Origin of the sequence: Halomonas sp. S3-1-1, from assembly GCF_023757625.1 — a bacterium.
Classification (GTDB): domain Bacteria; phylum Pseudomonadota; class Gammaproteobacteria; order Pseudomonadales; family Halomonadaceae; genus Vreelandella.
The window spans coordinates 1-55316 of the sequence record NZ_JALGBZ010000001.1; the positions used below are offsets into that span (position 1 = coordinate 1).

60 protein-coding genes and 2 rRNA genes (1 of these 62 running past the window's edge) are annotated in these 55316 nt (G+C 60.8%); 40 read left to right on the forward strand and 22 right to left on the reverse strand.

The annotated features are described in order from the left end of the window. Together MQW23_RS00005 and rrf are read left to right on the forward strand one after the other, a co-directional pair. Positions 1 to 88: ribosomal RNA gene (locus MQW23_RS00005) — 23S ribosomal RNA — on the forward strand; the annotation flags it as partial. A 106-nt stretch (positions 89 to 194) separates the two neighbouring features. Further along, positions 195 to 310: ribosomal RNA gene (gene rrf / locus MQW23_RS00010) — 5S ribosomal RNA — on the forward strand. A 349-nt stretch (positions 311 to 659) separates the two neighbouring features. Here rrf and MQW23_RS00015 read toward each other — a convergent pair. From MQW23_RS00015 to flgA, 4 genes are all read right to left on the reverse strand, one after another. Next, the gene (locus MQW23_RS00015; RefSeq protein WP_252105769.1) at positions 660 to 1400 is read right to left on the reverse strand and encodes an SDR family NAD(P)-dependent oxidoreductase; all 741 of its coding nucleotides are present in this window, start codon (positions 1398 to 1400) and stop codon (positions 660 to 662) included. A 113-nt stretch (positions 1401 to 1513) separates the two neighbouring features. Next, positions 1514 to 1963, reverse strand: a complete 450-nt coding sequence (locus MQW23_RS00020; protein WP_252105770.1) for a flagella synthesis protein FlgN — start codon at positions 1961 to 1963, stop codon at positions 1514 to 1516. A gap of 6 nt (positions 1964 to 1969) precedes the next feature. Beyond that, complete coding sequence (flgM, locus tag MQW23_RS00025) at positions 1970 to 2233, reverse strand: flagellar biosynthesis anti-sigma factor FlgM (RefSeq protein ID WP_252105771.1); 264 nt, start codon at positions 2231 to 2233, stop codon at positions 1970 to 1972. 102 nt (positions 2234 to 2335) lie between these two features. Then, positions 2336 to 3052, reverse strand: a complete 717-nt coding sequence (flgA, locus tag MQW23_RS00030; protein WP_252105772.1) for a flagellar basal body P-ring formation chaperone FlgA — start codon at positions 3050 to 3052, stop codon at positions 2336 to 2338. Positions 3053 to 3253: 201 nt separating this feature from the next. Between flgA and flgB the strand changes: the two genes are divergently transcribed. From flgB to flgL, 11 genes are read left to right on the forward strand one after another with little or no spacing between them, the layout of a single operon-like run. Then, positions 3254 to 3679 (forward strand): flagellar basal body rod protein FlgB, encoded by a 426-nt coding sequence (flgB, locus tag MQW23_RS00035; RefSeq protein ID WP_252105773.1) that lies wholly within the window; start codon positions 3254 to 3256, stop codon positions 3677 to 3679. Between the two features lie 26 nt (positions 3680 to 3705). Next, a complete protein-coding gene (gene flgC, locus MQW23_RS00040; protein WP_252105774.1) occupies positions 3706 to 4116 on the forward strand; it encodes a flagellar basal body rod protein FlgC in 411 nt (136 codons plus the stop codon). A 2-nt stretch (positions 4117 to 4118) separates the two neighbouring features. Then, positions 4119 to 4817, forward strand: coding sequence for a flagellar hook assembly protein FlgD (locus MQW23_RS00045; RefSeq protein WP_252105775.1), 699 nt, complete (start codon positions 4119 to 4121; stop codon positions 4815 to 4817). 36 nt (positions 4818 to 4853) lie between these two features. Next, positions 4854 to 6092 (forward strand): flagellar hook protein FlgE, encoded by a 1239-nt coding sequence (flgE, locus tag MQW23_RS00050; protein WP_252105776.1) that lies wholly within the window; start codon positions 4854 to 4856, stop codon positions 6090 to 6092. A gap of 29 nt (positions 6093 to 6121) precedes the next feature. Next, complete coding sequence (locus tag MQW23_RS00055; protein ID WP_252105777.1) at positions 6122 to 6880, forward strand: flagellar basal body rod protein FlgF; 759 nt, start codon at positions 6122 to 6124, stop codon at positions 6878 to 6880. A 30-nt stretch (positions 6881 to 6910) separates the two neighbouring features. Beyond that, on the forward strand, positions 6911 to 7693 hold the full coding sequence (gene flgG, locus MQW23_RS00060; RefSeq protein ID WP_252105778.1) for a flagellar basal-body rod protein FlgG: 783 nt from the start codon (positions 6911 to 6913) through the stop codon (positions 7691 to 7693). A 34-nt stretch (positions 7694 to 7727) separates the two neighbouring features. Continuing rightward, positions 7728 to 8417: a flagellar basal body L-ring protein FlgH gene (locus tag MQW23_RS00065; RefSeq protein ID WP_252105779.1), complete on the forward strand. Its 690-nt coding sequence runs from the start codon at positions 7728 to 7730 to the stop codon at positions 8415 to 8417. Positions 8418 to 8438: 21 nt separating this feature from the next. Beyond that, positions 8439 to 9557, forward strand: a complete 1119-nt coding sequence (locus MQW23_RS00070) for a flagellar basal body P-ring protein FlgI (RefSeq protein WP_252105780.1) — start codon at positions 8439 to 8441, stop codon at positions 9555 to 9557. Next, the gene (gene flgJ / locus MQW23_RS00075; protein ID WP_252105781.1) at positions 9557 to 10594 is read left to right on the forward strand and encodes a flagellar assembly peptidoglycan hydrolase FlgJ; all 1038 of its coding nucleotides are present in this window, start codon (positions 9557 to 9559) and stop codon (positions 10592 to 10594) included. Before MQW23_RS00070 ends, flgJ begins: the two co-directional genes overlap by 1 nt. A gap of 60 nt (positions 10595 to 10654) precedes the next feature. Next, positions 10655 to 12277: a flagellar hook-associated protein FlgK gene (flgK, locus tag MQW23_RS00080; RefSeq protein ID WP_252105782.1), complete on the forward strand. Its 1623-nt coding sequence runs from the start codon at positions 10655 to 10657 to the stop codon at positions 12275 to 12277. Between the two features lie 14 nt (positions 12278 to 12291). Continuing rightward, a complete protein-coding gene (gene flgL / locus MQW23_RS00085; RefSeq protein WP_252105783.1) occupies positions 12292 to 13551 on the forward strand; it encodes a flagellar hook-associated protein FlgL in 1260 nt (419 codons plus the stop codon). Between the two features lie 66 nt (positions 13552 to 13617). Here flgL and fliR read toward each other — a convergent pair whose 3' ends face one another. The 13 genes from fliR to fliF all read right to left on the reverse strand — a co-directional run bounded on the left by fliR (position 13618) and on the right by fliF (position 25147). Beyond that, positions 13618 to 14406, reverse strand: a complete 789-nt coding sequence (gene fliR, locus MQW23_RS00090) for a flagellar biosynthetic protein FliR (RefSeq protein ID WP_252105784.1) — start codon at positions 14404 to 14406, stop codon at positions 13618 to 13620. 1 nt (position 14407) lies between these two features. Then, positions 14408 to 14677, reverse strand: a complete 270-nt coding sequence (gene fliQ / locus MQW23_RS00095) for a flagellar biosynthesis protein FliQ (protein WP_252105785.1) — start codon at positions 14675 to 14677, stop codon at positions 14408 to 14410. Positions 14678 to 14711: 34 nt separating this feature from the next. After that, positions 14712 to 15500: a flagellar type III secretion system pore protein FliP gene (gene fliP / locus MQW23_RS00100; RefSeq protein WP_252105786.1), complete on the reverse strand. Its 789-nt coding sequence runs from the start codon at positions 15498 to 15500 to the stop codon at positions 14712 to 14714. 8 nt (positions 15501 to 15508) lie between these two features. Continuing rightward, complete coding sequence (gene fliO, locus MQW23_RS00105; protein ID WP_252105787.1) at positions 15509 to 15931, reverse strand: flagellar biosynthetic protein FliO; 423 nt, start codon at positions 15929 to 15931, stop codon at positions 15509 to 15511. Continuing rightward, on the reverse strand, positions 15928 to 16434 hold the full coding sequence (gene fliN / locus MQW23_RS00110) for a flagellar motor switch protein FliN (protein ID WP_252105788.1): 507 nt from the start codon (positions 16432 to 16434) through the stop codon (positions 15928 to 15930). The genes fliO and fliN overlap by 4 nt, the downstream gene beginning before the upstream one ends. Further along, the gene (gene fliM / locus MQW23_RS00115; RefSeq protein WP_252105789.1) at positions 16427 to 17488 is read right to left on the reverse strand and encodes a flagellar motor switch protein FliM; all 1062 of its coding nucleotides are present in this window, start codon (positions 17486 to 17488) and stop codon (positions 16427 to 16429) included. Before fliM ends, fliN begins: the two co-directional genes overlap by 8 nt. A gap of 21 nt (positions 17489 to 17509) precedes the next feature. Further along, complete coding sequence (gene fliL / locus MQW23_RS00120; RefSeq protein ID WP_252105790.1) at positions 17510 to 17983, reverse strand: flagellar basal body-associated protein FliL; 474 nt, start codon at positions 17981 to 17983, stop codon at positions 17510 to 17512. Positions 17984 to 18131: 148 nt separating this feature from the next. Further along, on the reverse strand, positions 18132 to 19730 hold the full coding sequence (locus MQW23_RS00125) for a flagellar hook-length control protein FliK (protein WP_252105791.1): 1599 nt from the start codon (positions 19728 to 19730) through the stop codon (positions 18132 to 18134). A gap of 45 nt (positions 19731 to 19775) precedes the next feature. Next, positions 19776 to 20228, reverse strand: a complete 453-nt coding sequence (gene fliJ, locus MQW23_RS00130; protein ID WP_252105792.1) for a flagellar export protein FliJ — start codon at positions 20226 to 20228, stop codon at positions 19776 to 19778. 1 nt (position 20229) lies between these two features. Next, the gene (gene fliI / locus MQW23_RS00135) at positions 20230 to 21618 is read right to left on the reverse strand and encodes a flagellar protein export ATPase FliI (protein WP_286086800.1); all 1389 of its coding nucleotides are present in this window, start codon (positions 21616 to 21618) and stop codon (positions 20230 to 20232) included. Then, positions 21615 to 22382, reverse strand: coding sequence for a flagellar assembly protein FliH (locus MQW23_RS00140; protein WP_252105793.1), 768 nt, complete (start codon positions 22380 to 22382; stop codon positions 21615 to 21617). Before MQW23_RS00140 ends, fliI begins: the two co-directional genes overlap by 4 nt. Then, positions 22375 to 23382, reverse strand: a complete 1008-nt coding sequence (fliG, locus tag MQW23_RS00145) for a flagellar motor switch protein FliG (protein ID WP_252105794.1) — start codon at positions 23380 to 23382, stop codon at positions 22375 to 22377. Before fliG ends, MQW23_RS00140 begins: the two co-directional genes overlap by 8 nt. Beyond that, on the reverse strand, positions 23375 to 25147 hold the full coding sequence (gene fliF, locus MQW23_RS00150) for a flagellar basal-body MS-ring/collar protein FliF (protein ID WP_252105795.1): 1773 nt from the start codon (positions 25145 to 25147) through the stop codon (positions 23375 to 23377). The genes fliG and fliF overlap by 8 nt, the downstream gene beginning before the upstream one ends. Before the next feature lie 273 nt (positions 25148 to 25420). On the opposite strand from fliF, the gene fliE reads away from it, so the two are divergent. Then, entirely contained in the window at positions 25421 to 25756 is a 336-nt protein-coding gene (gene fliE / locus MQW23_RS00155) for a flagellar hook-basal body complex protein FliE (protein WP_252105796.1), read from the forward strand. 133 nt (positions 25757 to 25889) lie between these two features. On the opposite strand, the gene MQW23_RS00160 is transcribed toward fliE, so the two are convergent. Then, positions 25890 to 26240, reverse strand: a complete 351-nt coding sequence (locus tag MQW23_RS00160) for a flagellar protein FlaG (protein WP_252105797.1) — start codon at positions 26238 to 26240, stop codon at positions 25890 to 25892. A 271-nt stretch (positions 26241 to 26511) separates the two neighbouring features. On the opposite strand from MQW23_RS00160, the gene MQW23_RS00165 reads away from it, so the two are divergent. From MQW23_RS00165 to cheW, 11 genes are all read left to right on the forward strand, one after another. Beyond that, positions 26512 to 28206: an HD domain-containing phosphohydrolase gene (locus MQW23_RS00165; protein ID WP_252105798.1), complete on the forward strand. Its 1695-nt coding sequence runs from the start codon at positions 26512 to 26514 to the stop codon at positions 28204 to 28206. Between the two features lie 144 nt (positions 28207 to 28350). After that, positions 28351 to 28767: a flagellar export chaperone FliS gene (gene fliS, locus MQW23_RS00170; protein ID WP_252105799.1), complete on the forward strand. Its 417-nt coding sequence runs from the start codon at positions 28351 to 28353 to the stop codon at positions 28765 to 28767. Between the two features lie 7 nt (positions 28768 to 28774). Then, positions 28775 to 29161: a flagellar protein FliT gene (gene fliT / locus MQW23_RS00175; protein WP_252105800.1), complete on the forward strand. Its 387-nt coding sequence runs from the start codon at positions 28775 to 28777 to the stop codon at positions 29159 to 29161. After that, a complete protein-coding gene (locus MQW23_RS00180; RefSeq protein WP_252105801.1) occupies positions 29158 to 30462 on the forward strand; it encodes a flagellar hook-length control protein FliK in 1305 nt (434 codons plus the stop codon). Before fliT ends, MQW23_RS00180 begins: the two co-directional genes overlap by 4 nt. After that, on the forward strand, positions 30462 to 30755 hold the full coding sequence (locus MQW23_RS00185; protein WP_252105802.1) for an EscU/YscU/HrcU family type III secretion system export apparatus switch protein: 294 nt from the start codon (positions 30462 to 30464) through the stop codon (positions 30753 to 30755). Before MQW23_RS00180 ends, MQW23_RS00185 begins: the two co-directional genes overlap by 1 nt. A gap of 102 nt (positions 30756 to 30857) precedes the next feature. Beyond that, positions 30858 to 31190 carry a flagellar transcriptional regulator FlhD gene (flhD, locus tag MQW23_RS00190; RefSeq protein ID WP_252106723.1) on the forward strand — a complete coding sequence of 111 codons (333 nt, stop codon included), beginning with the start codon at positions 30858 to 30860 and terminating at the stop codon, positions 31188 to 31190. Further along, complete coding sequence (gene flhC / locus MQW23_RS00195; RefSeq protein WP_252105803.1) at positions 31187 to 31711, forward strand: flagellar transcriptional regulator FlhC; 525 nt, start codon at positions 31187 to 31189, stop codon at positions 31709 to 31711. Before flhD ends, flhC begins: the two co-directional genes overlap by 4 nt. Before the next feature lie 212 nt (positions 31712 to 31923). After that, positions 31924 to 32793 carry a flagellar motor stator protein MotA gene (motA, locus tag MQW23_RS00200; protein WP_252105804.1) on the forward strand — a complete coding sequence of 290 codons (870 nt, stop codon included), beginning with the start codon at positions 31924 to 31926 and terminating at the stop codon, positions 32791 to 32793. Next, positions 32790 to 33707, forward strand: coding sequence for a flagellar motor protein MotB (gene motB, locus MQW23_RS00205; RefSeq protein WP_252105805.1), 918 nt, complete (start codon positions 32790 to 32792; stop codon positions 33705 to 33707). The genes motA and motB overlap by 4 nt, the downstream gene beginning before the upstream one ends. A gap of 44 nt (positions 33708 to 33751) precedes the next feature. Continuing rightward, the gene (cheA, locus tag MQW23_RS00210) at positions 33752 to 35866 is read left to right on the forward strand and encodes a chemotaxis protein CheA (RefSeq protein WP_252105806.1); all 2115 of its coding nucleotides are present in this window, start codon (positions 33752 to 33754) and stop codon (positions 35864 to 35866) included. Next, positions 35863 to 36363: a chemotaxis protein CheW gene (cheW, locus tag MQW23_RS00215; protein WP_252105807.1), complete on the forward strand. Its 501-nt coding sequence runs from the start codon at positions 35863 to 35865 to the stop codon at positions 36361 to 36363. The genes cheA and cheW overlap by 4 nt, the downstream gene beginning before the upstream one ends. On the opposite strand, the gene MQW23_RS19380 is transcribed toward cheW, so the two are convergent. Further along, positions 36354 to 36476, reverse strand: coding sequence for a hypothetical protein (locus MQW23_RS19380; protein ID WP_264297462.1), 123 nt, complete (start codon positions 36474 to 36476; stop codon positions 36354 to 36356). The genes cheW and MQW23_RS19380 overlap by 10 nt on opposite strands. Here MQW23_RS19380 and MQW23_RS00220 point away from each other — a divergent pair. From MQW23_RS00220 to MQW23_RS00290, 15 genes are all read left to right on the forward strand, one after another. After that, the gene (locus MQW23_RS00220) at positions 36475 to 37734 is read left to right on the forward strand and encodes a methyl-accepting chemotaxis protein (protein ID WP_252105808.1); all 1260 of its coding nucleotides are present in this window, start codon (positions 36475 to 36477) and stop codon (positions 37732 to 37734) included. The two genes, MQW23_RS19380 and MQW23_RS00220, sit on opposite strands and share 2 nt — an antisense overlap. Before the next feature lie 96 nt (positions 37735 to 37830). Continuing rightward, the gene (locus MQW23_RS00225) at positions 37831 to 39993 is read left to right on the forward strand and encodes a methyl-accepting chemotaxis protein (protein ID WP_252105809.1); all 2163 of its coding nucleotides are present in this window, start codon (positions 37831 to 37833) and stop codon (positions 39991 to 39993) included. Next, complete coding sequence (locus tag MQW23_RS00230) at positions 39990 to 40862, forward strand: CheR family methyltransferase (RefSeq protein WP_252105810.1); 873 nt, start codon at positions 39990 to 39992, stop codon at positions 40860 to 40862. Before MQW23_RS00225 ends, MQW23_RS00230 begins: the two co-directional genes overlap by 4 nt. Positions 40863 to 40925: 63 nt before the next feature. After that, entirely contained in the window at positions 40926 to 41984 is a 1059-nt protein-coding gene (locus MQW23_RS00235; protein ID WP_252105811.1) for a protein-glutamate methylesterase/protein-glutamine glutaminase, read from the forward strand. A 30-nt stretch (positions 41985 to 42014) separates the two neighbouring features. Continuing rightward, on the forward strand, positions 42015 to 43715 hold the full coding sequence (locus MQW23_RS00240; RefSeq protein ID WP_252105812.1) for a methyl-accepting chemotaxis protein: 1701 nt from the start codon (positions 42015 to 42017) through the stop codon (positions 43713 to 43715). A 57-nt stretch (positions 43716 to 43772) separates the two neighbouring features. Next, a complete protein-coding gene (gene cheY, locus MQW23_RS00245; RefSeq protein ID WP_252105813.1) occupies positions 43773 to 44162 on the forward strand; it encodes a chemotaxis response regulator CheY in 390 nt (129 codons plus the stop codon). Positions 44163 to 44201: 39 nt separating this feature from the next. Beyond that, positions 44202 to 44894 carry a protein phosphatase CheZ gene (gene cheZ, locus MQW23_RS00250; protein ID WP_252105814.1) on the forward strand — a complete coding sequence of 231 codons (693 nt, stop codon included), beginning with the start codon at positions 44202 to 44204 and terminating at the stop codon, positions 44892 to 44894. Positions 44895 to 45009: 115 nt separating this feature from the next. After that, a complete protein-coding gene (flhB, locus tag MQW23_RS00255) occupies positions 45010 to 46176 on the forward strand; it encodes a flagellar biosynthesis protein FlhB (RefSeq protein ID WP_252105815.1) in 1167 nt (388 codons plus the stop codon). Beyond that, positions 46173 to 48257 (forward strand): flagellar biosynthesis protein FlhA, encoded by a 2085-nt coding sequence (gene flhA / locus MQW23_RS00260; RefSeq protein WP_252105816.1) that lies wholly within the window; start codon positions 46173 to 46175, stop codon positions 48255 to 48257. Before flhB ends, flhA begins: the two co-directional genes overlap by 4 nt. Positions 48258 to 48297: 40 nt before the next feature. Continuing rightward, on the forward strand, positions 48298 to 50538 hold the full coding sequence (flhF, locus tag MQW23_RS00265) for a flagellar biosynthesis GTPase FlhF (RefSeq protein ID WP_252105817.1): 2241 nt from the start codon (positions 48298 to 48300) through the stop codon (positions 50536 to 50538). Beyond that, positions 50535 to 51086 (forward strand): hypothetical protein, encoded by a 552-nt coding sequence (locus MQW23_RS00270; protein WP_252105818.1) that lies wholly within the window; start codon positions 50535 to 50537, stop codon positions 51084 to 51086. Before flhF ends, MQW23_RS00270 begins: the two co-directional genes overlap by 4 nt. A 37-nt stretch (positions 51087 to 51123) precedes the next feature. After that, positions 51124 to 51528 (forward strand): flagellar protein FlhE, encoded by a 405-nt coding sequence (locus tag MQW23_RS00275; protein ID WP_252105819.1) that lies wholly within the window; start codon positions 51124 to 51126, stop codon positions 51526 to 51528. Between the two features lie 25 nt (positions 51529 to 51553). Further along, positions 51554 to 52252 (forward strand): RNA polymerase sigma factor FliA, encoded by a 699-nt coding sequence (locus MQW23_RS00280; protein ID WP_252105820.1) that lies wholly within the window; start codon positions 51554 to 51556, stop codon positions 52250 to 52252. 40 nt (positions 52253 to 52292) lie between these two features. Next, the gene (locus MQW23_RS00285; RefSeq protein WP_252105821.1) at positions 52293 to 53108 is read left to right on the forward strand and encodes a motility protein A; all 816 of its coding nucleotides are present in this window, start codon (positions 52293 to 52295) and stop codon (positions 53106 to 53108) included. A 4-nt stretch (positions 53109 to 53112) separates the two neighbouring features. Beyond that, entirely contained in the window at positions 53113 to 53775 is a 663-nt protein-coding gene (locus tag MQW23_RS00290; RefSeq protein ID WP_252105822.1) for an OmpA/MotB family protein, read from the forward strand. Here the strand turns inward: MQW23_RS00290 and MQW23_RS00295 are convergent. From MQW23_RS00295 to uvrA, 3 genes are all read right to left on the reverse strand, one after another. Beyond that, positions 53772 to 54320 carry a hypothetical protein gene (locus MQW23_RS00295; RefSeq protein WP_252105823.1) on the reverse strand — a complete coding sequence of 183 codons (549 nt, stop codon included), beginning with the start codon at positions 54318 to 54320 and terminating at the stop codon, positions 53772 to 53774. The genes MQW23_RS00290 and MQW23_RS00295 overlap by 4 nt on opposite strands. A 41-nt stretch (positions 54321 to 54361) precedes the next feature. Further along, positions 54362 to 55105 carry a Crp/Fnr family transcriptional regulator gene (locus MQW23_RS00300; protein WP_252105824.1) on the reverse strand — a complete coding sequence of 248 codons (744 nt, stop codon included), beginning with the start codon at positions 55103 to 55105 and terminating at the stop codon, positions 54362 to 54364. A 127-nt stretch (positions 55106 to 55232) separates the two neighbouring features. Beyond that, a protein-coding gene (uvrA, locus tag MQW23_RS00305) for an excinuclease ABC subunit UvrA (RefSeq protein ID WP_252105825.1) crosses the window boundary here: on the reverse strand, positions 55233 to 55316 show its 3' portion. 2748 nt of this gene lie beyond the right edge of the window; only the last 84 of its 2832 coding nucleotides appear in the window; its start codon lies beyond the right edge, outside the window; the stop codon is at positions 55233 to 55235.

A 55316-nucleotide genomic window follows, 5' to 3' on the forward strand; every position in this document is an offset into this window, starting at 1 on the left:
AGCGAGACCAGCTGGTTGATAGGCACGGTGTGGACGCACCGCAAGGTGTTGAGCTAACGTGTACTAATGGCCCGTGAGGCTTGACCCTATAACACCCAAGGGGTTCGGCCCGCAGTGACAACGACGCCCGAGAGGGCCCGGATACGCCAGAGACGATCACAAGACCGTCAGCATGATAGACATTGCCAGTTACGCCTGACGACCATGGCTTGCGTGAACCACCCGATCCCTTGCCGAACTCGGAAGTGAAACCGCAACGCGCCGATGGTAGTGTGGGGTCTCCCCATGCGAGAGTAGGTTATCGTCAGGCACCCATTCGAAAAAGCCCCGAGCACATTGTGTTCGGGGCTTTTTTTTTTATGCATGGAAAAAAGCAAGGAAAAGGCCCGGCAGGCAGGGTGCCTGCCGCCCCACCCAAGCGACGCGGTGCGCCGCATCGCTGGCTGACGCCTGCTCCTACAAGACAATCGCGCCCCGATCCACTGCAGGAGCCCGATTCATCGGGCGATGGCGGCATCAGCCGCCCGGGTGGGATTGGCTGCCACCGTGCCTGCTGTCCACCCAAGCGACGCGGTGCGCCGCATCGCTGGCTGACGCCTGCTCCTGCGGAGACGGGGCACAGCATGTACGCTTAGAGTCCTGACGTTAATTTACCTCCACTACCACTCGATGGGTTCTCCGGCCCAATCCCAAAAGCTGCCGGTATCTTCGGGTGTGCGCTGATCGATGACCTTTAAAAGGCTTTCGGCAACGAAGGTGGGCGTAAAGAGCTTATCCTGGGGAACACGCGCCTGAAACGGCTCGGAAAGCGACGTATCGGTCGTACCCGGATGCAGGCATAGAACGATGGCCTGCTTGTTGAGTCGGCCCAGTTCGATGGAGGCGGTTTTCATCAGCATGTTGTGCGCGGCCTTGCTGGCACGATAGCTGTACCAGCCGCCGAAGCCGTTATCGCCAATCGAGCCGACTCGCGCCGAAAGGCTGGCCACGATGGTAGGGTGTGAACCCTTGAGTGAGTCGTTGAGTACCAACAATAATCGTAGCGGAGTCGCGGCGTTTACGTGCATGACGTGAGCGAAAGCATCGACATCGAACTGCTCCAACCGCTTTTCCGGCTGAACGCCGTGCTCGTCATCGTGCAGTATGCCAACCGTATTGAAGAGAAGATGAAGCGGACGCCCTTCTGTCTCGGCGGCCAGCGCATCGAGTCCGGATTGCGTCGTGATATCCGCGGCAAGTGAGGTAACGCGCGCATCGTCTAAAGCGATATCGCGACGGCTAACGGCAATGACCCTGCCGATATGGGTCGAATCGAGAAGCGCTTTGATCATGGCATGACCAATCCCACCATTGGCGCCGGTGACGACCGCGGTAAACTTTTCGGGTAGATGGTCGAGCATTCGACACTTCCTTGTAGAACATGAGTATTCTTATTGAAGCGTCTTGTACAGGATTTGTCTATTTATGGGCGCGTAGAAGAGGATGGCTTGCAAACAGAAGCGTAGAAGAAGCGTCAGGCAGAGGTATTGAGGCGGCTCGACTGTGCCTGATTGCGTCCGTTGGGCTGATAAAGCGTTTTCTCGGCAATTTGCTGAATATAGTTCAACATATCCTGGTTGTGTTTCATGCGCACCGAGAGCATTTGCCCCGTCAGCGCGTTCATGCGGCCAGCGCGCTCGCTTTTATCCAAAAAGCGCTCCCAGTTTTCCTGACAGCCGGCATCCGACGCGGCCTTGAAGGCACCGTTGGCATCATCATCGTAGCCCAAACGATTCTGAGTAGTGCGCCGTAAGGTTTCCATTCGCTCCAACGCGCCCAACACCGTTTGCTTGGTCTCGGCGAGCGTGGCGAGAGCCTCACCGTCGATATCCCCTTGTGTCAGCAACTGCTGCTCTTTGGCGAGTAGCTCAAGGAGTTCGTCCAAACGCTGATGCTGGTCGAAAAGCAAACGGGAAAGACTCATAAGCGATTACTCTTTGAGCTGAGCGATCAGGCCATCGGCGATACGGTCGGCGCGAATTTCGAGACGCCCTTCGCGAATAGCGTCGCGAATTTCATCCACTCGAGCCATATCGATGTCCTGGGAGTCGTCCATGTGCATCTGGCTCAAGCGCGTGGACTCGCGAGTGGTACTGCCTTCTGGCGATGACTGTGTGCCGCCGACTTTTTGCGTATCGTCACGCTGTTGCGTCTGATTAGTGCGCAGCAGCGGATTCAGGTTATCAATTTTCACGTTGTGTGACCCTCATCGTCAACGTTGAAGCGCTCTAAACGCCATGGTTTTATGCCGTTATAAAGAGTATCGGCGCTCTTTGAGAGGACTTTAGACGTTGACTCAAAAATCTACGGTGACAGTGCCATCGCCGGTAATACGGGCGGTCACGAGTTCACGCGTATCAAAGCGCACGCGTATCCGTGCATTCAAGGCGCCGCCTTCGAGCGCCTCGCCTTCACGTGAAATACGAAACCCCGAGCCTTGAGCTATGACCGTTACGCGCTCGCCGCGTTCCACCATTTCCGGTGCCTTGAGAGCGTGCGCCTGAAAGGCGTCGCCGCTGCGGATAGGGCGCTGAGTTACCATGCCAATAATAGCATTTTCGTCGGTCAATGCGTTGCCTGCAAGATCTCCGAGGCTGCCCTGGCGCTGTGTCACCATGGCGGGCGTAATTATCGTATTGCGCGCGATATCCTGAGAGGCCACCGTGTAGCTTCCCATGACGTCTACCTGAGCCTGCATGTAGCGCACCTGTCGGCGCGCTTCGCCGCAGCGTACGCCTACCGATACGCGCCCTAAAGGCGCTTGGCTTGCATTGGGCAGAAAGGGCTCTGGCGCAACGCAGGTCGCCAAATGAGGCGAGGGCGGGGCAACCTCGATCACCACTTCCTGACCAAGCGATTGCGCCTGCTGATAGAGAAAGTTCTGCACCGTTTCGACCAGCGTTTGGTCCTCCGCTCTGGCTGATACTCCCCAAGCCATGGAAAGAACGACAGTCAAGCAAAGCGCTAGCGCACGAACCCAATTGGGGCGCACCTGAAACAGCGAATAGGGCATGTAAGTTATCGCTTGAGCAAAAGAGTGGTTGGAACTTTAAACATTAACCAGTGAGCAAAAGCTTAATGCAATAGCTCATAGTGAATAATGCGAAATGATGGGTTAAAAGGCACTTGTTCCATGCTTTAGGCTGATGTGGCCTTCCCTATTATGCATCCTCAGAAATGCCCGGATTATCTTTGCCTCGCCAATGGGGGATGCATGTTCGATCAGCTGGAGTCTGCCTTCAACTTTCATCAGCGCGCGCTTGGCCTTCGTCAAGCGCGCCACGATGTGCTGGCGGCCAACATCGCCAACGCCGACACGCCCAACTTCAAGGCGCGTGATATCGACTTCGCCAGCGAGCTTAAAAAGGCCGTTAGCGCTGGAGCACCCGCCCAACAAGGCGGCGGGGTATCGCTTGCACGTACCTCCGAGCGCCATATCGAATCGCAGGGGCGCGCTTGGCAGAGTACCAGTACGGACCTTCTTTACCGGGTGCCCGACCAGCCGAGCCTCGATGGCAATACCGTCGATATGGACCGGGAGCGTTCACAGTTCACCGACAACGCCCTTCGCTATCAGGCGGGGCTGACGATCATGAACCGCCGCATTCAGGGCCTCAAAAACGCGATGCAGCCGGAATAATCCGGCGCAAGGAGAGATAACCCACGATGTCGATGTTCTCAGCCTTTGATATCGCAAGCTCAGCGCTTAGCGCCCAGGCCCAGCGGATGAACGTAACCGCCAGCAACATGGCCAACGCCGACAGTATCGCCGGCCCGGACGGTGAAACCTACCGCGCCAAGCAGGTGATGTTCGAAACCCAAGCCCAAAACAACCGTTATGGTGTGGGCGGTGTACGCGTCACCGAGGTCGTCGAAGACGAGTCGCCGCTGCGCCTTGAGTACATGCCCGGTCATCCGGCGGCGGATGAGGAGGGCTATGTGGCCAAGCCCAACGTCGAGCCGGTTCACGAAATGGTCAACATGATCTCCGCTTCGCGCTCGTATCAGGCCAATGTCGAGGTCTTCAATACGACCAAACAGATGATGATTCAGACACTCTCGCTCGGTGAGGGCTAAACATGAATATCGATTCAAGCGTGATCAATAGCATCAATGGCGCTAACGGCAGCGGCAGGCCCAATCTCTCCGCCAGCCAGTCCCAGGAAATGCGCGATAGCTTCATGACGCTGTTGATTACTCAGCTGCAAAATCAGGACCCGATGAATCCAATGGATAACTCGGAGATGACGTCCCAGCTGGCTCAGATCAATACCGTCAGCGGGATAGAGCAGCTCAACGATACGTTGAACGGCATTACCCAGCAGATGGATGCCGGGCGCGCACTTCAGGCGGCAGGGCTGATCGACAAAGCGGTGCTGGTGCCTGGCAATAACGTCATGGTCAGCTCCGATACGGAAAACGGCAGCTACGCCACACCGTTTGGGATCGAGCTCGATAAACCCGCCGAGCAGGTGGTGGCCACCGTCACCGGCCAGTCTGGCGAGGTCGTTTACACCCGCGAGCTGGGTCCGGTGAAGGCAGGCGTCGAGTCCTTTAGTTGGGGTGGGCTGACCAACGAGGGCGTGGCGGTACCGGCGGGCGCCTACAAGGTGAATTTCAGAGCGACCGATGCCGAAGGCGAGCTTCTCGAGTCGCGTGCGCTGAACTATGCGCTGGTGCAAGGCGTATCGCCCGGTAATGGCGGCAGTGACGTTCGCCTGGATCTTGGCGCTATTTATGGCCAGGTAGGACTCGACCAGATCAAACAGATTCTTTGATCGTTCGCTCAATACTTATATTAGCAGGAGAGCATCATGAGCTTTTCTCAAGCACTTAGCGGTTTGAACGCGCAGCGCGAAAAGCTGGGCGCTATTGGTAACAATATCGCCAACTCGCAAACCGTAGGGTTCAAGAGTTCCAGCGTACAATTTGCCGATGTCTACGCGCAATCGCGTATTGGACTTGGGGTACGTACGGCGGGAGTCTTACAGGATTTTAGCCAAGGTAGTGTCGAATCTTCTTCACGCAACATGGACTTGGCGATTTCCGGCGAAGGGTTTTTTCGCTTCCAACAGCCCAGTGGTGATGTTGGCTACTCGCGCAACGGACAGCTTACCATGACGCCTACAGGCGAACTGGTAAATGCTCAAGGCGCGCAGATCATGGGCTACCCCGCAGACGCCTTGGGCAATGTCCTTGCCGGCGGCAACGTGGCGCCTCTGAGCGTGGACCCGGGTGATTTGGAAGCGAGTGCCACCAGCGAGCTTGGCTTGACACTGAACTTGAATAGTGGCCAGCCAGTTATCGGTGGCGCCGGACCGACTGAGCAAGAGCTAATTGACGGTATTGGTGCTGATAGCTACACCTTCTCCTCCAACCCAACGGTTTTCGACTCGCAGGGCAACGCACGTAATTTGACACTTTACTTCACTAAGACCGATGCCAATGAATGGAGGGTGGATGGCCGCTTATCCGGTGGCCCCGGCGGTGCTCAAACCTATGGATTGCCCAACCTGACAACACTTACATTCAATGAGAACGGTACGCTTGTCGGTGGTGGCGACGCGGGTTTGACTATCAATAATGGAGAGTTCGACGGCAACAATTTGGCGAACCTGGACATTGACCTCGCCTTTGCCGGTACTACCCAGTTTGCTAATACGTCGACAGTGAATGACATTACTCAAAATGGCTACACCTCGGGTTCTCTAGTGGGCATTAGCATCCAGCAGGACGGTACTGTGATGCGCAATTACTCCAATGAACAGTCGCGTGCGGCAGGCCAGATTTCGCTGGTAAGTTTCCGTAATCCGGAAGGCTTGCAGCCGATAGGTGACAACCTTTGGAGTGCGACATCCTCATCAGGCCAAGAGCTCGTTGGCGCACCTGGCACGGGCCTTCGTGGTTTGATTCAACCCGGTGCCACTGAAAACTCTAACGTCGATTTGGCTCAGGAGCTGGTCGATATGATCGTTGCCCAGCGCGCCTACCAGGCGAACTCGCAGACCATCAGTACCCAGGATGAGCTCCTGCAGACCATTATCAACTTGTAATAGTGGGGCCGACTAGAGAGGAGTAGCGCGTGGATAGAATGCTGTATACCGCCATGAGCGGTGCCAAGAACGCGATGGATCAGCAGTCGGTAGTGAGCAACAACCTCTCCAACGTGTCGACGGCGGGGTTTCGCGCTCAGCTGCAGGCGGCGCGCTCGGTGCCCGTACTGGGCGCGGGCGCGCTCGAAACGCGCGTCTCGGCGGTGACCACCACGCCGGGCAGCGACTTTTCTCAAGGGCCTATCGAGCAGACCGGTCGCGGGCTGGACGTGGCCATGCAGGACGGTGCCTGGCTTGCGGTGCTGGCCGACGACGGTACCGAGGCCTACACCCGGCGCGGTGATCTTCAGGTGGATAGCGACGGTGTGCTGCTCAACATGGGTCGCCCGGTGGTGGGCGACGGCGGGCCGATCGCGCTGCCCCAGGGCGCGCAGATCTCCATCGGCGCTGACGGCACCATTAGTGCCATTCCCCAAGGGGAAGGGCCAAATGCGCTGGTCGATGTAGGACGCATCAAGCTGGTGACGCCGGACGAGCCGACGCTAACCCGCGGTGACGACGGCCTATTTCGTGCTCCGCTCAATGAAGAGGGTGTGCCCGGCGTGCTGCCTGGCGACGAGACCGCACGCTTGGTGAGCGGCGCGCTCGAGGGCAGTAACGTCAGCGCGGTGGACGCCATGGTGACGATGATCGATGTACAGCGTCGCTACGACATGCAGATGCGCGTGCTCAGCAATGCCGACGAGAACGCCCAGCGCGCCAACAGCATGCTTTCACTTCAGGGCTGACCCCAACCGCCCGATTAAAGGACAAACCTCATGATCAAATCGTTGTGGACGGCAAAGACGGGGCTCGAGTCGCAGCAGACCAAGCTCGACGTGATCTCCAACAACCTGGCCAACGTGAGCACCAACGGCTTCAAGCGTTCGCGCCCGGTATTCGAGGATTTGCTGTACCAAAACATGCGCCAGCCCGGCGCTCAGAACAATATTCAGGATCGACTGCCCTCGGGTATGCAGGTGGGTACCGGCGTGCGCGCCGTGGCCACCGAGCGCTTGCATACTCAGGGCGGGCTGGAGCGCACCGATAACTCGCGCGACTTGGCCATCAGCGGCGACGGCTTTTTTCAGGTGCTGCTACCCGACGGTACGATCGGGTATACCCGCGATGGCGGCTTTCAGCTCAACGAAAACGGCCAGATGGTGACCGCCAACGGCTATCCGCTGGAACCGGCGATCTTCGTGCCACCCAATGCCCTGTCGATCGGTATCGGCGAAGACGGCACGGTGAGCGTACGTCAGCCCGGGGTCGCCCAGGATGCGGATATCGGCCAGATTACCGTAGCTTCCTTCATCAACCCGACGGGGCTCGAGAGCATCGGTGGCAACCTTTATTTGGAAACCGGGGCGTCCGGCGCGCCGAACCAGGATATTCCCGGCAACAACGGCGCCGGCCGGCTCTTCCAAGGCTACGTGGAGACCTCCAACGTCAACGTAGTGGAGGAGATGGTCAATATGATCCAGACCCAGCGCGCCTACGAAATCAACAGCCGTGCGGTCTCCACCAGCGACGAAATGCTGGCGCGGTTGAGCCAGCTGTAATCGCAGGAGTTCGGTCTTGAACACAGGGCGTTCGATGCACAAACAAACCGCGCTTTTTCGCCGTTTTGCGCAGCTAGCCGTGGCGCTGTTGATTCTTCTAATCGCCGGGTGCGCGCAGATTCCGCGTGCGTCGGTGGTCGGCGAGCAGGAGCAGATCAACATCATCGACCGGCCGCCGGCGGTGGCCAACGGCTCGATCTATCAATCGCGCCGCGGCTACCACCCGCTGTTCGAGGACCGCCGCCCGCGGGCGATTGGCGACATTTTGACCATCGTGCTCAACGAGCAGGTCAGCGCGAGCCAGAACTCGCAGTCGAGTGCCAACCGCAGCGGCTCTGGCTCGCTCGATATCGCCCAGATTCCCGAGATCATCGACTTTCTGGAAGATTACGGCTTCGATGTTGCTGGCGACAACGTCTTTGCCGGCAGCGGCACCACCCAGGCCAACAACACCATGACCGGCACGATCACCGTCTCGGTATTGGAAGTGCTCAACAACGGCTATCTTCGCGTGCGCGGTGAAAAGCAGATCGCGATCAACCAAGGGACTGAATTCATTCGCTTCTCCGGCGTGGTCAATCCGCAAACGGTGACGGCGGCCAATACCGTTCCCTCCAATCAGGTCGCCGATGCGCGCATCGAGTACGTAGGCGATGGCTACATCAACGAAGCGCAGCACATGGGCTGGCTGCAGCGCTTTTTCCTCAACGTGTCGCCGTTCTAGGCGCTCGAGAAGAGAGTGATGATGACTTCATTGAACCTCAAGAGCCGGATTCAGACCGTTGTGCTGGTCGCGTTTTGCTTGCTGGCAGGCAGCGCCCAAGCTGAAAGCGTGCGCGATCTGGCCAACTTTGCCGGCGTGCGCGACAACCAGCTCGTAGGTTACGGCCTGGTGGTCGGCCTCGACAGCACTGGTGACCAAACGACCCAGGCACCGTTCACGAGCCAGAGCCTGACCAATATGCTCTCGCAGCTTGGCGTCAGCGTACCGCCGGGCACCAATTTGCAGCTGCGTAACGTTGCCGCCGTCATGGTGACGGCGGATCTGCCGCCGTTTGCCCGGCCGGGGCAGCGTCTCGATATCGTCGTCTCCTCGATTGCCAACGCTCGGAGCCTGCGCGGCGGTACGCTGCTGATGACCCCGCTCAAGGGCGCCGACGGCGACACCTACGCCATCGCCCAAGGCAATATGCTGGTCGGGGGCGCCGGCGCCCAGGCTGGCGGTAGCAGCGTGCAGATCAACCAGCAGGCCGCTGGGCGTATTCCGGGCGGAGCACTGGTAGAGCGTGAGGTCGCGCTCAATTTGGGCGGCAACGGTGGTTTGCTCGAGCTTCAGCTGAATCAGGCGGATTTTGGCACCGCTCAGCGGATGGTGAGCGCGATCAACAGCGAATTCGGGCAATCGGTCGCCTACGCGCGTAATGGCGGTGTCATCGCTCTCGACGGGCCGATGGATGCGAACCAGCGGGTCAGCTTCATGGCGCGGGTCGAAAACGTCCAGCTCACTCCGATGGAGGCCCCGGCGCGCGTGGTGCTCAATTCGCGTACCGGCTCCGTGGTCATGAACAGCGCCGTCACGCTACGCCAGGCCGCGGTCGCCCACGGCAACCTGTCGATCGTCATCGATAGCCAGTTCGGCGTCAGCCAGCCGGCGCCGTTGGGCCAGGGCGAAACCGTGGTGGTGCCCGATGCCGATATCGACATCAATCAGCGCGAGGCTTTCCTGCAGATCGTCGAAGGCGCTCAGCTCAACGAGGTGGTCAACGCCTTGAACGCACTGGGCGCCACGCCCCAGGATTTGATGTCGATTCTCGAAGCGCTGAAAGCGTCCGGGTCGCTGCGCGCTGAGCTCGAGGTGATTTGATGAGCATGACCAGCATGTCCAACCAGCTCGCCTTTGACATGAGCGGCTTTCAGCGCTTGCAGCACAACGCCCGCGTTGATCCGGAGGCCGGCGCTCAGGGCGCTGCCCAGCAGTTCGAGGCGCTGTTCGTGCAGATGATGATGAAGAGCATGCGCGACGCGACCCCCTCTAGCGGATTATTGAACAGCAGCGCCGGCGACACCTACCAGCAGATGCTGGATCAGCAGTGGTCCCAGGTGATCGCCGAGAAGGGCGTAGGGCTTGCCGACGTGCTGGTCGAGCAGCTCACGCGCCAGGGGGCGATCAAGGGTAGCGCGCAAAACGACGATGAGATTCAGGCGCTGATTGCCGGCATTCCCCGCGGCACGCCGCGAGTACTCGACGACCCGTTACAGCCCCCGGGGCCCGGTAGTCAGGAGAGCGGGCGTTTCCTTAGAGAGCTCGAAGCGATCCGCCAGGGCCGAGCCGCATCGGAGCAGAATAGCGTTGAACACACGCAGACGCCGGCTGCCCTCGCCGCCGCGCCCCTCATCAATCCCAACGCACCGGATCACGTGAAGCGGTTTATGGCCACGCTTGCTGGCCCTGCCCAGGCAGCCAGCCAAGCAAGTGGCGTGCCCGCCGAGCTGATTTTGGCCCAAGCGGCGCTGGAGACCGGCTGGGGACGACACGAAATCGCCACCCACGAAGGTCGGAATAGCCATAACCTTTTTGGCATTAAAGCGGGCAGCCATTGGCAGGGCGACACTACTGACATCACGACTCATGAGTATCTGAACGGTCAGCGTACCCAAATGGTGGATACTTTTAGGGTCTATGACTCCTTCGAACACGCCTTCACCGACTACGCCAACCTGATCGGTCAGAACCCGCGCTACGCCGGGGTAGTCGAGGCGCAAAACGCCGAGCAGGCCGCGCGCGCGTTGCAAAGCGGCGGCTACGCGACCGACCCGCGCTATGCTGAGAAGCTCGTCGCCATCATGAAGACCATGGGGCCGCTACCGGCCGGCCAGGAGTTTTTGGCTGATGCGCGCTAACGCCGTTAAAGCTTTTTAACGAGCCGCCGATAATAAAAGCATCGGCTTGAGGACTGAACCATGAGCATGTTTTCAACGGGCCTTAGTGGCCTGAACGCGGCGCAAAACGCGCTGAGCGCGACCAGCAACAACATCAGCAACCTGTTTACGCCCGGCTATAACCGCGAACTGCCCAAACTAAGTGAAGCGGGCGTAGGCGGCGGCGTGCGCGTGGATGCTATCGAGCGTCAGTTTAATACCTACGTGGCTAACCAGCTCAACAACGCCAAAACACAGTCGAGCGCGCTGGAAACCTACAACAACCAGATCACCCAGATCGACAATTTGTTGGCGGATCGTGAGGCAGGGCTTTCGCCGCTCATCCAGGACTTCTTTTCCTCGCTGGACGCGCTGGCAAGCTCACCCTCGGACCCGGCGGCTCGTCAGGGTGTGCTCGGCGCGGCGGACACGCTAAGCGCACAGCTTCGCTCTTTCGACGGCTATCTGCAGGACATGCAGAACAACGTCAATAGCCAGATTCGTGACGAAGTCACTCAGATCAATAACACCCTCGGACAAATCGCCGATTTCAACCGTGAAATCTCCCTGGCCCGTGCGCGTACCGGCGAGGCGCCCAATGGTCTGCTCAATCAGCGCGACCAATTGGTCTCCGAACTCAATGAGCGCATGGACCTGCGCCTAAACGTTCAGGACGGCAAGACGTATAACGTCAGCCTGCCCAACGGCCAGCCGCTGGTCACCGGTACATCGAGTTTCAAACTGGAAGCTGTGCAAGCCGACAATGATCCTCAGCGCACCGTGGTGGGATATCGCGATGGAGGTAACAATCTCATCAAGCTCGACGAGTCCACCATTAAGGGCGGCTCACTGGGCGGGTTGATGAGCTTCCGCGCCGAAACGCTGGATAAGACCCAGAACCAGATCGGCCAGTTGGCAGTGTCGTTATCGGTCGCTTTCAACGAACAGCACAAGCAAGGCATCGATCTTAATGGCGAAGACGGTCAGGACTTTTTCAACATCGGCCAACCGCAGGCGTACAGCTATCCCAACAACGGCGCCGAGGTGACGTCCATCGCCTTTGATGTTGAGGCTATTGATGAGCTTCGTGCAACGGATTATACCGTCAGATTTGGCGACAGCGGCGAGCCTAGCGTTACCCGTAAGGACAATGGCCAAGCGGTCGATGTGAGTGAAGGTTGGGATAGCGCCACGAACACGCTCGCCTTCGGCGGCGTACGAATGGAGTTTAGTGCCCAGCCCGCTAACGGCGACCGTTTCGACGTTCAGCCGGTTCGCCGCGCCGGGGCCGGTATGGAAACCGCCTTCAATGATCTGGATAAAATTGCGGCGGGTGAAGAAGCCGCGACCGGCGACAACCGCAACGCGCGCAAACTGCAGGACCTGCAGGGAGAAAATATCGTGGGTGGGCGCGCCTCCCTGAGCGGCGCCTACGGGGCGCTGGTGTCGGATGTTGGTAACCGCACCAATATTACTCAGGTGAATCTTGAAGCTCGTCAAGGGCTTACAGAACAGCTTCGCGCCGTGCAGCAATCCGAATCTGGCGTCAATCTGGACGAAGAAGCGGCCAACCTGATTCGCTATCAGCAGTATTATGCGGCCAACGCGCGCGTGATCGACACGGCGGGCAGCCTGCTGGACACTATCTTGAATCTGCGTAGTTAAGGGAGGCATCTACCATGCGTATCAGTAGCGTCACCATGTACGAGCAGAGCTCTGCGTCCATCAATCGTCAGCAGGGCGACTTATTAAAGATTGGCCAACAGCTCTCCAGCGGTCGAAAGGTAGTCAACCCTTCGGACAACCCTCAGGCTGCCTCGCAGGCGGTAGGGGTTTCCCAATCCATGGCGATGTCCGAACAGTACGGCAACTCGCGTGTATCGGCGCGCACGTCTCTCGCGCAGAGCGAGAGCGTACTGAACAGCGTCAGCGATTCTATCACCAGCGCCAAAACGCTGCTGATCCAGGCCTCCAGCGATACGCTCAGCAACGCCGATCGCGAGTCAATTGCTAGTGAGCTAAAAGGTGTCTATCAGACTCTGATTGGTCAGGCCAACACCGCCGACGGCAACGGCCGCTATCTATTTGGTGGTCAAATCGATAACGCGCCGCCCTATGTAGCCAACGAGCAGGGCGCCATGAAATATAACGGCAGTGACATGGTGCGTGAGCAGCGTATCGATAGTTCTCGCAACATGCCGGTGGCCGAAAGCGGTCGCGCGATTTTCCAGAAGGTCCCCAGCGGCGCAGGCTATATCGGTGAAGCAGTGCGTTCAGACGGCGTACGTAACGCCGGTAGCGTGATTCTTAGCGGCCCGCAGGTAAGCGATGTCAATGGTGAAGGCTATGGCGACGATTATCGAATCACTTTCGGGGGGGATACCGAAACGCCGACGCTAAGCGTTCAGCGGCTGACCCAGGACCAAGGCTGGCAGCCGGTCCCTGATATGACAGACATTGCCTACACTGGCGGTGACGCGCCTCAACGTCTCGTGTTCGGCGGGCTTAGCGTGTCGCTAAGCGGTGCCTCCGAGGCGGCTGACGAAGTCAACATCAGTCAGGCCAAAAACGCTCAGCGCGAGCCCGATCTGTTCAAGGCCATGGAGGAAGCTATTCGCGTGCTCGAAAACCCGGCATCAAGCGATGTCGAAAAGGCCGACCTTCGCAATACGCTGAATACTTCAATGCGCGATTTGGACAACGCGCTGGACAACGTGCTGACCGTACGCGCTTCGGCAGGCGCCAGACTTAACGAGCTGGACGTGATCGACTCCATCGCCAGCAACCGCATGATGAGCTATACCCAAACGATGTCTGATCTTGTCGATCTGGACTATGTAGAAGCTATCTCCGAGTACAGCTTACGCCAAGTTGGCATGCAGGCCTCTCAGCAAACCTTCATGAACATGAAAGGCATGTCGCTGTTCGACTACATGTAAGCCGTCCAGCCCCTTTTTTTCATTACCATTTGGCCACCGCTTGCGGTGGCCTTTTTTATGGCGAACTCAATTATCCGCCATCGTTTCGATCAGGCTTTGCATAAAGCCAAGTCCTTGGCTAAAAAGCGGCTGCAAGAAGCGCCCGATATCAGTGACCAGCACCATTAAGAGCACCAGCCCGACGGTCAGTGAGGCGGGAAAGCCGATGTTGAACACGGTGAGCTGAGGTGCCGAGCGATTCAAAATGCCTAACGACAGGCTAATGATGAGAAGCGAGGCGACCAGCGGCAGGGCCAGCAAAAGCCCGGAGGCAAAGATGGTGCCGGCGTAGCGGGCCAGCAGCTCGAAGGCGTTGGGATTGATGCCGGTGAACCCCACCGGCAGGGTTTGAAAGCTCATGACCAGGGTTTCCATCACCATTAGATGGCCGTTGAGCGCGAGAAACATCAACAGCGTGATCATGTAGAGAATGCGCGAAAGCACCATGATGTTGGTGCCGCTGGAAGGGTCGAAAAAGCTGGCGAAGGCAAGCCCCATCTGCAGGCCGATGAACTCGCCTGCCGCCTGCACTACGGCAAAAACGATGTGCATAACAAGCCCGATGGCCAATCCGATCAGAAGCTGTTCGACCATGATGCCAAGGCTCGCCCAGGAGAGCATGGGCACCGTCGGCATGACGGGTAAAATCGGCGCGATGGCCACCACGATGAGAACCGCCAGCCCCACCTTGGCCTGATTGGGAATGCTCGAGTGCCCCCAAAGCGGCGCTACTGCCATGAAAGCGGTAATGCGCACGAAGGGCCAGAAAAACGCCACTAGCCAGGTTTGAAGCTGGTCGAAGGTGACCTCGACCACGCTACATCACCATTTGCGGAATATTGACGAATAGTCGGTGGGTGAAGTCGGTAATCAGGCCGATCAGCCAGGGGCCGGCGAGCACCAGCACGGCGAAGACCGCCAGAATCTTGGGAATGAAGGTCAGCGTCATCTCGTTGATCTGAGTCGCCGCTTGGAAAAGGCTCACGATCAAACCGGTGAATAGCGCCGCCAGCAGTACCGGCGCGCCCATGAACAGGGTCAGACGCATGCCCTGGTAGGCGATGCTCATTACGGTCTCGGGGGTCATGATCGCTCCTGTCGCCGAGGGTTACTCAGACGGCCTATAGCATGTAGAAGCTTTCGGCCAGTGAGCCGATCAAAAGCTGCCAGCCGTCGACCAGCACGAACAGCATCAGCTTGAAGGGCAGCGAAATGGTCACCGGCGGTACCATCATCATCCCCAGCGCCATGAGCGTGCTGGCGACCACCAAATCGATGATCAAAAACGGAATGAAGATGGTAAAGCCAATCTGAAACGCGGTCTTGAGTTCGCTGGTGACAAACGAGGGCAACAGCACGCGCATCGGCAGATCCTCCGGACCCTGCATCGGGCCGATGTCCGCCAAGCGCGCGAACATGGCCAGATCCGGCTCGCGGGTTTGCGCCAGCATGAACTCACGAAACGGGATCTGAGCGCGTACCAGAAACTCCTCGAAGTTGATCGTCTCGTTTGATAGCGGCTGCCAGGCGGTCTCGTAGACCTGGGAGATCACCGGCGACATGATGAAAAACGTCATGAACAGCGCAATCCCCAGCAGTACCTGGTTGGGCGGCGTGGCCTGGGTGCCCATGGCCGTTCTCAAAAGGCTGAGCACGATGATGATGCGCGTAAAGCTAGTCATCATCAAAAGCATCGCGGGTAAAAACGCCAGCGAGCTCAATAGCAGCAGCGTTTGTAGCGACAGGGACCACTGCTGGCCGCCGCCTTCCATTGGCTGCGATATGAGCCCGGGTGGCAGCTGCTGCGCTTGGGCCGGTGCAATCAGGCCGATAAATACCAGCGCCACCAGCGTCAGTAGAACAAGTGTCGAAGGCAACCGCTCGCGAAAGGGGAGCCGATAGCAGGGCATGGCATCTCTCATGACGATGAAGGAGGCTCGGAAGTAGGGGCCGAGCGTTTCGACAGCGCCTTCGCCAGGCGTTTCGAGAAGCCAACGGAGACGCTTACTTCGGGGGTTGGGCGGTCGAGCGGGGCAGCGCGCTCGTGCAGCTTGGTAATTCGCCCACCGCCCACGCCCACCACCAGCCAGGTATCCTCGAGCTCCACCACCACGATACGCTCGCGCGCGCCTACTGCGGTGGAGCCGACCACCTTGAGGTGCGCGCCGCTATCGAAGCGCTTTTGCTGAACGCGCTTTAAAAGCGCCGTGCAGAGTAAAATGATGGCGATGACCAGCGCTAACGCCGCGGCGGTCTTGCCCAGGGTGGCCATGCCCATCAAGGCATCCGAGCCCAGCGCGTCGATCGAGCCGGTCTGGTTAGTGGAAGCGGCGACACTCATCGGTTGAGCTTATGGATGCGCTCGGAGGGCGTGATAATCTCGGTAATACGAATACCGTACTTGTCTTCCACCACGACGACCTCGCCCTGGGCGATCAGGTAGCCGTTGATCAGAATGTCCATCGGCTCGCCGGCAAGCCCTTCGAGCTCGATGACCGACCCTTGGGCAAGCTCAAGGAGCTGCTTGATGGTCAGCTTTGCGCGGCCGAGCTCGACGGTGAGCTTGACCGGAATGTCCATGATCATTTCCAGGTCGCGCGAGACATTACCACCACTTTCACTGCTGAGCGGACGGAAAATATCGTCGCTCGCCGCTTTGGTAGGAGGCGGCGTGGGCGCCGGCGTTTCGTCGGCATCTGCCTGCTCGGAGGCTTCCTGTTCGGCCATGGCCGCCGCCCAAGGGTCGTCGTCACCGGCGGTATCGCTTTCGGTGTCCTGCTCCGACATGGCGCTTGCCCAGTCGTCATCGGATACGGATTGATCAGGCTTTTTGGGATCACTCATGCGTTGTTTCCTTGGCTTGGCGTCGCGGCGGGCTCTTGACGAAGTCCGGGGACGATGCGCTGTTCATGGCGCCGTGGTCGATCACCTGGAGCACGCGCAGCGCACGGTGCTGCTGTTGACTGCCGTACTCACACTCCATGACCGGTACGCCGTCGACGCTGGCGGTCACGATGGAGGGTATCTCCATGGGCAGCACGTCGCCTTTTTTCAGCCCCATGACCTGCGCAATGCGGCTAGGAATTCGGGCAAACTCGGCGATCAGCTCCACTTCCGACTGGCGAAGCTCCGTGGCCATACGTCGCGTCCAGGTACCGTCCTGGTCGTGATTACTGTCGTTGATCGGATTGGCGAGCAGATCCCGCAGCGGCTCGATCATGGCGTAGGGCATGCAGATCTGAAAGCTGCTGGAGAGGTTACCCACCTCGATATTGAATTTGGTATTCACCACAATCTCGTTGGGCGAGTTGGTGATGTTGGCGAACTTGGCCTGCACTTCCGAGCGTAGAAAGTTGACCTCCAGCGGATAGACGACCTTCCAGGCCTCCTGGTAGGCGTCGATCGCCAAATTGAGCAGGCGTTGAATAATACGCTGCTCGGTGTTGGTGAACTCGCGGCCATCGGACTTGGTCACGAAGCGCCCGTCGCCACCGAACAGGTTATCCACCACCATGAACACCAGGTTGGGTGGAAAGACCACCAGCGCTGAGCCGCGCAGCGGTCTCATCGAAACGATGTTCAAGTTGGTGGGCACCGGCACGTTACGTGAAAACTCGCTAAAGCTTTGGTAGCGCACCGACTCCACCGTGATATCGGCGCTGCGGCGAATCAGGTTGAACAGCCCGTTTCTGAAATAGCGAGCGAAGCGTTCGTTGATGAAGTCCAGCGCATGCAAGCGCTCGCGAATTACCCGATGCTGAGTCGCCGGGTCGTACGGGCGAATACGTTCATTGCCCGTAGCGGCGGACGAGGAAGCGCTCGAGGGCTCGTCGTCTCCGCTGACCCCTTTCAACAAGGCGTCGATTTCTTCCTGGGACAGTAGATCGTCCTGTGACATGAACGGCTCCCGCGCCCGAGGTTATTGCACGATGAAATCGGTGAACAGCACTTCCTGAAGATCCAGCGGCGGCTGATTTTCAGTGAGCGGAACGCTGAGCCGGCTGATGATGGCTTGGGCGAGCGCTTCCTTTCCTTCGGTCGAGGTCAGCTCGCTGGCCTGTTTGCCGGAGAGCAGAATCAAAAGGCGGCTGCGAATCTGGGGCATGTGCTCTTCAATGATCGTCTTGCTTTGCTCGCCGCCGACGCGCAGCGTAATGCCAGTGTATAAAAGACGCGAGCCGTAGCGGTCATCGGCCAGGTTCACGGTGAACGGCTCGATGCGCGTAAAGACCGGCGGCTCGGGCTCGGCAACGGTTTCAGCTTGGGCCGATTCACCGTCATTTGAGTGGCCCAGCACCATGTAGACCGCGGCCGCGGCTCCCAGCACCGACAAAACGACCAGTACGATCATGATATAAAGCAGTTTTTTCGATCCACCGCTTGCTTCTGCCATTTGCTGTTCCCATGGTCCTTACGCATGACGAATGCCATGCATTATGCCTAATGAGCAGGCCGATTAATAAATGAACAGGCTCATCAGGCGAGCCTATCTTTTGGCTTAGCTTTTAAGGCGTCGGGTTGAAAAGATCGGGTCTTGAGCGCTAGGCGTAAAGATCGACCCGCCCATCGAGGGTGAGGCGCACCGGCGTGCTTACGCCGATTTCCACCCCCTCGCCCATGTCATCGGCCGCGCCACCGCCGCCTTGAGCACCGGCGCCGTTTGCCTGGGCAAAGCCCTGCTCTTTTGGCTGGCCGTGCTCGCCAACCGAGGTTTCACCCAGCGCGATGCCCTGTTCGGCAAGCGCCTCGCGCAGCTGGGGGATCGCCTGCTCAACGATTTGACGTACCTGAGCGTGGGCGGAGAAGAACTGCGCCTGGGTGTGCTGCTCGCCCATCTTCAGCGTGATCGTCAGCGGGCCAAGCTCGGCCGGATGCAGCTCGAGCTTCACCTGCTGCTCGCCGCCGCGTTGGGTCAACTGAATGAGCTGCTGGCCAAGCTTTTCGGCAAAGGCGGGGTTGGTCACCGGCGTGGCGCCGGCAACGGGACTAGCTGCCGTCGGGGCGGGCGGTGCGCCGGTCAGCACTTGCTCGACGCCGGTCGGGCTGGCTGATGCAAGCGCTCCCTGCATCGCACTGGCGCTGGCGCTAGTGGGCAGCGGTGCTGTGTCGGCATCGAGCGCGGCCGTGTCCAACGGGGCCGCTGCGTTATAAAGCGACGTTAGCGGCTGGGCGCTCCAGGTGGGGCGCGCATCGACGGTGGATCCCGTCCAGGGTTTGGCGCTGGCCTCATTACCCGCCTGAAGGGCGTTGACCGCGCTTAATACGCGCGCGGCGGCATCGCTCAGCGCTGGCGTCGCACTGGTGGTCGCTGTCTCGGTCAGGCTGGCCGCCGGGGAGGCCATTTTAGGCGTATCGGTAAACGCGGCCACCAGCGCCAGGCGCGCCTGGACCTCGTCCAGCGTGCCGGCAGACACTTGGCGCTGCGCGTTCTGTACCGGTGCAGCGTCGCTATCCTGAGCCGGCACGGTCACATCGGCGGCGCTGAGTACCTGAGCAAAAATATCGTCGCGAGCTTCTTGCGTGAGTCCCTTGCTGGAGAGCGCCTGTTCGGTGGCGCTGAACAGTGCACCGAGCTCGGCGTCATCGAGAGTTTCAATGTCAGCGCCGAGTGCGGTCAGCGCGTTCCGAAAGGCCTCGACTGTCCGAACCCCGGATAGCTCAAAGAAGCTATTCAGCGATAGCTGTGTATCCTCATCAACGATTTCATTGCTAGCTCGATTTGCACTCTCGGTAGTGTTTTGCAGTACCTGGTCCTTTAGCCCGGTACTCGGAATATCCGTAGATGCGACTGTGTCGTTTAGTAATTGAGCAAAAATATCGACGCGAGCTCCTTGCGAGAGCCTTTCATTGGAGAGCGCTCGTTCGGTGGCGCTGAACAGTGCGCCGAGCTCAGCGTCATCAAGCGCTTCAACATCAGCGCCGAGCGCGGCCAGCGCATCTCGAAAGGCGTCGAGCGAGTCGGACGACGGTGTGTCGAGATTTTCCGCTGAACTGCCCGTGCGGGTATCGAAGGCTTGGCGCAGCACCGACTGAAAGCCCTCCGGCGTTCCCGGAAGACCCTGAGACGCTTGAGCGCTTGGCAGCGCAGAGAGTGCGCCGCGCATGCCTTGGGTGGTTTGAAGCAGTAACGACATGGTCATGGCGGTTAACTCCTCGGTATTACTGCAAAGGGCGACTGCGAACGTTTATTGAGAGCCATCCGGCGAGCGTCGTGCGGTCTGGGACGTCACGAACTCATCGTTGGCTTTTTGATCGGCGCGCTCCTGGCGGCGGTGCTCTTCGAGCGAGCGCCTGGAGGCCAGCGTGTCGTAGGAGGAGAGCTTGCGCTGCTCCTGCTGCCAGTGCTGCTGGCTCTGCTGGACGCGCTTTTGCTGCGCGGTCAGCGCCTGTCGGGCGCGGCTGAGCGCGGCGTCCAGCGAGGCCAGAAACTGCTGGTAGTTAAACATGGTGGCCGGGTCAATACCGTCGCGCATGGCGGTTTGTAGGCGCTCTGCGTACTCAGCGCGGTAGCGGCTGAGCGAGTCGAGCTGTGCCTGGGTCTGGTGCTGGCTCTGGCGCTCTTCAGCCAAAAGTTTACCGGCTTGGTCGCGGGCGTCTCGCGCCAGATCCGTGAGAATATCGAGCTGGGAATGCTGCATATTAGCCTCCTACTACCTGCGCCAACGCTTGGCGTGACTCTTCAAGCGTGGCGCGTTCGTCGATACGCTGCTGCAAAAAACGCTCCAGTTCTGGAAAAAGATTCACCGCCTCGTCCAGTCGAGGGTCGTGCCCTGGGCTGTAAGCCCCCACGCTGATCAAATCGCGGTTGCGCTGATAGCGTGAAAACAGCTGCTTGAACGTGCGCGCCCGGCTGATCTGCTCGTCGGTCGCCACCGCGTTCATCGCCCGGCTAATCGAGGCTTCGATGTCGATCGCCGGGTAGTGGCCCGCTTCCGCCAGGCTCCGCGACAGCACGATGTGGCCGTCCAGAATCGCCCGGGCGGAGTCGGCGATCGGGTCCTGCTGATCGTCGCCTTCGGTCAATACCGTGTAGAACGCCGTGATCGAGCCGCCGCCGCGCTCAGCGTTACCAGCGCGCTCGACAAGCCCGGGGAGCTTGGCGAACACCGACGGCGGATAGCCCTTGGTCGCCGGCGGCTCGCCGATGGCCAGCGCAATCTCGCGCTGTGCCATGGCGTAACGCGTCAATGAATCCATGATTAACAGCACGTTACGTCCGCTGTCGCGAAAGCCTTCCGCCAAGCGTGTGGCGTAGGCCGCGCCCTGCAAGCGCTGCAGCGGCGAGGTATCTGCCGGTGCGGCGACGACCACCGAACGGCGCCGGCCTTCCGGGCCAAGAATGTTGTCGATAAAATCCTGTACTTCGCGGCCCCGTTCGCCGATCAGGCCGACTACGATGACGTCGGCTTGGGTGTAGCGAGCCATCATGCCCAGTAGCACCGACTTGCCTACGCCGGAGCCGGCGAACAGCCCCATGCGCTGCCCCTTGCCAACGCTCAACAGCGCGTTGATCGCACGGATACCGACGTCGATCGGCGTGTCGATCGGCGCCCGTGACAGCGGATTGAGCGGCGCGGTATGAAGCGTCGCCCGGGGCACCTCTTCGGTGCCTTCGCGGTCATCCAGCGGGTTGCCGTTGCCGTCGAGCACGCGACCCAGAAGCTCCTCGCCGATGGGAAAGCGCCGGGCGCTGTGGCCGACACCATCGGATAGCGGCGATACCCGCGCGCCGGGCATCAGCCCGGAAATTTGCTCCAGCGGCATCAGAAAGAGCTTGTCGCCGGAAAAGCCGACGACTTCGGCCTCGGCGTGAAGCGCGCTTTCGCCCAGGCGGCCGTCGGCGCCAGGCAGTTCGATTCGACAGGCGCTGCCCACGGCGACCTGCAAGCCCACGACCTCGATGACCATACCGGTGGCGCGCACGACCCGGCCGCTGCGGCGGTAGTTGGGCAGTTGACCCACGCGTTGGCCGGTGCGGCTAAGCGCCTTGCGCCAGCGCTGGGTGTGGCTCATCGAGGCGCTATTCATGCGTTGTCCTGGCTCGGGGTGTCGGGCTTATGGCGCTTGCGCATCTGAGCGGCCACGGCCTGCCAGCGGCTCTCAAAAGTGGCATCGAGTTCGCCCTGGGCGCTGGTCACCCGGCAGCCGCCGCGGGCGAGCTGATCATCGGGCTGTAGTGCCCAGCCCGCCGCGCTGAGTTCGTCGCCCAGATGCTCTTCGACCAGCATATGATCCTCCGGGTTGAGCCACAGCCGCTGCTGACCATTGAGCGGCGGCTCGGTATGTAAAAGCTCGCGTACCAGCTTGAGCACCTGCTCGGGCCGATCATTGAGCGTGTCGAGCGCGAGCTGGCGGCCGACCAGCATGGCGAGTTCGACCAGGTCGTCGGCGATGGTGTCATCGAGGCGCGAAAGGGCGCTTTCAAACTGTTTGCCGAGTGCCTCCATCGGGGCCACGACCTGATGTATCTGCTCTTCAAGCGTCTTTTGCGCCTGCTCGCCCGCCTCTTTCATGCCCTGCTCGAAGCCCTCGGTGTGGCCTTTGGCAAACCCCGCCTCAAAGCCCTGCTGCTCGGCGTCCTTACGCACCCGGGCGTAAATTTCGTCGCGCTCCTGCTGCTCGCGCAGACGCGCCTGCTCGGCGGCCTTTTGCGCGGCGGCCACCCGGCGCTGGTGCGGGCTGGGCGCTCCGCTCTCATTATCGGCACCGAAGGCGTCGTGCTTTAATTCGTCCATCTGCCAGCGCTGCCACTGGCCGTGACGGTCGAACTCGCTGGTGGACGAATTAGACATACTCGTCGTCTCCGCCGGCCAGGACTATCTCGCCGGAGTCGGCCAAGCGGCGTACCACCTGCAAAATGGCTTTCTGCTCGGTTTCGACCTGCGAGACCCGGATCGGGCCGCGCGCTTCCATGTCCTCGCGCACCAAGTCCGCGGCGCGCTGAGACATGTTGCGCAGGAACTTGTCCACCAGCGCCTCTGGCGCGCCCTTGAGGGCGACGACCAGCGAGTTGGTTTCGACCTCCTGAAGGACCATCTGGATCGCGCGGCTGTCCAGGTCGAGCAGGTTCTCGAACAGGAACATTTCGTCGATGATCTTCTGAGCCAGGTCCTCGTTGTGGGCGCGCACGGTATCGATGGCGCCCTCTTCCTGAGAGGAGTTCATCAGGTTGAGGATCTCGGCGGCGGTTCTCACGCCGCCCATCTTGCTGCGCTTGAGGTTCTGGCCGTCCAGCATGCTGGTCAGTACTTCGGTCAGCTCCTGAAGGGCGGCGGGCTGCACGCCGCTGAAGGTGGCGATACGCAGCACTACGTCGTTGCGCAGCTTTTCTTCGAACAGCTCGAGAATGTTGGCGGCCTGGTGGCGCTCCAGATGAATCAGGATGGTGGCGATGATCTGCGGGTGCTCGTCTCGGATCAGCTCGGAGACCATCGAGGCTTCCATCAGATTCAGCGAATCGATACCGGAGTTGCTGCCGGTGCTCTCAAGGATGTCCTCGATCAAACTCGATGCGCGTTCGCTGCCCAGCGCCTTGGTCAACACCGAGCGGATGTGGTCGCTGGAGTTCAAATTGAGCGCCACGAAATCGTCGGTTTCACGCTGGAAGGCATCGAGCACGGCCTTCATGTCCTCGTGCGATATTTGATCGAGTTTGGCCATCTCGAGGCTGATCGCCTGCACCTCCGCGGCGTTCAGATACTTGAACACCTCGGCGGCGCTGTCCTCGTCCAGCGTCAAAAGAAGGATGGCGCTTTTACGGGCGCCGCTCATCTGTGCGATGGCGCTACTCATTGGCATTCATCCAGCTGCGAATAATCATGGCGACCATACGGGGGTCGTCCTTGGCCATATCCTGCAGATCCTTGAGGTTGTTCTCGTACAGCGAGGTTTTGCGCTGGCGCTTGGGCCGCTCGCCGTAGGTATCGCTGTCACCCGAGGCCTCGCCGTCGGCCTCGCTTTCGCTCTCATCGTCGTCTCCAACGCTTACGCGGAAGGTACCGTTTTGCGCACCAGATGCTTCGGCGGGCACCTGGGTATAGCGCTTGATCAGCGGGCGCAGGATCAGCAGATAGAGCAGTAGCGCAACGATGAATACCATCAGGTAGCGGCCCAGCGTCGATGCCAGCGCCAGCGTCTCGGGGCGCTGCCACCAGGCGATATCCTCTTCGACGTCGCTGGCGGCGCGCACGAACGGCGTATTGACCACTTCGATCTGGTCGCCGCGCGCTGCGGAGAAGCCCATTGCCTGCTGGATTAGCCGCTCGATCTGGGCGACCTCGTCTGGTGACAGGGCGATTTGCTCGGTCTCACCGTCGCCATTCACGACGCTTTTAAAATCGACCACCACTGCAGCGGAGAGGCGCTGTACCTGGCCCAGGCGCTGCTGAACGTGCTCGATGCTGCGATCCACTTCGTAGTTAACGACATCGTCCTGGCGCAGATTGGATAGCGGCGGATCTTCTTCGGTGTTCTGACCATCGCCGCCGCCATCTTCGCCTTCATCAGGCTGGTTGATCAGCGAGGCCGCTACCCCCGGCGGGGTGTTGCTTAGCGCGCCGGGGATGCCGTTGGCGAGCGGGTTTTCTCCATCAAAAGAGAGGCTTAGCTGGCGGCTTCTGACCGCGGCTTCGTTCGGTGGTTGGTTCGGACCGTAGCGCTCGGAGGTTTGTTCGCGGCGTGAAAAGTCGACCTGTGCGGCAACCTGTGCGCGCACGTTGCCGCTACCCAGAATGGGCGTCAGGATGTTTTCGATGCGCTGCTGATAGGAGCGCTCGACTTCGGCGATGTACTCAAGCTGAGAGCCGTCCAGATCGTTGCCCTGGGATACTTGGGCTGATAGCAGGCGTCCGCTCTGATCGACCACGGTCACATCCTGGGCGGCGAGCTCGGGCACGCTGCTTGAAACCATGTGCACGATGGCGCTGACTTGGCCCTCGCCGAGCACGCGGCCGGGCATCAGCGTCAACACCACCGACGCCTTGGCGGGCTCGCGATCGCGAATGAATACCGATGGCTTGGCCAGGGAGAGATGCACGCGCACGCGCTCGACCGGCCCCAGGGACTCGATGGAGCGAGCAAGCTCGCCTTCCAAGCCACGCTGGAAGTTGACCTGCTCGGCAAACTGGCTGATGCCAAATGCCTGGTTGTCCATGAGCTCAAGGCCCAGGTTACCGCCGCGGGGAAGCCCCTGTTCGGCCAACTGAAGGCGCAGAGTATGCACTTGGTCGGCGGGCACCAGCAGGGCTTGGCCGCTATCGCTGAAGCGGTAAGGAACGGCGCGGCTATCGAGTTCGGCAATGACGCGTCCGCCGTCGGCTTCATCGAGATTGCTGTAGAGCACCCGGTATTCGGGACTTCCCGCCCACATGAACAGCGCAGCGACCAAGGCGATTGATGCCGCCCCGGCCACAAGAAGTACCACTAGCGGGCTGGCGCGCATTTGCTGCTTGAGACGCGCGAGCGTGCTGTTATCTTTAGCACTCTCTGCCGCCGTACCGCGAGCGGTGTTGGAGGAAGAGTTGGTTTGACGGCCTGCCGTAGCGCCGGTTTCGCTCATGAAAGCCTCCAAAAGGCTGAGCAAAACAGGTCACGGTCAGGGCGCATCATCAATGAAGGCATGGGCAATATCCGTCAATCGCGGTGAGTCGTGAACAGACGTCCAAATCGATGAAATGATGCGGAACTTTGATTTGCGCCATTATGCTTAGGCGGGTCGAGCATGAACGAAGGAAAAGCTCAGCTTTTCTTACTTATTTGTTCGTATGAGTAATCTGCTGCTGATGATAGGGTGACGGTATTACTTTAACCGGCTTCTCAATGAGGTATGCGTATGAGCTCACCTGCCATTCAGTCGGCGCTACAGCAGATGCATGGGCTGGCTTCTCAAGCCGCGGCGCCCTTGAAAAACGATCCGACAGCTTTAGGAGCCAGCGGTGTTGGGCAAAGCGGTTTCGGCAGCGAACTGCAGGCGTCGATTAGGCGTATCAATGAGTTACAGCAAAGCGCCAACACCAAAGCGATGGCATTCCAGGCCGGTGAACCGAATCTCGAGCTTAACGACGTCATGGTCGATATGCAAAAGGCGAGCGTCGCCTTTCAAATGGGAATGCAGGTGCGTAACCGCATGGTCAGCGCCTACCGCGATGTCATGAACATGCAGGTATAGCGCGTACCAGAGGAGCTGCCTTTTTGATCCTGTTTAAAAACTGTCTCAAAAACAGTTTTTAAATACAGCCGCTCAGGCCGGTGTAAATGACGTGTTCAAGCGCCTGTTCGGCTGTCTCTTTCAATGCCTCGATTTACGCCTCGAGCGAAATCAATCCCCCCTGCATTTCCTCGATGTGTCTAAAAACGGCCAGCACTTCCTCATTGGGAATCTGACGAATCACATCCCCTGTTTCGCGATCGATCACTCTCGTGATGAGCCGCGTTGGCTCCTCGCTAAGTTCGAACTCCAGCCCGCGCTGGCGCATCATTTCATTGATACGCGCCATCGGCTCCTCGATCTCCTCGCGGGAAGGCAGCGAGCTGGCGGCGGCGGGTGCCATCGAGAGCCCTTCCACGATCTGCTGACGTTGAGGGAGTGAGTTGTAAGGCGTTGTGCCGATATTGGAGGCGGTTAGGGAACTATCCAGTGGTAAAGAGTCCATACGTAGATCCTTTTGTTGGGCTGTCAGGCGCGAAAAGTCCGCTTTCATCAAACCGAAGCCCAGCCACATACGCACGGGCCTCGACAGTAGCTATCGGCCATCTGCTGCATCACTTTAGCGTTTGTAAGTGATCAACTTTAGCAATTACTTGAATGCCTAAAATAGCCATGAGCGCTGCGCCATATAAGGCAATAGCGCTTGATAACCTTTGATATGCTAGCCGCATTGAGACCGGCGCCAACCGCTTGCGCCGACCGCGACGAGGTGGGTCATGGAAGTTGAGCAGGACGGGTTTGAAAGCGTCGACGACCAATCGGCGATGGGCGCTTTGCTGGATACAATGATCGAAACCGGAGGGGTGTCGATCTGTCTGTCGACCCCGGAGGCAGACCCCGAGCCGATCGTGTTAATGGAGCAGTATCCCGGCGAGGCGCTGGTCATGGACCTGTCAGCGGTGAGCCATCTTCTGCATCAGCTACAGGCCGGCGACTCCTTTTTTCTGCGCGGGCAGTCTCAGGGAAAGGTCATTCGCACCACGCCTTTAACGCTAATCGAAACCCGCCACTCTGGCGGGCGCTTTCTTTGTACCAGCGGCTATCCCGACGCGCTTTGGGTGCTCCAGCGGCGTGAATCGTTTCGCGCGCAGTTGCGTCTGGGGATGTCGGTCGCGGTGCGGGTGGTCGATGAGCGGGGCGATAGCGTTCGAGGTGAGCTTCGCGATTTGTCGCAAAGCGGCTGCCAGGTCGAGCTTCCGCTTAGTGCTAGTGGCCTTTTAACTCAATCCAGCTCGCCGCTGCGTTTGGAATTCACCTTTCCCGACGGCACGCACTTCGCGGTCGATGCCGAAGCGCGTCACCAGCAAACCGATGCCGAGCACCATCTGCTGCGCGTGGGCTTCGAGTTGGTTGACCATACCGTCGATCAGTCGCGCAAGATCTGGTATTTCGTCTGCGAAATCGAGCGCGAAGCTACGCGCTATGACAAGGAGTCCGAGGTCGCCACGCGCCAATCGTCGCCGCTGTTTACTGCTCAGGGAATGGACAAGAGCGAGCAGGACCAGGTCGGTCGGCGTGATCTCAAGCACTACGCCACGCCCGCTGCCCGGCGGCTGGTTAAGGTGGCGGCGTATCTGGACGCCCAGCTTCTGCTGCTAACCCAGGGCAGTGATATCGACTCGCGCCAGCTGTCACTCAACGCCGATCGCATCATTAGCCTGCATGAGGAGGACCGCCAAGCGCTTTTGTTCGCCTCTCGCTGTCTGTCGCTTGAGCCGGTACTCGTGCGTCACGGTATCGCGGTAGCGATCCATCTGCTCGATTGGATCGGAGGCGATCTACCGGTGGATGTGCGTAAGGCCCTGGTGGCAAGCGCGCTGGTGCACGATCTTGGCAAGGCGTTGATCCCGCAGGTAGTGTATACGGCGCCCCATTTCGAGGCGTCGCATCTCAAGGCGTTGAGCGAGCACCCGGGGCTTTTGCTCGAGCGCCTCAAGAGCTGTCAATGGCTCTCGCAAAGCGTGGCGCACTCCGTCATCAAGGGTATCAACGAGCGTATGGATGGCAGTGGCTACCCGGATCGGCTGGGCGGTGTCGAGCTCGGCGAGCTTGCGCGCGCCTGTGCGATCATCGACGTGGTCGAGGCGATGCGCCGCGACCGACCTGACCGGCCCGCCAAAACGACTCAGGAGATCTACCGCTATCTGCTGAGTCACCCGGAGCAGTTCGATGCGCGCTGGGTCAAGCGCTGCATCGACCATTTTAAGGCGCTTCCTGTAGGGGCGCTGGTGCGTTTTTCGAGCGAGCAGCTTGGCTGGATCGTACGCCTTGACGACCAGGGAGCGCCTGCCGAGGTCGTGCTGACCGAGCAGGCCGTTGCGCCGTTGAGAGGGACGCTCAAATACAGCGTTGCCGGCGATGTCGCTGAGCGACTGGGAACGCCGAAGCGCGAGTTGGCGGTTTCTACCTGACGCGCCGCATTTGCGCTTAAAAAGGACGCTAACGATTAAAGTCACCGTTGACGGCGCCGATAGGTAAGGGTAGGCCGATAGCCTTTAAAAGTGCATTGAGCGCATCGCTGGCGGCGGCCATTTTTTCAATAAAGGAGCACACTTATGACATATTCTCGCAGCGGCGGCGCCTACGGCCGGGGAGCGAATGCCTACGCTCGCGTCGGCGTGGAGAGTGGCGTCATGTCTGCCGACCCGCACCAGCTCATTGTCATGCTGTTTGATGGCGCTCAAGCATCGATTCGCGCCGCACGCATCCACATGCAGGCGGGTAACGTTAACGAAAAAGGCCGCGCGATTTCGAAAGCGCTGGATATCGTCAATAACGGTTTGGCCGCCGCGCTCGATCAGGACAAGGGCGGCGAAATCGCAGAGCGGCTGGGGTCGCTTTACGACTATATTGCGCGTCTGCTGCTGACCGCTAATTTGCGCAATGACGAAGAAAGCCTGAACCAGGCGGAGCGCCTTTTAGAGGATGTCGCTTCGGCGTGGCGTGAAATCGGCCAACAACAAAGTGCGTGAGGCTCCCATGTCTGCTTTCGATGCGGCATCCGCCGATAGCCAGCAACTTCTGCTCGACACCTACACCAAGCTTTTGACCCGCGCTGCTCAAATGCAGGCGCTGGCAAGCAGCGAGCAGTGGGCGGAGCTTATCGAAGAGCGTACCCACTACGTCGTGCTGGTCGACAAACTGCGCAAGCTCGACGAGCGCGTCATGCTCGACGATGCCGGAAAGGCACGCAAAGCCGAGCTTCTCGAGCGCATACTCGAACACGATGTCGAGATTCGTCGGCGGTTGGTGACTCGGCGCGACGAACTTGGAAAGCTTATTGGCGTGTCGCAAAAACAGCGTGATTTGCACCGCGCCTACGCCCCTCAGCAAGGTAGCTCTTATCAGGATGAGCCCTCGCCGTGAGCGGCATCACGCCGTTGATCGATACGCTGATGCACCAGGTGCTGGGGCGTCAGGGCGAGTCATCGCTGCAGCGTTCGATTAATGCACCCGTTCAGCCGGTCACTCACGGCGATGGGCCCCGTGCGCTTTCGCGCGATGCTAGTCTCGACGGTCGTCCTCCCGCGCAGCCACTGATCGACGAACTCCGCCGCTTGCCTCCGTCGCTCGATCAGCGCGGTCGAGGGGCAGTCGATGCCCGCGGCGACGCGCCGCCTGGCTCCACGCAAACGCATTTTAGCCCTGCTGCGCGCAGTATCGCCGATGTGCTGCTGCGTTTTCCCGCCCCGCCCGCCGCGCTGCGGCCCGCCGCCCCCCTGATGCAACCCAATGAGCCGGTCAGCGTCGATACGCTTTCCAATCGCTTGAGCGCCAGTATCCGCGACAGCGGCCTTTTCTATGAGGCCCATCTAAAGCGCTGGTTTCAGGGCGATGTGCCCCGTTTGCAGTTAATGCGCGAGCCACAGATGCAGCTTGCCAGGCCCCAGGCCGCCGGCCAGGCACCCGCCATGGGGGCCTTTACCGGCCCCAGCGCTCAGTTCTCGACCCCCGGCGCCATTTTACCCAACACACCGTTGATGTTAGTACATGCACCCGCTCAAGAGGGCGGTCTGTCGCTGAGCGCCGCATCGCCTTTGGTAACGCCAGCTCGTCAAGCGTTTGCCGTGCCGGGCGAGATGCCGTTGCCTGCCAGCTCCAGCCAGACCGGCGCCTCGCCCAGCGGTATTCAGTCCGGTGTTTATGAGCGGCCGACAACAAGTCTGGCATCGACACCAGCACCGCTGACTGGCGGGGCGCTGGGAAATGGCACAACGGCTCAGGATGTCGAAGGGCTTCGCGATACTGACACCGCTTCCACGTTCAAGCGCGAGATCGTTCACGAAAGTCTCCAGCCGCTGGTACGTCAGCAGTTGGAGATGCTGGCGACGCCAGCCTTACGCTGGGAGGGGGACGTCTGGGCGGGCATCTTCATGGCACTGGTCATCAAGCTGCCCGGTAGCGGCCAGTTCGGCGAGTCCGGCGGCGAAGAGGGAGAGGCCGATCAGCGGTGGCATTCGCAAATGCACCTTGATGTCCCCGCGGTTGGCGCCTTCGACGTCGCCCTCACCCTCGTTCAATCCACCCTGGGGGTCGATGTGACCGCCCAGAATGTGGAGACTCATCAGCGTCTGACGCCCGCCGTGGAGGACCTCCGTACCCGTCTTGGTGCGCTCGACTTCCAGCATGTGCGCGTAACGCTTAAAGCAATGGCGGACGAGCTCTAATGGACGCCTCGAACGAGCGTCGCCGCCAGGCGGTCGCGCTTGCTTATCAGGATGGCGAACAGGCGCCGCGCGTCGTTGCCAAGGGCTACGGTGAGCTTGCCGAGCGGATCATGGCCGAAGCCGAGCGCCAGGGTATTTATGTTCATGATGCTCCTGAACTCGTCGCGCTTTTAATGCAACTCAACCTGGACAGCGAAATTCCTGCTAGCCTATATCAAGTGGTCGCCGAACTGCTGGTATGGGTATTCGAGCTCTCGGAGAGTGAGCCAACTCATATAGAAAGGCGCAAGTAGCCAATACCGACGTTGTGTGTAACCATGACAATGGTCAAACAACCGCAATGTTTTTACGTCAGTATTACAATTCTTTATCGCCTAGACGTTCGATGGAACATTATGAGTCAAACAAGCCTCTTCGATGAAATTCAGGAAATTAACCTCACGTACCTGTTGTTGGCCCAGAGGCTTTTGAGCGAAGACCGTGAGGCGGCGATGTTGCGTTTGAAGGTAGACAACGAGCTTGCCGATCTGCTCGTCTCCATGAACGCGCGTCAGTTATCCAGACTCGCCCGCACCAATCAACTGGTGTGTCGGTTCAGCCAAATAAGCGCGGGTCAATTGCGCCAGGTGATGGAAAACCCAAGGGATCAGGGTCTTTCAGGTCTTCATGCGTCGCTATTGATGGCCAGCGAGCCGTTCGATTCGCTGCCTGAGGGGGAGAACGAGTGAGCCAAAAAAGCCTCGTTGATGAAATGCATCAAGTGCAGTTGGCGATCGAGCTCATCGAGCTTGGCGCCCGCCTGCAGGTGCTGGAAACGGAGACTGAGCTCAGCCGCACGCGACTCATTAAACTGTACAAGGAAGTGCGTGGCGTCTCGCCGCCCAAGGGCATGCTTCCCTTTTCGACGGACTGGTTCGTAACTTGGCTTCCCAACGTTCATTCGTCGCTTTTCTATAATATTTATAAAAGCCTAAGGCAAAATACTGACTGTGAGCGGATCGATGCCTTCGTCAAGGCGTATCGTATTTATGAAGAGCAGATCAAACTCGAAAATGTCGACCCTGTGCTGGGTTTAACTCGTGCCTGGACGCTGGTGCGCTTTTTCGAGAGTGACCTTTTACAGCTCACCGCCTGTACCCGCTGCGAGGGCTATTTCGTCGCCCACGCCCATAGCCCCACCCGCGACTACGTGTGCGGTATTTGCCAGCCGCCGTCACGCGCTGGAAAGACGCGTAAATCCCTATCCTGAGTTGTCCACCACGCCTTTTATGTTTCTCTTTACCGCGCCCTGTCCGGTTTTAATCCTGGGATAAAGGTAAAAGGCGGCGGTACTTTATCATTAAGAATCGCCATTGCCCGGGTATGATAGCCCTAAGCGTTGCTTAGGCGAGAAGCAATTACGTTCATCATCGATGACGATAACTTCTCGAGTTACTCACTGTTATCGCAAGGAATGTGCGCGTGCTGATTCCCTTAGGTTATCTGGTGGTACTGCTGTCGGTATTCGGCGGGTATATGTTGGCGGGGGGAAGCCTTGGACCGATTTATCAGCCTCTCGAGCTATTAATTATCGGGGGGGCTGGCGTGGGCGCGTTCATTGCGGCCAATAACGGTAAAGCGATCAAGGCGACTTTCAAAGTGCTGCCCCGGCTCAAGCGGGCCAAAAAGTATAACAAGGCGCTCTATATGGAGCTCATGGCGCTTCAGTTCAAGATTCTGTCGAAGATACGTCGTGAAGGGATGCTCGGCATCGAGCGCGATATCGACACGCCCGCAGAGAGTCCGCTGTTTCAAGAACACCCCACGGTGCTTGCCGACCCGCACATCATGAACTTTCTGACCGACTATCTGCGCCTGATGGTCAGCGGTGGCATGGAGCCCATGGAAATCGACGAGCTAATGCTGCACGAAATCGAAGTGTTCGAGCAGGAAATGCACGTGCCGATCGATGCGATCAACAAGGTGGGCGACGCCATGCCCGCCTTCGGTATCGTGGCCGCGGTCATGGGCGTAGTGAAGGCGTTGACCTACGCCGATGCGAGCCCCGACGAAATGGGCGAAATGATCGCCCACGCGCTAGTCGGTACCTTCCTGGGCATTTTGCTGGGTTACGGCTTCATTAGCCCCATCGCCAGCTACGCCGACCGCCAGGCCCGCGAGGCCGAGAAAATGCTTCAGTGTATCCGCGTGACGCTGTTGGCAAGCCTGCACGGCTACGCCCCGCAGCTGGCCGTGGAGTTTGGCCGTAAAGCGCTGCACACCGCCGAGCGCCCAAGCTTTAGCGAGCTTGAAGAGTACGTTCGCGATGCCAAAAAGGGTGGCGCTGCATGAGTAAAGGGGCCGACAAGCGCCCGATCGTCATCCGGCGCAAGAAAGTGGTTCACGCCCACCACGGCGGCGCGTGGAAGATCGCGTTGGCAGACTTCATGACCGCGCTGATGGCGCTTTTTTTGGTGCTCTGGATTTTGAGCGTGGCAAGTGACGAGCAGCGCCAAGGGGTGGCCGAATACTTTAGCGCGCCGCTTGCCACCGCGATCACCGGTGGCGATCGCTCCGGCAGCACCAACGTCATTCCCGGCGGCGGCCCTGACCCCACGCATACCGACGGTGAGCGTGCCCGAATCGATACGCTCCAGCGCACCCGTCCCAGCAGCCAGGAGCGGCGCTTTTTCGAGGAGCTGCAGGCGCGTATAGAGCGCGCGATCGAGCAGGACCCGGAGCTTCGCCAGCTGCGCTCCCAAATGCGCTTCGACCTGACCCGCGAAGGGCTTCGCATCCAGCTTTTGGATACCGACCAGCGGCCGATGTTCGAGCTCGGCAGCGACCAGGTCGCCTCCTACATGCGAAGTCTTCTACGTACCATGGCGCCGCTTTTGAACGAACTGCCCAACGAACTCAGCATCAGCGGCCACACCGACAGCGTGCCCTACGCCGGCGGCTACCGGGGCTACAGCAACTGGGAGCTCTCCAACGACCGTGCCAACGCCTCGCGCCGCGAGCTCGTTGCGGGTGGGCTCGACCCGGACCAGCTTCTACGCGTCTCTGGCTTCGCTGACCGCGTGCTGCTGCCGGAAACCGAATCCGTCGATCCGCGTAACCGTCGGATTGAGCTGGTCGTGCTGCTGCCCGAAATCGCCGAGGCGATCCGTAACCCGAGCATTTTGAGTCAGGGCGATCCGGTGTCGGACGAAAATAGCCTCGAAGAGACTTTAGAAAATCTGCCGCAGGCCGATACAGCCCAATAAGCAAGGCTTGTCATAACAACTATGACGCTAATGTGGAGCAGTGCATGGATATAGCGGATTTTTTTGACACCTTTTTCGAAGAGGCGGAAGAGCTCCTTGCGGATATGGAACAGCACTTGCTGGAGCTGGATGTCGATGATCCAGATAGCGAGCAGCTAAACGCCATCTTCCGCGCCGCCCATTCGATCAAGGGCGGAGCGGGCACGTTCGGCTTCAGCGTGTTGCAGAAAACCACGCACATTCTGGAAAACCTGCTGGACAGCGCGCGTAAGGGAGAGCTTTCGCTGCGAGCCGACCTCGTCGATACGTTTTTAGAGGCCAAGGACATTATGCACGAACAGCTCAACGCCTACCGCAGTGAGTCGGAACCCGATCAGCAGGCCTTCGAGCGTATTTGCCACACGCTTCAACAAATCGCGCTCGAGGAGATTGGTGAACCGCTGGCGATCGCTCCGGTCGCCGCTTCCGAGCCCCGCCCCGAAGCTTCTCCCGAGCCCGCAGTAGCAACGAGCGAGCCGGCCGCGAGTGGTCAGCTTCTCGTTGCGCTGTTGAACGTCAAGGAAAAGGATCGCACGCTGCTGGTCGAAGAGCTCGAGCAGCTCGGCGAGATCCAGAGCCAGTCCGGCGACGAGCAGCGCTTCGAGGTCGTGATGACGGCAAGCGTCAGCGCCGACGACATCGAGGCGGTGATGTGCTTCATCATCGAGCCCGAGCAGATCAGCATCAGCGCTGCACCCTCCAGTGCGTCCACCCCGGACAGCGCCGCCACCCCGGCGACGCCCCCGGCACCCACGCCGTCTGCACCTACTGAAAAGCCCGCCGCCCCGCCAGCGCCCGCCGCCAGCAAGCCGTCGGCGCCGAAAAGTGCCGGCGAAAAAGGCGGTGAGAAGGCGGGTGAGAAGGGCGGCAAGAAAGGCGCATCGGAGTCGAGCTCGATTCGCGTATCGGTAGACAAGGTCGACCAGATCATCAATTTGGTGGGCGAGCTGATCATCACCCAGTCCATGCTCGATCAGACGGTGAGCGATTTAAGCGACCAATCGGCGTCAAGTGGCTCGCTGCAAAACGGCATGAGCCTTCTGCAGCGCAACGCCCGAGACCTGCAGGAAGCGGTGATGTCGATTCGCATGATTCCCATGGAGTTCGTCTTCAGCCGTTTCCCGCGCGTGGTGCGCGATACCGCCGGCAAGCTGGGTAAAGAGATCGAGCTGATCACCGAGGGCAAATCCACCGAACTCGACAAGAGTTTGGTCGAGCGGATCACCGACCCGCTGACCCACTTGGTGCGTAACAGCCTCGATCACGGCATCGAAATGCCCGACAAGCGCGAAGCGTTGGGCAAGTCCCGCCAAGGCAAGCTGACGCTAGCCGCGCGTCATCAGGGCGGTAACATTCTGATCGAAGTGAAGGATGACGGTGCCGGCATGGACCGCGAGCGGCTGCTCGCCAAGGCGCGGGAAAACGGCCTGAATGTCTCCGACACCATGTCGGATGAAGAAGTGTATCAGCTCATTTTCGCACCGGGTTTCTCCACCGCCGCTGAGGTAACCGACGTGTCCGGGCGCGGCGTCGGCATGGACGTGGTCAAGCGTAATATTCAAGGCATGGGCGGACGTGTCGAGATCCAATCGAAGCTTGGCGAGGGCACCAACACGCGGATCGTGCTGCCATTGACGCTAGCCATCCTGGACGGCATGTCGATCAAGGTGGGTAGTGAAACCTTTATTTTGCCGCTTTCCACGGTGCTCGAGTCGCTTCAGCCCGCGAAAGGTGACATGTACGCCATGGCCGGTGACGACGTCGTCCTCAAGGTGCGCGACGAGTACCTGCCGGTGATCGCTATTCACGAAGCGCTCGACGTGGCAGACGCCATCACTGACCCGACCCGTAGTATCGCCGTGATCGTACAGGGCGAAGGCCGGCGCTATGCGCTGCTGGTCGACGAGTTGGTCGGACAGCAGCAGGTGGTGGTCAAGAATCTAGAAGACAACTACCGCAAAGTACCTGGTGTTTCCGCTGCCACGATCCTGGGCGACGGAAGCGTCGCGCTGATTCTGGACATTACCGGGCTGCATCGACTGTGCCGTGCCAAGAAGGAAGCGGGAAAATCCGCTTACGCCCAATACCTCTCGTATGACAAGGAGATCGAACTGTCATGACCCAAGCCAATAGTGATGCGGTACTGTCCGCCGCCGAAGCGGACAACAGCGAATTTCTGGTGTTCTCGCTAGGCGAGGAAGAGTACGCCATCGACATCCTGAAGGTTCAGGAGATCCGCGGTTACGAAAACGTCACCCGTATCGCCAACGCGCCGGACTTCATCAAGGGCGTAACCAATTTGCGCGGTGTGATCGTGCCGATCGTCGATCTGCGCATCAAGTTCCACCTCGATAACGTCGAGTACGGCGGCCAGACGGTGGTCATCGTCGTCAACGTGGCCGACCGCGTGGTGGGCATCGTGGTGGACGGCGTGTCGGACGTGATGACGCTGACGCCGGATCAGATCAAGCCGGCACCGGAGTTCGGCGTCACGCTCTCCTCGGACTTTTTGAGTGGGCTTGGCAGCCTCGAGGATCGTATGCTGGTGCTGGTGGACATCGACAAGCTGTTGACCAGCGAAGAGATGGCGCTGGTCGATACTACCCGTCACGCCTGATAGCCGCCGGCGCGATAGCGCTCGGTCACGACCTGGACTTTGAAAGCGCCGATGCGGCGAGTGCCGCGGGCGTAAAAGGGGCGATTGTTGATGCACACCCTGTTGAGCAACATGACCGTTCGACTGAGCTGGACGCTGGTTCTGGTCACCTTTTCCGGTCTGACCGTCGCCGCCTGCGCCACCGGGCTTTACGCGCTGGATAAAAGCGGCGCACTCGTGGCCAGCGCGGCCGATGGCGCCGCTCAGCAGCGTTTCGACACCTTCGCCGACCTTGCGCGCTGGGCGCTGATCGCCATTTTGGTGATCACAGCGCTGACCGTGGCGGTCGTAGCCTGGGGCGTGAGCGCGAACGTGTTGCGCCCGCTGAGCCGTCTGGTGGGCTACTTCGAGCGTATGGCCGATGGCGATTTGAACCAGTCGATCACCGCGCCCGGCAACAACGAAATCGGGCGGCTCTACCTCGCCATGGCGGCGATGCAGGGGGCGCTTTCGCAGACCGTTGGGGTGGTACGCCAAAGCGGAACTCTGATTTTCGAGCGCGCCCACGATATCGCCAGCAGCAACGGTGACCTGTCTGCGCGCACCGAGCAGCAAGCCTCGTCGCTCGAGGAGACCGCCTCCAGTATGGAGGAGCTCGCTTCCACGGTAAACCACAACGCGGACAACGCGCGCCAGGCTAGTCGGTTGGCCAGCGATGCCACCCTCACCGCGCGTCAAAGCGGCGAGGAAGTGAGCCGGATCGTCGAGACCATGGAAGAGATTAGCTCGAGCTCGCACCGGGTAGCCGACATCATCACGCTCATCGATACCATCGCGTTTCAAACCAACATTCTGGCGCTCAACGCCTCTGTCGAAGCGGCGCGTGCCGGCGAGCATGGCCGTGGTTTCGCCGTGGTCGCCCAAGAGGTCCGTAGCCTGGCCAGCCGCTCCGCCTCCGCCGCCCAGGAGATCCGCACTCTCATCGATACCTCGCTTGCCAAGGTGGATAGCGGCACGGCGCGGGTCAACCAGGCCGGTGAGACTATGCAAGGGTTGGTCAGCGCGGTGCAGCGGGTTAGCGACATCATGGACGAAATCGCATCGGCTTCTTCTGAACAGAGCAACGGGATCGGCCAAGTGAACCAGGCGGTGACCCAAATGGATGATGTCGTGCAGCAAAACGCGCGGCTCGTTCAGCAGGCCGCCGAACGCGCAAGGGAGCTGGAAGGCGATGCGGCACGACTGCGTGACGCGGTCGTGCGTTTCAAGGTTGCCGAGGGGGGGGGCCATGGCGCCGCGCCGATAGCGAAGCCTGCGCTGCCCGCTGCGCCCGTCGTGCGGGCAAAGCCGGTACGCTCGGCGCCGGCCGTCGAAGAGTGGGAGGCGTTTTAAACCGGCATCGTTCTGGTCGTTAACAGTACCCCGGGAGAACGCGGTTTAGCCGTGCTCACTATCGGGATCATTTTCAAAAAAAGAACAAGGTAGAGCATGCGCAATAATCAGCCCGTCACGCAGCGCGAAGTCGAACTGGGAAGCGACGATTTTCTGGTCTCGCGAACGGACCTTGAAGGCAACATCACTTATGCCAATCCGGCGTTTGTCGAGATCAGCGGCTATACGCGCGATGAATTGATCGGGGCGCCGCACAACATTATTCGCCACCCGGATATGCCGCCGGCGGCGTTCAAGGATTTGTGGCAGACCGCCAGGGCGCAAAAGACCTGGCGTGGGCTGGTCAAAAATCGCTGCAAAAACGGCGATCACTACTGGGTCGAAGCCAGCGTCACCCCGATTATCGAAAATGATGACGTTGTGGGTTACACCTCCGTGCGTGTACAGGCGAGCCGCAAGGCGATCGATCACGCCCAACACGTTTACGCTGAGGTGAGCGCCGGGCGTGGCAAGGCGATTTATCTCGACAAGGGTCGTATTCGCCGGCGCGGCGCGCTGCAGCGGCTAAAACGCCTCCGCTTGGCAACCATCCGGGCGAAACTCGTCGGCATGATCGTAATTGGCAGTACGCTTTTGCTGCTTAGCGGCGGACTCGGGCTTTTCGGTATCAACGCTGCTGGTGATCGGTTGACGCAGCTTCATGAGAACGGATTGCGTGACGTCATCCGTTTGCAGCAGATCGATCAAGGTATCGCGCTGACGCGCCAGTCGCTGGTCCAGTCTAACCGGATGGAGCTGGTCGATCGTCGCTTCGACATCGGGGATGAGATCGCTCAGCGAGCTGAGGAGATCAGTGCGACCTGGCAGGCCTTTTTCGATCGAGAGGCGAACGCGATCGGGCTTGCGGCCGAGTTCGATGCGCAGTTGCAAACGTTTGTCGACGGCGGCGTGGCGAGCGCCGTTAGGGTACTGCAGTCCGACGATGCGCTGGACGTGTTTACCCAGCTGGGCGATATCACCACGCAAATCAACGAAGAAGGGCGGGCGCTGTCGCTGATGGTGAACGAGCTGATCGGCCAGGAGCAGCGCGCCGCCGAGGCGATGGCCGCGGAAGGAGAACAGGCCCAAGTGAGCATGCTGGCCACTCAGGCCGTCGTCATGGTGGTTGGGCTGCTCGCACTGATTCTGCTGGGCGTGATGATTCTGCGTTCGATCATCAGGCCGCTCAACGACGCCTCGCGCTTCACCCTGCAAATCGCTGGCGGCAATCTCGCGGCCCGCGCGCCCTCGACGCGTCGCGATGAGATCGGCCACCTGCTGGGTTCGCTGAACACCATGCGCAAGAGCCTTGGCAGCATCATCGGTGACGTCAAGGACGGGATTGAAGTGGTCACACCGGCGGCGCGCAATATCGCCAGCGGCAACGAAGAGCTTTCGGCGCGTACCGAGCAGCAGGCGGCGTCGCTTGCTCAAACCGCCTCCAGCATGGAGCAGATGACCGCGACGGTACGTCAAAATAGCGATAACGCTCAAAAAGCGCGCCGTTTGGCCGATAACAATGCTGAGCGGGTTAGTCAAACCGGCGACCTGATGACCGAGCTTGTTAGCAACATGCAGCGCATTACACAAAGTTCACAAAAGATGACCGATATTATCGATGTCATCGACGGCATCGCGTTTCAGACCAATATTCTGGCGCTGAATGCCTCCGTCGAGGCGGCGCGGGCTGGCGAACACGGTCGCGGTTTCGCTGTGGTGGCAGAAGAGGTGAGAAATCTTGCCGGTCGCTCCGCCGCCGCCGCTCAGGAAATTCGCGGTTTGATCGACAGCTCGCATCAGGATGTCACCACCGGCGCCACGCTGGTCGAGCAGGCCGAGGGGGCGATCAGCGAGGTGGTCGACGCTGCTCGCAGCGTAACCGACATCATGCACCAGATTTCGTCGGCATCAGAAGAGCAGAGCAGCGGCATTAGTGAGGTCAACCAGTCGGTGACCGAAATGGATCAGGCCACGCAGCAAAACGCCGTGCGTGTGCAGCAAACGGCGCAGGCCGCCCTTGCGCTGGAGCACCAGGCAAGCCTTCTGTCGATGTCGGTCGAAGCGTTTCGACTGCAGCGGCAAACCCAACAAGCCCACGCGAGCGCGACTTATAAAATGCCTTCGCCGACGCTTTCCACCGGGAAGTCATCTTCCCTACCGCCGGCTGCCAGCCCCGCTAAACGGCAGATCGCGGTTGCAGAGGAGTGGCAGGAATTTTGAACGAATCACGCGTTGAGTCGGGAGAAAAAAGCACCTGGACAACGGGCAGTCAAGTCGAGCGTGATCTGATTCTCACGGACGCCGACTTCTTGCGCGTTAGGGAGCTGATCTATCAGCGGGCCGGTATCGTGCTGGCCGAACATAAGCGGGAGATGGTTTATAGCCGCCTGGCGCGGCGATTACGCCACCACGGCCTAACGCGCTTTACCGACTATTTGACGCGGCTCGAGCGCCAGCCGGACGCGAGCGAGTGGGAAGCGTTCACCAATTCGCTCACCACCAACCTGACCGCGTTCTTTCGCGAGGCGCACCATTTTCCGCTGCTGGCCCAGCACCTGAAGGACCGCACCGGCTCTATCACTATCTGGTGCGCGGCGGCGTCCACCGGTGAGGAGCCTTACTCGATCGCCATGACGCTTCTGGAGGTGCTCGGCTCGCGCGTGTCGAACGCAAAGGTGATCGCCACGGATATCGACACCGACGCGCTGGCGAAGGCGCGAGCGGGTATCTACCCCCAGGAGCAGGTGCGCAAGCTCGACGAAGCGCGTGTGAAGCGTTTTTTCCAGAAGGGAACGGGCAATCACGAGGGCCTTGCCCGGGTGCGCCCGGAAGTGGCGGCGCTGGTGGAGTTTCAGTCGCTCAATTTGCTGGCGCCGTCCTGGTCGGTGAAGGGCCCCTTTGATGCCATATTTTGCCGCAACATAATGATTTATTTCGATAAAGAAACGCAGTCCAAAATTTTATCGCGCTTCGCCCCGGTAATGAAAAGCGATGGTTTGCTGTTTGCCGGCCACTCGGAGAATTTTTCCTACATCAGCGACGCCTTCAAGCTGCGTGGCCAAACGGTCTACACCAAGGCCGTACGGTGAGCGCCGCGCCGTGGCTCTGCTTGAAAGGCGTGTAGCGATGAATTCACTAACAGGAGGCGGACCTTGAGTACTGCCAAAATCAAAGTGCTGTGCGTCGACGACTCGGCGCTGATTCGTGATCTGCTCACCACGATCATCAACGAGCAGCCGGATATGCAAGTGGTCGCCACCGCCCCGGACCCGCTAGTGGCTCGTGATTTGATCAAGCAGCACAACCCGGACGTGCTGACCCTCGATGTTGAAATGCCGCGCATGGACGGGCTCGATTTTCTCGACCGGCTAATGCGCCTGCGCCCGATGCCGGTGCTGATGGTGTCGTCGCTGACCCAAAGCGGCTCGGAGATCACCCTGCGTGCGCTGGAGCTCGGCGCGCTGGATTTCGTTGCCAAGCCGAGCATCGGGGTGCGCAGCGGCATGATGGACTACGCCAACGAAATCGCCGAAAAAATCCGCGCCGCCGCGCGCTCTCGCCCGCGTCAGGCGCGCAAGACCACGTCGGCGCCGGCGGCGCTTAGCGCGCCGATGATCACCAGCGAAAAACTGATCATCATCGGCGCATCGACCGGCGGCACCGAAGCGATTCGCGCCGTGCTCGAGCCGCTGCCCGCTAACACGCCGGCTATCATGATCACCCAGCACATGCCCGGCGGCTTTACCAAGTCGTTTGCCGAGCGCCTGAACCGGCTGTGCCGTATCACAGTAAAGGAGGCCTCTGAAGGTGAGCGCGTGCTCCCAGGGCACGCCTATATCGCCCCCGGCGGCCAGCATTTGGAACTGGCCCGCAGTGGCGCCAACTACGTCGTGCGCCTGCACGAGGGTGAACCGGTCAACCGGCACCGCCCCTCGGTCGACGTACTGTTTGATTCCGCCTCGAAGTATGCCGGCAAGAACGCCATTGGCGTCATTCTGACCGGCATGGGTAAGGACGGAGCGACGGGGCTTTTGAAGATGCGCCAAGCCGGCGCGCCAACGATCGCCCAAAACGAGCAGAGCTGCGTGGTGTTCGGTATGCCCCGCGAAGCGATTGCCGTAGGCGGCGCCACCGAAGTGCTGGCGCTGGATGACATTCCTGAGCGTTTGATGGCGCTGGTCGCTGCATCGGGCCGCGCGCAACGCGTTTAAATCAACGTAGCTACTTATAGGGATCACGCAATGGGACGGTTCGCTCGTAACGTCAGTATCCACACAGCGGTCTTAGCGGCATTGGTGAGCTTCATCGTTTTGATCCTGGCGCTGATTGCGCTCAACATCATGACGGATCGGTCCACCGAAAATAACGTCAATACGCTTAACCGTATCAGTCGCGATCAGCTCAATGAGCTTAACCGTGGCGATTCTTTGCTCAATCAGGCGCTGGTAGAAATGGAGCGTGCTGCCAGTTATATCATGGTGGGCCGCAGCAATTTGGCCGAAGAATCGATTACGTTAGCAGCGGATCGCATCGAACGAGCCGAGGAGCGTTTTGAACACTTCATCGCGACTCCGCGCACCCCCCAAGGCGAAGTGCTGGCTATCCCGATGATTGAAGACTACCAGCAGATCATGCCACTCATCAGACAGCAGCTGGAGAGTCTTGAGGACCGGGATACGGTGGCGTTCGATCAGCTACGTAGTGACATGAAAAGTGCACTTTTGGAGATGGCGGAGAGTGTCACAGCGTTCACACGCTATGGATTTAGCCGGGTGGATGGCATTCAGGAAGATCTTCAATCGCAACGCTCTTTTTTCAATATGCTTTACGTGGGGGCCTTGGTCGTTACGATTCTAGTTGCATTGGCTGTATATCTGGGGCTGCGCCGGATCGTTACGGCGCCGCTCAACGATGCGGTGCGCCGGCTCAACAAGATCGCCGAAGCGGATCTTACCGAGCCACTGCCGCCCTCGAGCAACAATGAAATCGGTCGTCTGTTCGCGGCCATGGGCATCATGCAGCAAAACCTGACCGGACTGGTCGAACGCGTACGCGGCGGTAGTAGCGAGATCCACCACGGCACCCGGGAAATTAGCCAGGGTAACACCGAGCTCTCCTCGCGCACCGAGCAGCAGGCGGCCTCCATCGAGGAGACCGCGGCGAGCATGGAAGAGATGACCGCCACCGTGAAGCAGAACGCGGACAACGCGCGCCAGGCCAGCACCCTGGCCGGTGAAGCGTCCACTACGGCGGAGCAGGGTGGTCAGGTCGTCGAGCAGGTGGTTCAAACCATGCACGGCATTTCGCAAAGCTCGCAAAAGGTGGCGGACATCACCAGCGTGATCGACTCGATCGCCTTTCAAACCAACATTCTGGCGCTAAACGCGTCGGTCGAAGCGGCGCGGGCCGGTGAGCAGGGCCGCGGCTTCGCCGTGGTCGCCGGTGAAGTGCGCAATCTGGCGAGCCGCAGTGCCGACGCCGCCAAGGAGATCAAGACGCTGATCGACAGCTCCGTCAAACAGATCAGCGAAGGCTCGACCCTGGTCGAGCAGGCAGGCTCCACCATGACCGACGTCGTCAGCGCGGTGCGCCGGGTCGCGGACATCATGGACGAAATTTCTGCCGCCTCTCAGGAGCAGAGCGACGGTATCGAGCAGGTCAGCCAGGCGGTTGGCCAGATGGACGAAGTCACCCAGCAAAACGCGGCGCTGGTGCAGCAGGCCGCCGCCGCAGCGGCCTCGCTCGAGGAGCAGGCCAGCCGCCTCGAAGAGGCGGTCGCGGTATTCAAGGTGCTGGACGGCGGGCGCGGCTACGCATCGGCTTCCACCGCCAGTGCGCGCCCCAAGCCGGCCGCAGCACCTCAGCCCGTCCAGCAAATCGCTCAACGACCCGAGACCGCGCGAGCGCGTGTAAGCCAAGTCGAAGAGTGGGAATCCTTTTAATTTAACGCCCCCGACACTGGTCGGGGGCCAATGCCCCCTATAGAGAGAGAACGAGCAATGGCCGATAAGAACATGAGCTTTCTGGTCGTGGACGATTTTCCGACCATGCGTCGCATCGTGCGGAGTTTGTTGAAAGAGCTGGGCTTTACCAATGTCGATGAAGCTGAGGACGGTCAGGACGCCCTCAACAAGCTGCGCGCGGGTAGCTTTGAGTTCGTCGTCTCTGACTGGAATATGCCGAATCTGGACGGACTCGAGATGCTCAAGGAAATTCGCCAGGATGCGGCGCTCAAGGAATTGCCGGTATTGATGGTGACCGCCGAAGCGAAAAAGGAAAATATCATCGCTGCTGCTCAAGCCGGTGCCAACGGCTATGTCGTCAAGCCGTTCACCGCTGCGACCCTCGAGGAAAAACTTAACAAAATCTTTGAAAAGATGGGCAAATAAAGTGACCGGGCTTCGCGCTTGGCTCACGAGGAGAGCACCATGAGTCAGAATGAGCAGGCAGGCGACAAAGCGCTGCCCGAAGACGCCGATGATTTGATTCTCCGGATTGGTAAGCTGACCCGCATGCTGCGAGACAACATGCGCGAGCTCGGTTTGGACAAGGAGATCGAGAGAGCGGCGGTGGCCATTCCCGACGCCCGTGACCGGCTGCACTACGTTGCCACCATGACCGAGCAGGCCGCCGACCGCGCACTCAACGCCATCGACCGCGCGCAGCCCTTGCAGGACGAGCTCTCGGAACGGGCGGAGGCGCTCGACAAACGCTGGGCCGCCTGGTTCGAAGAGCCCAAAGAGCTCGATGAGGCGAAGGAACTGGTCAAACAGACCCGCGGCTACTTGAGTGAGGTGCCCGCGATGACCGCGGCTACCAACAAGGAGCTTCTGGATATCATGATGGCCCAGGATTTCCAGGATCTGACCGGTCAGGTCATCAAGAAGATGATGGATGTGATCCGCGAAATCGAGCACCAGCTTGTCCAGGTACTGATCGATAGCGTTCCCGGCGCAGAGGCGCGCGAAAGCATGCAGCGCAAGGCCCAGGATCAGTGGGAAAGCGAGAGCGTACGGCGCAAGGAAGATCTGCTAAACGGTCCGCAGATCAAGGATAACGCGCCGGATATCGTGACAGACCAGGATCAGGTGGACGACTTATTGGACGAATTAGGCTTTTAATACCTTGTTATTGAGACATTGTTAAACGTCTCATCTGGCACACTAGGCACCTTACTCAGCCGTCCTTCGGGGCGGCTGACTTTTGGTGCGCCGTCCAGGATGAGCCGGATGACTCATGGCAGACAACGATAGCGATCAGGAAAAAACCGAAGAGGCCACGCCCAGGCGAAAGGAAAAAGCCCGTGAAGAGGGGCAGGTTCCCCGCTCGCGCGAGCTCACGACTTTTCTACTGCTGATGGCCGGTGTCATCGGGCTTTGGGGCATGGGGCAGATGCTCTACGACCAGCTCGGCATGGTAATGGAGCGGGCGTTTTTGTTCGACCGCCATCAGGCCTTCGACCCAATGCCTATGCTGACCAACGCGCTCGATCTCGGCGAGCGCACGCTGATCGCGATGATCCCACTGTTCGTGCTTCTCGGCGCCGTGGCGCTGGTGGCGCCGGCGCTGCTGGGCGGCTGGCTGGTCTCAGCCAAGTCGATGCAGCCCAAGTTCTCCAAGCTCAACCCGATTTCGGGCGTCAAACGCATCTTCTCGAGCCAGGCGCTGATCGAGCTTGCCAAGGCAATCGCCAAATCGACTCTGGTCGGCGGCATCGCCAGCGCCTTTATCTATTTCAACATCGACCGACTTTTGGGTTTAGCCGATCAGCCGGTGCAGCAAGCCTTGGCGAGTGCTCTGAACCTGGCAGCGTTGGCGGCGGCGCTGGCGATTGCATCGCTAGTGGTGGTGATTCTGATCGACGTGCCTTTTCAGCTTTGGAGCAATGCCAAGAAGCTGCGCATGAGCCAGGAAGAGGTCAAGCGCGAGCACAAGGAGTCCGAGGGCGACCCGCACGTTAAAGGGCGCATTCGTCAGCAGCAGCAGGCCATGGCGCGCGGGCGCATGATGAGCAAGGTGCCCGAGGCCGACGTTATCATCACTAACCCCACGCACTACGCCGTTGCGCTCTCCTATCAGGAAGGGCAGATGGGCGCGCCGCGTGTGGTGGCCAAGGGCGCCGACGCGGTAGCCGCGCGTATTCGCGATATCGCCCAGGAGGCTAACGTGCCAAGGCTGGAGGCAGCGCCGCTGGCACGGGCGCTCTATCACCACGTCGACCTCGACGCCGAAGTGCCGGCGGAACTTTACACCGCCGTGGCCGAGGTCATGGCCTGGGCGTACCGCTTGAAGAGCGTAGCGCAAGACGGTGGCGAAACGCCGCCGACCCCCGATAACTTACCGGTTCCCGACGAGATGACCTATCCCGCCTGCGGTCCCGGTGCTTTTGAGGCACGTTCATGAAGGCTTTTAGCCAGTTGATCAGTCGACGCAATCCCTTTGGCGATGTGCCGATCAAGCTGTTGGCCGGCCCGCTGCTGATCCTCATGATCCTTGGCATGATGATCGTGCCGCTGCCGCCTTTCGCGCTGGATCTGTTGTTCACCTTCAACATTGCGCTGGCCATCATGGTGCTGTTGGTGAGCATGTTTGCCGAAAAGCCGCTCGACTTCGCCGCGTTTCCAGCGGTGCTTTTGTTCACCACGCTGCTTCGGCTATCGCTGAATGTCGCCTCGACCCGCGTGGTGTTGATGGAGGGCCATCAGGGCGGCGCCTCGGCAGGCAAGGTGATCGAAGCCTTCGGCACGTTTTTGGTCGGCGGCAACTTCGCCGTGGGCCTGGTAGTATTTCTGATTCTGGTCATCATCAACTTCATGGTTATCACCAAGGGTGCTGGGCGTATCGCCGAGGTTGGCGCGCGCTTCACCCTGGACGCCATGCCCGGCAAACAGATGGCGATCGATGCCGACCTGAACGCGGGTTTGATCGGCGAGGAGGACGCCAAGAAGCGTCGCGCTGAAGTCGCCCAGGAAGCCGACTTCTACGGTTCCATGGATGGTGCCAGTAAATTCGTGCGCGGCGACGCCATGGCGGGGCTGGTCATCATGGTAGTCAACATCATCGGCGGGCTGGTCATCGGCATGATGCAGCACGGCATGGGCTTCGCCGACGCCGGGCGTACCTATACGCTTTTGACCATCGGCGACGGTTTGGTCGCACAGATTCCAGCACTGGTGATCTCCACTGCCGCCGGTGTGACGGTCTCGCGGGTCAACACCGAGCAGGACGTGGGCCAGCAGATGCTCAGTCAGCTCTTCGTCAATCCACAGGTGATGATTCTCGCCGCCGCGGTGATGGGGCTTCTGGGCATGGTGCCGGGTATGCCTAACCTGGTGTTCTTGATCTTCACCGCGCTGCTCGGCGGGCTCGCCTGGTATCTCAAGCGTCACCAGGAAAAGGTGCTGGTGCGCGAAGACATGGTTGATGTGCCGGTGTCGGTGCAGGAAACCCCGGAGGCGAGCTGGGAGGACGTGCAGTTGGTCGATACTCTGGGTCTCGAGGTTGGTCACCGCTTGATTCCGCTGGTCGACTCGCGCCAGAAGGGCGAGCTTTTGGCGCGCATCAAGAGCGTGCGCAAGAAGTTTGCCCAGGAGGTCGGTTTTCTGCCGCCGGTGGTGCACATTCGCGACAACCTCGAGCTTTCGTCGAATGCCTATGTGCTGTCGCTTAAGGGCGCCGAGATCGGCCGCGCCGAGGCGCAGCCGGGCAAGTGGCTGGCGATCAACCCAGGCCAAGTCTCTGGCGAGCTCGCCGGCACCCCTACCGAGGATCCGGCCTTTGGCCTGCCGGCGGTGTGGATCGATGCCAGCCAGCGCGAACACGCCCAGGTATTCGGCTATACGGTGGTCGACGCCAGCACCGTGATCGCCACGCACTTGAACCATCTTTTACACCGCCACTCGCCGGAAATGCTCGGCCGTCAGGAGGTGCAGAAGCTGCTCGACAAGCTCGGCGACGAGCAGAAATCCCTGGTCGAGGAGGTCGTGCCCAAGGCGATCTCGCTCACCGCGCTCCAGCGCATCCTGCAGAACCTGCTCGAAGAGGACGTCTCGATTCGCGACATGCGTACGATTCTGGATACCCTGGCCGACGTCGCCGGCCAGCAGAAGGACGTGGGCGAGCTGACCGCCCAGGTGCGCATTAGCCTGGGCCGTTCGATTACCCAGCAGTGGTTCGCAGGCCAGGAGGCGCTTCATGTGATCGGCCTGGACGCCCAGCTCGAGCAGGTCTTGATACAGGCCATGAACGGCAACGGCGCCATGGAACCGGGGCTTGCCGATACGCTGATGAACCAGACCCAGCAGGCGCTGGAGCGCCAGGAAGCCAGCGGCGAGCCGCCGGTGCTGGTGGTTCAGCACTCGCTGCGTCCGATCGTTGCGCGCTTTTTGCGCCGTCGGTTACGCCACCTGGTGGTCATGTCCCAGGCCGAAATTCCCGACGACCGCACGCTGAGAATCACCACGCTGGTAGGCGGGGCGCGATGAGACGAGACGGGCGCGCTTTGACTAACGAAGGGGGAGACCCATGAGCGTAAGACGCTTTATCGGTGCCAACAGCCGCGATGTCATGCGCCAGGTACGCGCGGCGCTGGGCGACGAGGCGCTGATCGTCGCCAACCGGCGCACGGATACCGGCGTGGAAATTCTGGCCATGGCCGAGGACGCCGCGCTGGATCACGCCGTACCGACGGCGCCTCAACCGGCCATCGAGCCATATAAGGAAACCCCCGCCGACGTCGACCGCCCCTACGCGCGCGTTGCCGCGGCGCTCGAGGCGTCGCCTCCCGCCGCGCCGGCAAGCGCGAGCCAGCCTTTCGAAGCGGTCAGCGAGCGTCTTTTGCAGGAAATGCAGGACATGCGCGCGCTGCTCGCCCGCACCCACGTGGCGAGCGCGCCGGCGCCGTCGACCGCGCAAACGCTCAACACCCTGCTCGCCCGGGTAGGCTTTGGCAACGAGCTTTGCGAAGAAGTCAGCGCGGCGCTGCCCGACTCCCTCAGCGCGCTGTCGCCCCAGGACGAACGAGTCCTCGAGTGGCTGCATCGCCAGCTCATCGCGCGGCTCAAGGTGCAAAAAAGCGAAGAGGCGTTTTTCGACCAGACCGGCATCGTGGCGCTGGTCGGCCCGACCGGCGTGGGTAAGACCACCACCACCGCCAAGCTCGCCGCGCGCTTCGTCATGCGCCACGGCACTCGGCCGGTGGCGCTGGTCACCACCGACAGCTTTCGTATCGGCGCCCACGAGCAGCTGCGTATCTACGCCCGCCTGCTCGACACGCCCATGTACGCCCTCGACCACGAACAGCCGATCGACGACCTGCTCGGGCGCCTTGGCGGCAAGCAGTGGGTGATTATCGACACCGTCGGCATGAGCCAGCGCGACCAGCGCGTCATCACCCAGATCGACCAGCTTCAGGGCGGCGGCTCGAAGGTGCGCCTGGTGCTGGTGCTTAACGCCGCCAGCCAGCCGGAAACCCTGGAAGAGGTGGTGCTGCGCTACCGCCAGGCGGCACGAGCGGCGGGCGCGGAGCTCGACGACTGCATCATTACCAAACAGGACGAGGCGGGCCGGCTGGCGCCGCTTCTGGATATCGTCATGCGCTTTGGCCTGCGCGTGCTGTTCTGCTCCAACGGCCAGCGCGTGCCGGAGGACATGCAACTTGCCGATCCAACGGCGCTGGTGGATCAGGCGCTGACCCACGCCATGACCGACGCGCACGCAAGCGAGCCCGCCCGCCCGGCCTGGTCGAGCGAGGCGCTGGCGCCGCGCTGGTCGCGGGAGGTGCTGGGCCAGGGGCGGCGCCTTAGCCTGCTGATGGCGAGCCTTCGTGAGCGCGTGGCCGGCTTTTCGCTGCTGGAAGCGAGCTGGGATATCGCCGCGCTGCCCGGCGTACTCCATGACCAGCGTTTGGCGGCGCTTGCCGACCGCAGCCAGGAGCAGCGCGCGCTGGGGGTGGTGTGGTCGCCGCGGCGTGCCGAGCGCGGCATGGAGTGGTCGATGCCGGATCTGAATCTCGATGCTGACGGCCGCCTCTGCGCGCTGACGCTTTTGCAGCACCGCCAGAGCGCCGGATGGAAGGCGCGCATCGACGCGCAGCGCCAGGCAGCGGTGCATCTGCTGCCCACTTTGGTTGAGGGCGACACGCTGGACGCGCTGGAAGCCGAGTGCTTGACCTGGGTCAGCCGGGTCAGCGCCAGTCAGCGGGTATACTGGCAAGGCGAGCGCTACGCCATGACCGCACTGTTCGACGAGGCGACCCCGGGCCACCACGTGCCCGTGCGCTTTCGCGGCCAGTCGCTCGCGCTCTACAGCGCCCACGCCGAGGTCACCGACGCCGCGGGCCGGACGCTGCTCGCCTGGAGCGGCGAGCTGCGCGACCCGGAAACCTCCCGGCGGGTCGCCAAACGCTACTGGCTCACGCCGGCGCGGCTGGGGAGCGAGGCGCTGTCACTTTTGATCACCCAGCTGCAAGGTGAAGGCACGATCGCGCTGACCAAGCGCGTTTGGCGCGCGCTCAAGGAGTCGGACGGCGGCGAGGTCAGCGCCGAGTTACGGCTCTTGATGGCCAGCGGCGTGGCGTGCGTAGCCGCTCACCTGGACAGCGCCGACGACGAAGAGGCCAAAGCGTTGCAGCAGGATTTGCTGCGCCTTCTGGGTAGCCCGCGTAAGCGCCGCGATAGCGCGCTGGCGGACGCGCTGATGCACCTTCTGATGACCCGCGACGCGATCCGCCAGTTTGGCAGCGTCAGCCGTGAGGCCTTTGCATGAGCGGCCAGGACCAGGCCGCAGGGCTGCGCCAGTGGGCGAATTTGCGCACCGGCCAGTCGGTAGGCTCGCAAGACGACAACGCGCAGCAAGTGCATACGTTGGAAGCGCACGAGGATGACGCGCACGCTGTTGATGCGCCCGTCGCGGACGCGCACGTCGCCAACGCGCATGTCGCCAAAATCCCACTCGTCGTCGTCGGGCTTGGATCGAAGCAGCGCGAGCCGGTGATCGCGCGCCTCGACGAGTGGGCGCGGCTCGGCCGGCGCTGGGCAGCGACGTCAGAGAGCTGGGAGGTCGTGCCGGTGGACGCCGATGCGCCGCTCCAGGCGCTCTGCGCGCGCTACTCACGCTGGGCGCTGTGGGTGCGAAGCGACGCCGAGGCGTTCGCCGCCATGTACCGCACGCTGCGGCTGGTCAGTGAGCATCAGGGGCCCAAGCGACTGTTGGCGCTGCACGAGCCAAACCTGCCCCGCGCCGGGCTGCTCGAGAACCTGCACGCCGCGGCGGCGACGTATTTGGGAATCGAACTGCTGCTTTTAGCCAGGTAGGCCATACTGATTGAGCCACTATAGTTAGGTTATGCTAATGAGAAACGTCATTCTCGCAGCACTGAGTGGGGTGGTCGCCGGCGGGATTTCGCTGTCGGCTCTGGCGGGGGGAGGCAGTTGGAGCATCGACGCGACCGGGCTGATGGTCGCCATGAGCGACCGGGCAAGCGTCAGCCAGGCGCTCGCGCCGCCGCCCAGCCCCGAGATTCATCAGGGGCGCATCGAGCGCGTCAACTGGCGCTTTGAAGCGCCGCCCGGGGCCGATATTCTCGCCTGGCTTTGCCACCCGGAGCGTTGCGTCGCCCTCGACGGCCAGCGCGGCAGCGCCACCGGCCTTGCCGGGCTCGGCGCCGGCGCGCCGCTCGCGTTTCGTTTCGCCTTGGGGCGCGGTCAGCCGCCGGTGAGGGTGAAAGGGCTTCAAGTGATTGTGAACTATCAGTGACCAGCGATTAGCCAGGGGCACGCCGATGTATACAGCAAAGGGAAGAATCCAACACAGCGAGATGGTCAACCAGCACATGCCGCTGGTGCGTCGCCAGGCGCTGGCGTTGCAAGTTCGTTTGCCGGCCAGCATCGAGCTCGACGATCTGATCCAGGCCGGCATGGTGGGGCTACTGGAGGCGCTCGGGCGTTTTGATGCCGCCCAGGGGGCGAGCTTCGCCACCTTCGCCAGCCAACGAATTCGCGGCGCAATGGTCGACGAGCTGCGCACCCGGGACTGGCTGCCGCGCAGCGTGCGCCGCTCCGCCCGGGCCATGGACGAGTCCGTGCGCCGGCTGGAGCAAAGCCTTGGCCGCGCCCCGGAAGAGAGCGAGATCGCCCGCGATCTGGACATCCCGATCGACGAGTACCAGCAGCTTCTCGCAGACACCAACAGCGGCCACCTGCTGCCCTTCGAGGAGCTTCTGGAGGAGGGCGGCGAGCCGGTTCAGGAGTCGCTGAACGCGCCTTTCGAGGAGCTTCTGGACGGCCAGCAGCGCGAAACCCTGATCGCCGCAATCGAAGCGCTGCCGGAGCGCGAAAAGCTGTTGATGGCGCTCTACTACCAGGAAGAGCTCAACCTCAAGGAGGTGGGCGCCGTGCTGGGCGTCACCGAGTCGCGCGTGTCGCAGCTACACAGTCAGGCCATTAGCCGCTTGCGGGCGCGCCTGCACGAGCCAGACTGAGACACTTTCACCCTTACAACCAACCGGCGAGGAGCCGTCGATGAACCCCTCTACCCTGATCGGAATAGGCGCCAGCATTCTCTTGCTGGTGAGCGTGCTGTTCTTTACCGCGGAGTCCCCGGAAAGCTTCATCAACCTGCCCGGGCTTGCCATTGTCATCACCGGCACGCTGGCGGCCACGTTCATCAGCTATCCGCTCAAGGAGGTGGTGCGCGTGGTCCGTCTGGTGGGGCTGGTGTTTCGCCGCGAGAATACCTATGTGCGCGACGACATCGACGAGCTGGTCTCCATGGCCAGGCTCTGGTTCAAGGGCGACGTGCGCGCGGTGGAGCGCGAGCTCGAACACACCCGTAACCCGTTTTTGCGTACCGGTATTCAGCTCGTCATCGCCAATACTAAGGAGGACGAGATCTTTGACATGCTGCGCTGGCGCATCGCCAGGCTCAAGGCGCGCGAGCACGCCGAGGCGCAGATCTTTCGCACCATGGCGACCTACGCCCCGGCGTTTGGCATGATCGGCACGCTCGTCGGGCTGGTCAACATGCTCGAAGTGATGGATGCGGGGGATCTCGAGGTGATCGGCCCGCGCATGGCGGTGGCGCTCTTGACCACCTTCTACGGCATCCTGCTGGCCAACCTAGTGTTCAAGCCGGTGGCGGTGAAGCTCGAGCGGCGCACCGAGGAGCGTTTGATCACCATGAATATGGTGCTCGAAGGCATTTCGCTGATCACCAAGCGCCGGCTGCCGTCGTTCATCGAGGAGACGCTGAACTCGTTCGTGGCCAACTATCACGACGAGATCAACGACCCGCACGTGAAGCCGCGCCCGGGCAGCGGCGTCGCGGCGAAAGGGTAGCGTCATGCTGAATCGCGACGCCCGTCACGCGCTGGAATCGCCCTTCACCGGCGATGACGGTGAGGAGGGGTGGCTGACCAGCTACCTCGATGTGCTGACACTTCTAATCACGCTGTTTGTGCTGCTGCTGGCGCTGACGCCGGCGGGCAGTGGCGGCGAGGCGACGGACGAAGGCCACGGGCTCACACCGCTCTCCTCCGGCCTTCTGCCGCGCGATAGCGGCTTGTCGCCGGCAATGGCGGCGCTCGACATCCAGGGCGTGAGCGTAAGCCAGGGGCGCGAAGGCGTGACCCTGCGCATCGACGACAGTCTGCTGTTCGACAGCGGCGCTGCCGAGCTGACCGCCCAGGGCGAAGGCGTGCTCGAGCGATTGAGCGAGGTGATCGACACCTTCGAGGGCGAGGTGTCGGTTGAAGGGCACACCGATAACGTGCCGATTTCGACCGCGGCGTTCGCCTCCAACTGGGAGCTCTCGACCGGGCGGGCGATCGCGGTGGTGCGCCATCTCGAGCAGGAGGGCGTGGCACGACAGCGCCTGCGCGCCGTGGGCTACGCCGACACGCGCCCGCTTGCAGAAAACGACACGCTCGAGGGCCGCGCCGCCAACCGCCGCGTCGAGTTCGTGCTGCGAACTCTCGCCCCGGAATCGGCGGCGCTGACGCTTTAAGCCCCGGCGCAGCGCCGCTGCATTGCCTGAATGGCCTGCCCGGCGCCGTCGAGATCAAACGTCATGGTCCAGGGCGCGGCATCGCCCTGCTCGAAGCCGATGAAGAGCTGCTCGCCTTCATTCATGCGCGCCAGCAGCGCGTCGAGCTCGCCAAGGTAGAAGTGGCTGTAGAAACCGTCATCCCCCTGTTCGACGATGAACTCCGCCATGGTTTCCATGATCGGCGTCTGGTCGACGCGCAGCCGCGCCGGGACCAGGTTCACCGCGCGGCTCTCGGGCTGCGCCTCATCCAAAGTCACGCGCAGTTCGAGCCAGGGCAGATGGCACACACCTTCGGTGGCGTTCACGCTCAAAATGGCGTCCGAATAGCTTTCGGCCTCCAGCGCGCGAAAGTGGCGCTGGCCGGCATCGGTGGTAGTTGCGGCGTACCAGGCGCCGAAGGCCGTTTCGTCGCTGACCGGGTAGCGTGCCGCTTGGGCGGCGGTGGCAAGCGTTAAGAGCCCGGCGGTGCCGAGCGCGGCCGCAGCAAAAGTGTGAGGCTTCATGGGACGGTACGCCGAGTATGGATGTCGAGAAAGGATACGCATTACTCCGTCTGGCCGAGCAGCGGCCGCACGTTGTCGCTTAAGTAGCAGTCGTCGAACTCGCCTTCGGCGGCCAGCGCCGCCAAATCCGGAATGTTAATGTGATGGCGGTCGCGATAAATGAGCCCCGCCTCGCTAAGCGCGGTGAAGGTGCGGCTGACGTGCACCGGGCTCAGTCCCAGCACGTCGGCGAGCTGCTCTTGGGAGAGCGGCAGGCGAAACTGCCCGGTCAAATCCGGGTTGGTCTGGCTCAGTCGCACGTACATCTCGTGGATGAAGTGAGCCATTTTCTGGCGCGCGGTGCGCCGGGCCAGGTTCACCAGCCGCTCGGTCAGAAGCGACTGCTGGCGGCTGCTGATGGCGAACATGACCGAGGTCAGCGGCAGCGACGCGCTGAACAAATCGATCATGCGCCTGTGCGGGAAGCGGCATACGACGCTATCGGTGATGAAGCGCACGTTTTCCAGCCGCTGGGAGAAGGCGAATTCGCGCAGGCCGATGATGTCGCCGGGCAGGTAGACCTCCATGATGTGACGGTCGCCGTTTTCCAAATGGCGGTAGGAGTAGGCCCAGCCGCTTCGCAGCGTACAAAACTCCTGGGCGGGGTCCTTCATCTCCCATAGAAGCGACCCCGCCTTTTGATCGATCGGGCTCTCTTCGAGCGAATCAAGCAGCTGCTCTTCGTCTTTCGACAACGAGTAATAATGGTTGAAGTGGCGAACAATACAGCTCTTTTCCTGACTCATGCTCGGTGTCTCCTTCTCTTGATTCGCGTGCCCGGGGCGCGCCACCGCCTCTCAGAGTTAGCGGTGACGGCCAAAAAGGGACGATACGGCGGCTTGCCTTCTATTGCCTTATCGTTTTTTTATTTTTTCACTTCTTTTTTTGCAATAGCGGCGCCAAAAATTGCCCGGTGTGGGAGCCTTTTTGCTTCACCAGCTGCTCCGGGGTGCCCTC

Excerpts from the sequence above, each read along its gene's own strand:
- MQW23_RS00070 (WP_252105780.1), top strand. The coding sequence starts at position 8,439 with ATGACTTCATTGAACCTCAAGAGCCGGATTCAGACCGTTGTGCTGGTC.
- flhF (WP_252105817.1), top strand. The coding sequence starts at position 48,298 with ATGAGCGTAAGACGCTTTATCGGTGCCAACAGCCGCGATGTCATGCGC.
- MQW23_RS00045 (WP_252105775.1), top strand. The coding sequence starts at position 4,119 with ATGAATATCGATTCAAGCGTGATCAATAGCATCAATGGCGCTAACGGC.
- fliM (WP_252105789.1), bottom strand. The coding sequence starts at position 17,488 with ATGTCACAGGACGATCTACTGTCCCAGGAAGAAATCGACGCCTTGTTG.
- flhA (WP_252105816.1), top strand. The coding sequence starts at position 46,173 with ATGAAGGCTTTTAGCCAGTTGATCAGTCGACGCAATCCCTTTGGCGAT.
- MQW23_RS00240 (WP_252105812.1), top strand. The coding sequence starts at position 42,015 with ATGGGACGGTTCGCTCGTAACGTCAGTATCCACACAGCGGTCTTAGCG.
- MQW23_RS00280 (WP_252105820.1), top strand. The coding sequence starts at position 51,554 with ATGTATACAGCAAAGGGAAGAATCCAACACAGCGAGATGGTCAACCAG.
- flgA (WP_252105772.1), bottom strand. The coding sequence starts at position 3,052 with ATGCCCTATTCGCTGTTTCAGGTGCGCCCCAATTGGGTTCGTGCGCTA.
- MQW23_RS00295 (WP_252105823.1), bottom strand. The coding sequence starts at position 54,320 with ATGAAGCCTCACACTTTTGCTGCGGCCGCGCTCGGCACCGCCGGGCTC.
- MQW23_RS00300 (WP_252105824.1), bottom strand. The coding sequence starts at position 55,105 with ATGAGTCAGGAAAAGAGCTGTATTGTTCGCCACTTCAACCATTATTAC.
- fliT (WP_252105800.1), top strand. The coding sequence starts at position 28,775 with ATGTCTGCTTTCGATGCGGCATCCGCCGATAGCCAGCAACTTCTGCTC.
- MQW23_RS00290 (WP_252105822.1), top strand. The coding sequence starts at position 53,113 with ATGCTGAATCGCGACGCCCGTCACGCGCTGGAATCGCCCTTCACCGGC.
- MQW23_RS19380 (WP_264297462.1), bottom strand. The coding sequence starts at position 36,476 with ATGTTGCTCAACAGGGTGTGCATCAACAATCGCCCCTTTTACGCCCGC.
- flgK (WP_252105782.1), top strand. The coding sequence starts at position 10,655 with ATGAGCATGTTTTCAACGGGCCTTAGTGGCCTGAACGCGGCGCAAAAC.
- fliP (WP_252105786.1), bottom strand. The coding sequence starts at position 15,500 with ATGCCCTGCTATCGGCTCCCCTTTCGCGAGCGGTTGCCTTCGACACTT.
- cheW (WP_252105807.1), top strand. The coding sequence starts at position 35,863 with ATGACCCAAGCCAATAGTGATGCGGTACTGTCCGCCGCCGAAGCGGAC.
- MQW23_RS00165 (WP_252105798.1), top strand. The coding sequence starts at position 26,512 with ATGGAAGTTGAGCAGGACGGGTTTGAAAGCGTCGACGACCAATCGGCG.
- MQW23_RS00125 (WP_252105791.1), bottom strand. The coding sequence starts at position 19,730 with ATGACCATGTCGTTACTGCTTCAAACCACCCAAGGCATGCGCGGCGCA.
- motB (WP_252105805.1), top strand. The coding sequence starts at position 32,790 with ATGAGTAAAGGGGCCGACAAGCGCCCGATCGTCATCCGGCGCAAGAAA.
- cheA (WP_252105806.1), top strand. The coding sequence starts at position 33,752 with ATGGATATAGCGGATTTTTTTGACACCTTTTTCGAAGAGGCGGAAGAG.
- flgE (WP_252105776.1), top strand. The coding sequence starts at position 4,854 with ATGAGCTTTTCTCAAGCACTTAGCGGTTTGAACGCGCAGCGCGAAAAG.
- cheZ (WP_252105814.1), top strand. The coding sequence starts at position 44,202 with ATGAGTCAGAATGAGCAGGCAGGCGACAAAGCGCTGCCCGAAGACGCC.
- flgB (WP_252105773.1), top strand. The coding sequence starts at position 3,254 with ATGTTCGATCAGCTGGAGTCTGCCTTCAACTTTCATCAGCGCGCGCTT.
- MQW23_RS00225 (WP_252105809.1), top strand. The coding sequence starts at position 37,831 with ATGCGCAATAATCAGCCCGTCACGCAGCGCGAAGTCGAACTGGGAAGC.
- fliO (WP_252105787.1), bottom strand. The coding sequence starts at position 15,931 with ATGAGTGTCGCCGCTTCCACTAACCAGACCGGCTCGATCGACGCGCTG.
- flhD (WP_252106723.1), top strand. The coding sequence starts at position 30,858 with ATGAGTCAAACAAGCCTCTTCGATGAAATTCAGGAAATTAACCTCACG.
- MQW23_RS00270 (WP_252105818.1), top strand. The coding sequence starts at position 50,535 with ATGAGCGGCCAGGACCAGGCCGCAGGGCTGCGCCAGTGGGCGAATTTG.
- flgC (WP_252105774.1), top strand. The coding sequence starts at position 3,706 with ATGTCGATGTTCTCAGCCTTTGATATCGCAAGCTCAGCGCTTAGCGCC.
- flhB (WP_252105815.1), top strand. The coding sequence starts at position 45,010 with ATGGCAGACAACGATAGCGATCAGGAAAAAACCGAAGAGGCCACGCCC.
- MQW23_RS00020 (WP_252105770.1), bottom strand. The coding sequence starts at position 1,963 with ATGAGTCTTTCCCGTTTGCTTTTCGACCAGCATCAGCGTTTGGACGAA.
- MQW23_RS00015 (WP_252105769.1), bottom strand. The coding sequence starts at position 1,400 with ATGCTCGACCATCTACCCGAAAAGTTTACCGCGGTCGTCACCGGCGCC.
- fliI (WP_286086800.1), bottom strand. The coding sequence starts at position 21,618 with ATGAATAGCGCCTCGATGAGCCACACCCAGCGCTGGCGCAAGGCGCTT.
- MQW23_RS00220 (WP_252105808.1), top strand. The coding sequence starts at position 36,475 with ATGACCGTTCGACTGAGCTGGACGCTGGTTCTGGTCACCTTTTCCGGT.
- MQW23_RS00275 (WP_252105819.1), top strand. The coding sequence starts at position 51,124 with ATGAGAAACGTCATTCTCGCAGCACTGAGTGGGGTGGTCGCCGGCGGG.
- flgG (WP_252105778.1), top strand. The coding sequence starts at position 6,911 with ATGATCAAATCGTTGTGGACGGCAAAGACGGGGCTCGAGTCGCAGCAG.
- cheY (WP_252105813.1), top strand. The coding sequence starts at position 43,773 with ATGGCCGATAAGAACATGAGCTTTCTGGTCGTGGACGATTTTCCGACC.
- fliF (WP_252105795.1), bottom strand. The coding sequence starts at position 25,147 with ATGAGCGAAACCGGCGCTACGGCAGGCCGTCAAACCAACTCTTCCTCC.
- fliN (WP_252105788.1), bottom strand. The coding sequence starts at position 16,434 with ATGAGTGATCCCAAAAAGCCTGATCAATCCGTATCCGATGACGACTGG.
- MQW23_RS00185 (WP_252105802.1), top strand. The coding sequence starts at position 30,462 with ATGGACGCCTCGAACGAGCGTCGCCGCCAGGCGGTCGCGCTTGCTTAT.
- MQW23_RS00140 (WP_252105793.1), bottom strand. The coding sequence starts at position 22,382 with ATGTCTAATTCGTCCACCAGCGAGTTCGACCGTCACGGCCAGTGGCAG.
- fliS (WP_252105799.1), top strand. The coding sequence starts at position 28,351 with ATGACATATTCTCGCAGCGGCGGCGCCTACGGCCGGGGAGCGAATGCC.
- MQW23_RS00065 (WP_252105779.1), top strand. The coding sequence starts at position 7,728 with ATGCACAAACAAACCGCGCTTTTTCGCCGTTTTGCGCAGCTAGCCGTG.
- fliJ (WP_252105792.1), bottom strand. The coding sequence starts at position 20,228 with ATGCAGCATTCCCAGCTCGATATTCTCACGGATCTGGCGCGAGACGCC.
- flgJ (WP_252105781.1), top strand. The coding sequence starts at position 9,557 with ATGAGCATGACCAGCATGTCCAACCAGCTCGCCTTTGACATGAGCGGC.
- MQW23_RS00160 (WP_252105797.1), bottom strand. The coding sequence starts at position 26,240 with ATGGACTCTTTACCACTGGATAGTTCCCTAACCGCCTCCAATATCGGC.
- fliQ (WP_252105785.1), bottom strand. The coding sequence starts at position 14,677 with ATGACCCCCGAGACCGTAATGAGCATCGCCTACCAGGGCATGCGTCTG.
- MQW23_RS00285 (WP_252105821.1), top strand. The coding sequence starts at position 52,293 with ATGAACCCCTCTACCCTGATCGGAATAGGCGCCAGCATTCTCTTGCTG.
- flgL (WP_252105783.1), top strand. The coding sequence starts at position 12,292 with ATGCGTATCAGTAGCGTCACCATGTACGAGCAGAGCTCTGCGTCCATC.
- fliE (WP_252105796.1), top strand. The coding sequence starts at position 25,421 with ATGAGCTCACCTGCCATTCAGTCGGCGCTACAGCAGATGCATGGGCTG.
- fliG (WP_252105794.1), bottom strand. The coding sequence starts at position 23,382 with ATGAGTAGCGCCATCGCACAGATGAGCGGCGCCCGTAAAAGCGCCATC.
- fliL (WP_252105790.1), bottom strand. The coding sequence starts at position 17,983 with ATGGCAGAAGCAAGCGGTGGATCGAAAAAACTGCTTTATATCATGATC.